Origin of the sequence: Paenibacillus ginsengarvi, from assembly GCF_003626695.1 — a bacterium.
GTDB classification, from domain to species: domain Bacteria; phylum Bacillota; class Bacilli; order Paenibacillales; family NBRC-103111; genus Paenibacillus_AB; species Paenibacillus_AB ginsengarvi.
In genome coordinates this window covers 178,984-235,173 of record NZ_RBAH01000003.1, presented here as the reverse complement: position 1 = coordinate 235,173, position 56,190 = coordinate 178,984, and the positions used below count along the sequence as shown (strand labels likewise).

The 56,190-nt window shown below is 54.6% G+C and carries 63 protein-coding genes (2 of these 63 cut by a window edge); 53 read left to right on the top strand and 10 right to left on the bottom strand.

The features are described from left to right. Positions 1-959, bottom strand: partial view of an ABC transporter ATP-binding protein gene (locus D7M11_RS06045; protein WP_120746261.1) — the 5' portion only. 793 nt of this gene lie to the left of the window's left edge; 959 of the gene's 1,752 nt are visible here — the first part of the coding sequence; its start codon is at positions 957-959; its stop codon lies off the left edge, out of view. Continuing rightward, positions 937-1,401 carry a MarR family winged helix-turn-helix transcriptional regulator gene (locus D7M11_RS06040; protein WP_120746260.1) on the bottom strand — a complete coding sequence of 155 codons (465 nt, stop codon included), beginning with the start codon at positions 1,399-1,401 and terminating at the stop codon, positions 937-939. Before D7M11_RS06040 ends, D7M11_RS06045 begins: the two co-directional genes overlap by 23 nt. A gap of 323 nt (positions 1,402-1,724) precedes the next feature. Here D7M11_RS06040 and D7M11_RS06035 point away from each other — a divergent pair, with 323 nt between their 5' ends. Continuing rightward, complete coding sequence (locus tag D7M11_RS06035; protein WP_120746259.1) at positions 1,725-2,231, top strand: CcdC family protein; 507 nt, start codon at positions 1,725-1,727, stop codon at positions 2,229-2,231. A gap of 102 nt (positions 2,232-2,333) precedes the next feature. On the opposite strand, the gene D7M11_RS06030 is transcribed toward D7M11_RS06035, so the two are convergent. From D7M11_RS06030 to D7M11_RS06020, 3 genes are all read right to left on the bottom strand, one after another. Beyond that, complete coding sequence (locus D7M11_RS06030; RefSeq protein ID WP_120746258.1) at positions 2,334-2,756, bottom strand: transcriptional repressor LexA; 423 nt, start codon at positions 2,754-2,756, stop codon at positions 2,334-2,336. Beyond that, positions 2,743-3,375 carry an ImmA/IrrE family metallo-endopeptidase gene (locus D7M11_RS06025; RefSeq protein WP_120746257.1) on the bottom strand — a complete coding sequence of 211 codons (633 nt, stop codon included), beginning with the start codon at positions 3,373-3,375 and terminating at the stop codon, positions 2,743-2,745. The genes D7M11_RS06030 and D7M11_RS06025 overlap by 14 nt, the downstream gene beginning before the upstream one ends. Positions 3,376-3,518: 143 nt before the next feature. Continuing rightward, on the bottom strand, positions 3,519-3,902 hold the full coding sequence (locus D7M11_RS06020; protein ID WP_120746256.1) for a helix-turn-helix domain-containing protein: 384 nt from the start codon (positions 3,900-3,902) through the stop codon (positions 3,519-3,521). A 381-nt stretch (positions 3,903-4,283) separates the two neighbouring features. Here D7M11_RS06020 and D7M11_RS06015 point away from each other — a divergent pair, with 381 nt between their 5' ends. From D7M11_RS06015 to D7M11_RS05820, 43 genes are all read left to right on the top strand, one after another. Then, entirely contained in the window at positions 4,284-4,919 is a 636-nt protein-coding gene (locus D7M11_RS06015; RefSeq protein WP_120746255.1) for a hypothetical protein, read from the top strand. A gap of 254 nt (positions 4,920-5,173) precedes the next feature. Further along, positions 5,174-5,350, top strand: coding sequence for a hypothetical protein (locus tag D7M11_RS36320; protein ID WP_158606478.1), 177 nt, complete (start codon positions 5,174-5,176; stop codon positions 5,348-5,350). A 164-nt stretch (positions 5,351-5,514) separates the two neighbouring features. Next, complete coding sequence (locus D7M11_RS06010; protein ID WP_120746254.1) at positions 5,515-6,348, top strand: hypothetical protein; 834 nt, start codon at positions 5,515-5,517, stop codon at positions 6,346-6,348. A 42-nt stretch (positions 6,349-6,390) separates the two neighbouring features. Then, positions 6,391-6,618, top strand: coding sequence for a YqzN/YkzM domain-containing protein (locus D7M11_RS06005; protein WP_240040973.1), 228 nt, complete (start codon positions 6,391-6,393; stop codon positions 6,616-6,618). After that, complete coding sequence (locus tag D7M11_RS06000; RefSeq protein ID WP_120746253.1) at positions 6,618-8,087, top strand: phage tail sheath subtilisin-like domain-containing protein; 1,470 nt, start codon at positions 6,618-6,620, stop codon at positions 8,085-8,087. Before D7M11_RS06005 ends, D7M11_RS06000 begins: the two co-directional genes overlap by 1 nt. Positions 8,088-8,101: 14 nt before the next feature. Continuing rightward, positions 8,102-8,506 (top strand): phage tail tube protein, encoded by a 405-nt coding sequence (locus D7M11_RS05995; protein ID WP_120746252.1) that lies wholly within the window; start codon positions 8,102-8,104, stop codon positions 8,504-8,506. Between the two features lie 33 nt (positions 8,507-8,539). Further along, a complete protein-coding gene (locus tag D7M11_RS05990; protein ID WP_120746251.1) occupies positions 8,540-8,929 on the top strand; it encodes a phage tail assembly chaperone in 390 nt (129 codons plus the stop codon). Between the two features lie 23 nt (positions 8,930-8,952). Then, positions 8,953-9,111, top strand: a complete 159-nt coding sequence (locus D7M11_RS36695; RefSeq protein WP_168928295.1) for a hypothetical protein — start codon at positions 8,953-8,955, stop codon at positions 9,109-9,111. A 33-nt stretch (positions 9,112-9,144) separates the two neighbouring features. Continuing rightward, entirely contained in the window at positions 9,145-11,580 is a 2,436-nt protein-coding gene (locus D7M11_RS05985) for a ribosomal eL19 family protein (RefSeq protein ID WP_205127033.1), read from the top strand. Between the two features lie 29 nt (positions 11,581-11,609). Next, complete coding sequence (locus tag D7M11_RS05980) at positions 11,610-12,248, top strand: LysM peptidoglycan-binding domain-containing protein (protein WP_120746400.1); 639 nt, start codon at positions 11,610-11,612, stop codon at positions 12,246-12,248. Then, complete coding sequence (locus tag D7M11_RS05975; RefSeq protein ID WP_120746249.1) at positions 12,245-13,255, top strand: XkdQ/YqbQ family protein; 1,011 nt, start codon at positions 12,245-12,247, stop codon at positions 13,253-13,255. The genes D7M11_RS05980 and D7M11_RS05975 overlap by 4 nt, the downstream gene beginning before the upstream one ends. Next, entirely contained in the window at positions 13,242-13,634 is a 393-nt protein-coding gene (locus tag D7M11_RS05970; protein ID WP_120746248.1) for a hypothetical protein, read from the top strand. The genes D7M11_RS05975 and D7M11_RS05970 overlap by 14 nt, the downstream gene beginning before the upstream one ends. A 1-nt stretch (position 13,635) precedes the next feature. Continuing rightward, positions 13,636-14,103 (top strand): DUF2634 domain-containing protein, encoded by a 468-nt coding sequence (locus D7M11_RS05965; protein WP_120746247.1) that lies wholly within the window; start codon positions 13,636-13,638, stop codon positions 14,101-14,103. Beyond that, the gene (locus tag D7M11_RS05960; RefSeq protein WP_120746246.1) at positions 14,103-15,674 is read left to right on the top strand and encodes a baseplate J/gp47 family protein; all 1,572 of its coding nucleotides are present in this window, start codon (positions 14,103-14,105) and stop codon (positions 15,672-15,674) included. Before D7M11_RS05965 ends, D7M11_RS05960 begins: the two co-directional genes overlap by 1 nt. Further along, entirely contained in the window at positions 15,671-16,243 is a 573-nt protein-coding gene (locus D7M11_RS05955) for a putative phage tail protein (protein ID WP_240040972.1), read from the top strand. The genes D7M11_RS05960 and D7M11_RS05955 overlap by 4 nt, the downstream gene beginning before the upstream one ends. A gap of 13 nt (positions 16,244-16,256) precedes the next feature. Beyond that, complete coding sequence (locus D7M11_RS05950; protein ID WP_120746245.1) at positions 16,257-18,791, top strand: hypothetical protein; 2,535 nt, start codon at positions 16,257-16,259, stop codon at positions 18,789-18,791. A 17-nt stretch (positions 18,792-18,808) separates the two neighbouring features. Beyond that, a complete protein-coding gene (locus tag D7M11_RS05945; protein ID WP_120746244.1) occupies positions 18,809-19,288 on the top strand; it encodes a hypothetical protein in 480 nt (159 codons plus the stop codon). A gap of 13 nt (positions 19,289-19,301) precedes the next feature. Next, positions 19,302-19,433 (top strand): hypothetical protein, encoded by a 132-nt coding sequence (locus D7M11_RS37725; protein WP_275671661.1) that lies wholly within the window; start codon positions 19,302-19,304, stop codon positions 19,431-19,433. A gap of 75 nt (positions 19,434-19,508) precedes the next feature. Next, positions 19,509-19,844, top strand: coding sequence for a hypothetical protein (locus D7M11_RS05940; protein WP_120746243.1), 336 nt, complete (start codon positions 19,509-19,511; stop codon positions 19,842-19,844). 11 nt (positions 19,845-19,855) lie between these two features. After that, the gene (locus D7M11_RS05935) at positions 19,856-20,167 is read left to right on the top strand and encodes a hypothetical protein (protein WP_240040971.1); all 312 of its coding nucleotides are present in this window, start codon (positions 19,856-19,858) and stop codon (positions 20,165-20,167) included. Next, positions 20,164-20,922 carry a DUF1906 domain-containing protein gene (locus D7M11_RS05930; RefSeq protein ID WP_120746241.1) on the top strand — a complete coding sequence of 253 codons (759 nt, stop codon included), beginning with the start codon at positions 20,164-20,166 and terminating at the stop codon, positions 20,920-20,922. Before D7M11_RS05935 ends, D7M11_RS05930 begins: the two co-directional genes overlap by 4 nt. Before the next feature lie 459 nt (positions 20,923-21,381). After that, positions 21,382-21,813, top strand: coding sequence for a phage tail terminator family protein (locus tag D7M11_RS05925; protein WP_120746240.1), 432 nt, complete (start codon positions 21,382-21,384; stop codon positions 21,811-21,813). Then, a complete protein-coding gene (locus D7M11_RS05920) occupies positions 21,803-22,012 on the top strand; it encodes a hypothetical protein (RefSeq protein ID WP_120746239.1) in 210 nt (69 codons plus the stop codon). Before D7M11_RS05925 ends, D7M11_RS05920 begins: the two co-directional genes overlap by 11 nt. Positions 22,013-22,031: 19 nt before the next feature. Further along, complete coding sequence (locus D7M11_RS05915) at positions 22,032-23,330, top strand: phage tail sheath family protein (protein WP_338042476.1); 1,299 nt, start codon at positions 22,032-22,034, stop codon at positions 23,328-23,330. Position 23,331: 1 nt separating this feature from the next. After that, the gene (locus D7M11_RS05910) at positions 23,332-23,790 is read left to right on the top strand and encodes a phage tail tube protein (protein ID WP_120746237.1); all 459 of its coding nucleotides are present in this window, start codon (positions 23,332-23,334) and stop codon (positions 23,788-23,790) included. A gap of 14 nt (positions 23,791-23,804) precedes the next feature. Next, positions 23,805-24,227, top strand: a complete 423-nt coding sequence (locus tag D7M11_RS05905) for a phage tail assembly chaperone (protein ID WP_120746236.1) — start codon at positions 23,805-23,807, stop codon at positions 24,225-24,227. A gap of 303 nt (positions 24,228-24,530) precedes the next feature. Further along, positions 24,531-26,861 (top strand): hypothetical protein, encoded by a 2,331-nt coding sequence (locus tag D7M11_RS05900; RefSeq protein WP_120746235.1) that lies wholly within the window; start codon positions 24,531-24,533, stop codon positions 26,859-26,861. 53 nt (positions 26,862-26,914) lie between these two features. Next, a complete protein-coding gene (locus tag D7M11_RS05895) occupies positions 26,915-27,625 on the top strand; it encodes a peptidoglycan-binding protein LysM (RefSeq protein ID WP_120746234.1) in 711 nt (236 codons plus the stop codon). 1 nt (position 27,626) lies between these two features. Beyond that, the gene (locus D7M11_RS05890) at positions 27,627-28,640 is read left to right on the top strand and encodes an XkdQ/YqbQ family protein (RefSeq protein ID WP_120746233.1); all 1,014 of its coding nucleotides are present in this window, start codon (positions 27,627-27,629) and stop codon (positions 28,638-28,640) included. Beyond that, entirely contained in the window at positions 28,618-28,959 is a 342-nt protein-coding gene (locus tag D7M11_RS05885) for a DUF2577 domain-containing protein (RefSeq protein WP_120746232.1), read from the top strand. Before D7M11_RS05890 ends, D7M11_RS05885 begins: the two co-directional genes overlap by 23 nt. Then, a complete protein-coding gene (locus D7M11_RS05880; RefSeq protein WP_120746231.1) occupies positions 28,956-29,351 on the top strand; it encodes a DUF2634 domain-containing protein in 396 nt (131 codons plus the stop codon). Before D7M11_RS05885 ends, D7M11_RS05880 begins: the two co-directional genes overlap by 4 nt. Positions 29,352-29,353: 2 nt before the next feature. Beyond that, positions 29,354-30,433 (top strand): baseplate J/gp47 family protein, encoded by a 1,080-nt coding sequence (locus D7M11_RS05875; RefSeq protein WP_120746230.1) that lies wholly within the window; start codon positions 29,354-29,356, stop codon positions 30,431-30,433. Next, positions 30,426-31,013, top strand: a complete 588-nt coding sequence (locus D7M11_RS05870) for a putative phage tail protein (protein ID WP_120746229.1) — start codon at positions 30,426-30,428, stop codon at positions 31,011-31,013. The genes D7M11_RS05875 and D7M11_RS05870 overlap by 8 nt, the downstream gene beginning before the upstream one ends. Next, positions 31,010-31,294: a ketopantoate hydroxymethyltransferase gene (locus D7M11_RS05865; protein WP_120746228.1), complete on the top strand. Its 285-nt coding sequence runs from the start codon at positions 31,010-31,012 to the stop codon at positions 31,292-31,294. Before D7M11_RS05870 ends, D7M11_RS05865 begins: the two co-directional genes overlap by 4 nt. Positions 31,295-31,297: 3 nt before the next feature. Continuing rightward, on the top strand, positions 31,298-33,814 hold the full coding sequence (locus D7M11_RS05860) for a hypothetical protein (RefSeq protein WP_120746227.1): 2,517 nt from the start codon (positions 31,298-31,300) through the stop codon (positions 33,812-33,814). A gap of 17 nt (positions 33,815-33,831) precedes the next feature. Beyond that, on the top strand, positions 33,832-34,347 hold the full coding sequence (locus tag D7M11_RS05855; protein WP_120746226.1) for a hypothetical protein: 516 nt from the start codon (positions 33,832-33,834) through the stop codon (positions 34,345-34,347). An 11-nt stretch (positions 34,348-34,358) separates the two neighbouring features. Next, a complete protein-coding gene (locus D7M11_RS05850) occupies positions 34,359-34,490 on the top strand; it encodes a CD1375 family protein (protein WP_120746225.1) in 132 nt (43 codons plus the stop codon). A gap of 222 nt (positions 34,491-34,712) precedes the next feature. Then, positions 34,713-35,123, top strand: coding sequence for an OB-fold nucleic acid binding domain-containing protein (locus tag D7M11_RS05845; RefSeq protein WP_120746224.1), 411 nt, complete (start codon positions 34,713-34,715; stop codon positions 35,121-35,123). A 180-nt stretch (positions 35,124-35,303) separates the two neighbouring features. Further along, positions 35,304-36,494 (top strand): ornithine--oxo-acid transaminase, encoded by a 1,191-nt coding sequence (locus tag D7M11_RS05840; RefSeq protein WP_120746223.1) that lies wholly within the window; start codon positions 35,304-35,306, stop codon positions 36,492-36,494. A 42-nt stretch (positions 36,495-36,536) separates the two neighbouring features. Further along, complete coding sequence (gene rocF, locus D7M11_RS05835) at positions 36,537-37,451, top strand: arginase (protein ID WP_120746222.1); 915 nt, start codon at positions 36,537-36,539, stop codon at positions 37,449-37,451. Positions 37,452-37,669: 218 nt separating this feature from the next. Further along, positions 37,670-39,328, top strand: a complete 1,659-nt coding sequence (locus D7M11_RS05830) for a glutamine--tRNA ligase/YqeY domain fusion protein (RefSeq protein ID WP_120746221.1) — start codon at positions 37,670-37,672, stop codon at positions 39,326-39,328. 196 nt (positions 39,329-39,524) lie between these two features. Then, the gene (locus D7M11_RS05825; protein ID WP_193556123.1) at positions 39,525-40,958 is read left to right on the top strand and encodes a sensor histidine kinase; all 1,434 of its coding nucleotides are present in this window, start codon (positions 39,525-39,527) and stop codon (positions 40,956-40,958) included. Next, the gene (locus D7M11_RS05820; protein ID WP_120746219.1) at positions 40,955-41,629 is read left to right on the top strand and encodes a response regulator transcription factor; all 675 of its coding nucleotides are present in this window, start codon (positions 40,955-40,957) and stop codon (positions 41,627-41,629) included. Before D7M11_RS05825 ends, D7M11_RS05820 begins: the two co-directional genes overlap by 4 nt. A gap of 12 nt (positions 41,630-41,641) precedes the next feature. Here the strand turns inward: D7M11_RS05820 and D7M11_RS05815 are convergent, their stop codons facing one another. Further along, entirely contained in the window at positions 41,642-42,364 is a 723-nt protein-coding gene (locus D7M11_RS05815) for a DUF6483 family protein (protein ID WP_120746218.1), read from the bottom strand. Positions 42,365-42,500: 136 nt separating this feature from the next. On the opposite strand from D7M11_RS05815, the gene D7M11_RS05810 reads away from it, so the two are divergent. Continuing rightward, positions 42,501-43,127, top strand: a complete 627-nt coding sequence (locus D7M11_RS05810) for a DsbA family oxidoreductase (RefSeq protein WP_120746217.1) — start codon at positions 42,501-42,503, stop codon at positions 43,125-43,127. 93 nt (positions 43,128-43,220) lie between these two features. On the opposite strand, the gene D7M11_RS05805 is transcribed toward D7M11_RS05810, so the two are convergent. After that, complete coding sequence (locus D7M11_RS05805; protein ID WP_120746216.1) at positions 43,221-43,523, bottom strand: hypothetical protein; 303 nt, start codon at positions 43,521-43,523, stop codon at positions 43,221-43,223. A 253-nt stretch (positions 43,524-43,776) separates the two neighbouring features. Here D7M11_RS05805 and D7M11_RS05800 point away from each other — a divergent pair, with 253 nt between their 5' ends. Beyond that, a complete protein-coding gene (locus D7M11_RS05800; protein ID WP_120746398.1) occupies positions 43,777-44,637 on the top strand; it encodes a DUF72 domain-containing protein in 861 nt (286 codons plus the stop codon). A gap of 101 nt (positions 44,638-44,738) precedes the next feature. Here D7M11_RS05800 and D7M11_RS05795 read toward each other — a convergent pair whose 3' ends face one another. Beyond that, complete coding sequence (locus D7M11_RS05795; protein WP_120746215.1) at positions 44,739-44,924, bottom strand: hypothetical protein; 186 nt, start codon at positions 44,922-44,924, stop codon at positions 44,739-44,741. Between the two features lie 5 nt (positions 44,925-44,929). Then, positions 44,930-45,955 (bottom strand): DUF4062 domain-containing protein, encoded by a 1,026-nt coding sequence (locus D7M11_RS05790; protein WP_158606476.1) that lies wholly within the window; start codon positions 45,953-45,955, stop codon positions 44,930-44,932. 177 nt (positions 45,956-46,132) lie between these two features. On the opposite strand from D7M11_RS05790, the gene D7M11_RS05785 reads away from it, so the two are divergent. The 5 genes from D7M11_RS05785 (at position 46,133) to D7M11_RS05765 (ending at position 52,076) form a co-directional block, all read left to right on the top strand. Further along, on the top strand, positions 46,133-46,420 hold the full coding sequence (locus D7M11_RS05785) for a hypothetical protein (RefSeq protein ID WP_120746213.1): 288 nt from the start codon (positions 46,133-46,135) through the stop codon (positions 46,418-46,420). A gap of 239 nt (positions 46,421-46,659) precedes the next feature. After that, positions 46,660-49,134, top strand: coding sequence for a S1C family serine protease (locus tag D7M11_RS05780; protein WP_240040970.1), 2,475 nt, complete (start codon positions 46,660-46,662; stop codon positions 49,132-49,134). 102 nt (positions 49,135-49,236) lie between these two features. Then, on the top strand, positions 49,237-49,506 hold the full coding sequence (locus D7M11_RS05775) for a hypothetical protein (protein ID WP_120746211.1): 270 nt from the start codon (positions 49,237-49,239) through the stop codon (positions 49,504-49,506). Between the two features lie 17 nt (positions 49,507-49,523). Continuing rightward, positions 49,524-50,516, top strand: coding sequence for an acrylyl-CoA reductase family protein (locus D7M11_RS05770; protein ID WP_120746210.1), 993 nt, complete (start codon positions 49,524-49,526; stop codon positions 50,514-50,516). Positions 50,517-50,615: 99 nt separating this feature from the next. After that, positions 50,616-52,076: an HD-GYP domain-containing protein gene (locus tag D7M11_RS05765; protein ID WP_120746209.1), complete on the top strand. Its 1,461-nt coding sequence runs from the start codon at positions 50,616-50,618 to the stop codon at positions 52,074-52,076. Between the two features lie 30 nt (positions 52,077-52,106). Here the strand turns inward: D7M11_RS05765 and D7M11_RS05760 are convergent, their stop codons facing one another. After that, on the bottom strand, positions 52,107-53,258 hold the full coding sequence (locus tag D7M11_RS05760; RefSeq protein WP_120746208.1) for an AI-2E family transporter: 1,152 nt from the start codon (positions 53,256-53,258) through the stop codon (positions 52,107-52,109). A 429-nt stretch (positions 53,259-53,687) separates the two neighbouring features. On the opposite strand from D7M11_RS05760, the gene D7M11_RS05755 reads away from it, so the two are divergent. After that, on the top strand, positions 53,688-54,995 hold the full coding sequence (locus D7M11_RS05755; RefSeq protein WP_240040969.1) for a hemolysin family protein: 1,308 nt from the start codon (positions 53,688-53,690) through the stop codon (positions 54,993-54,995). A 191-nt stretch (positions 54,996-55,186) separates the two neighbouring features. Beyond that, a protein-coding gene (locus D7M11_RS05750; RefSeq protein WP_120746207.1) for a multicopper oxidase family protein crosses the window boundary here: on the top strand, positions 55,187-56,190 show its start. The gene runs 1,114 nt beyond the window's last position; 1,004 of the gene's 2,118 nt are visible here — the first part of the coding sequence; the start codon lies at positions 55,187-55,189; its stop codon lies off the right edge, out of view.

Here is a 56,190-nt window from a genome sequence, read left to right as displayed (position 1 = left end):
TCGCGGATTTCCGGCTCGGTTTCGAGCACTTCGCGAATGCGGTCGCCCGACGCTTTGGCCCGCGAGATGGACACCATCATCATGCCGACCATCAGCAGCGAGGATAACAGCTGTGTGACATAGTTGATGAAGGCGATCAGATCGCCGAGCTCGAGGGAGCCGCTCCAGTTCAGATCCGCTCCGAACCATAGGACGGCGACGATGCTTGCGTTCATGATGAACATCATGATCGGCATGTTGACGGCAACGATGCGAGCCGCTTTGACGGCGATGTCGGTAAACTCGCCGTTCGCTTTGCCGAACCGGCTGTTCTCGTAGGCCGAGCGCACGAACGCCTTAACGACGCGGATGCCGGACAAATTTTCCTGGAGCACGGTGTTGACGCCGTCGAGCTTGTTCTGCACTTTCGAGAACAGAGGGAATGAGGCGCGGATCAGGTAATACTGGCTAATAAAAAGCACTGGCACGGCTACGACGAGAATGATCGCCAGCTTCGGGCTTAACATGAATGCCATGATGCAGCTGCCAATGGCAAGAAACGGCGAGCGCACCAATATGCGCAGCGTCATCTGCACGAGGTTCTGCATTTGCACGATGTCGTTGGTCAGCCGGGTGACGAGCGAGCCCGCTTTGAACTTGTCGAGATTGCGGAACGAGAACGTTTGAACCTTGGCGAATACGTCCTTGCGCAAATCCGCGCCGAAATGCTGGGAGGCGATCGTCGAATAGATGGAGCAGCCGATGCCGCCGATCAGCCCGATAATAGCTACGCCCAGCATGAGCAGTCCGGTCGTGCGAATATAGGCAAGGTCTCCGGCCATGACGCCGTTGTTGACGATGTTCGCCATCAGCTTCGGCTGAAGCAGGTCCATGAAAACTTCTACCAGCATCAGCAGCGGAGCGAGCAGCACCGGCAGCCAGTACGGTTTTAAATAGTTAGTCCATTTCACTCTCGGCATCGGTGCGCCCCTCCTTTGTTTGCCGGCTAATCATCTGCTCGTACTGTTTCACGTTATCGAACATGTGCAGCAGCAGTCGACGCAGCAGCATTCTCTCTTCCGGCGTGACTCCTTTCAGGGCGTATGCCTCGCTGGCGTGCAGCGCCTCGCGCACTTCATGGACGGCGGCACGGCCTTTATCCGTCAAGTAAACACGCTGTATGCGCTGGTCGTTCGGATCGGGCCGGCGTTCGACGTGGCCGTTCTTCACCATCCGGTTCAGCATGACGGTTACGGTGGCGGCCTTGACGCGCATTTTGGCGGCGAGCTCGCGCTGGCTGAGCCCGTCGTGGCGAGACAACTCGAACAAAACCGGCGGCTGGCCGGGATGAACGTCCTGGTCTTTGAGCGACAGATGGGAGTTGTAATGATGCTGCCGCATGAGGCGGGCCATCAAGGGCATCAAGTGGTGCTCGTGCGGGTGCGGTTCGATGATCGGATGCCTCCTTTACGGGGGGATGTATAGGTTAGGTCGGGTGGTCTGGGATTGGGAGTATGTGAGCGTTGCTTTCGTTTAGCCGACTAACTATATGGTAGGAGGAACGACGGCGGCTGTCAATATAAGAGGCAACAATTCAGGAAACTTTAAGCTAGGGAATAATGGCTCAGCTATGCCGTGTTTCCTGCCGAATGAAAATTGTATGGGCAAAATTGATGTTCACCCTGTCCCGGGAGTACAATAAGGAGACAGTTCATTCCAGATAGAAACAACCGGAGGTGGGCAGCATGGGCGCGTCGTATTTGCCCCAATTGGCTTCGGTGCTGGTGGCCCTGATCGCCGGCTCAGCGGTGATCGCAGTGCGTCTGAAGGCGTCTACGAAGCCGACTACGATGAGAAAAATATTAATTCCTCCGCTCGGCATGTCGACCGGATTTGCGATGTTTTTGTATCCGCCAACGCATGTGCCGTGGCTGTGGGCGCTGGCTGCTTTTGTGGCCGGAGCGCTGTTTTTTGCCTACCCGCTCATCTGGACATCCAAGTTTGAGGTACGGGACGGACACATCTATTTGGTGCGCTCCAAAGCGTTTATCTTCATTATCGTGGCGCTGCTGGCGATCCGGCTGCTGCTGCACGATGTGGTCGAGCATGTCGTCAGCATTCCGCAGACGGGGGCGCTCTTTTTCCTGCTGGCGTTCGGGATGATCCTGCCCTGGCGGCTGGTGATGGCACGCCGGTATAAGGCGACGGAAGCCGGTATGGAGCGGGGGCAAGGCGGAGCGGGAAGCGTTTAGGTTTCGCGGACGCCAAAAGGAAGGGGATTGTCAAAGAGACGGTGAACGGCAGATTGGTGCTGCCGGACGCCGTCTTTTTGCTATGGGCGTTGCTGGGCGGGCCTAACCGAAATAAACGACCGGAGCCAGCTCGTCTCCTTTCACGACACTGTCGAGTACGGCCGTGATCCGGATGTTTTCGGTCGGAAGCCGAAGCGGGGGAAAGGTGTCGCCGGGTACGCGCAGCAGCGTCGTATCGCCGTCCCAATACGTTTCGCGGATGATGTATTCATCCTCCTGCCGAATAAGCGAGATCTGGCCTGCCGACCGGAGCGGAGCCGATGTGCTGAACAGTAAGTAGTCGCCTCGCGTTACGCCCAGCGAGACGAAGCCGCTATCGCCGAGCGACAGCGCGAACAGCGCCTGCGAGTACCCGCTTAGCCGCAGATGGGGATAACTGGCCAGATCCGTCGATTCCAGATCAAGCGTAAACCATTTGCGTGTGAACCCTGTAGTCGCCACCGGAATGACTTTATTCGGAATCATCGCGGTCTCCCATATAGCCGAGTACGCCGCGCTCCCGGCAAAATAGCATTTTGGAGCGTCTCGTCTGGATGATATAGTCGATGCCCTCCTTGCGCTTCACGAGCTGCTCGGCGTGAAAATAGGCGGTCAACTGCTCTGCTATCCGGTTGGACGTCACTTGCCGGTGATGGCGCCTCAGCCGCTCTTTGGCAAACTCGGGCGTTACGCCGAACAGCGACGAGATGGCGGCGATCGCTTCAGATTCCAGTCTCGGCAGCTCGGCAGCGAGCAGCATGAAGGTAGGGATGCAAAATAAATAGGCAAAGTTGCCCGCCTTCGTCTCCTGGAACCGGATAAACGATTCGCCCATTGTAAGCTGGTTGCCCGCATGATGCAGCAAATGGCACAACTCGTGGCCGAAATCCTGCCACTGCTCCTGCCGGGACAGCCGGTTGTCGAGCACGATCGACTGCAAGCCGGCGCGATCGATGGCCCGGCTCGTGTACGGGGCGTAATGAAGCCAGATGCCGAGCCCTTCGGCGATCGCTTCGGCATCGAGCTGATGCGGCTCGCGGACACTCAAGGCGCGATACAACTGCTCGATCGATTGCTCCAGCGGCGTGCTCTGGTAAGCGTACATAAACAAATTCCCCTTTCAGAATGAGAATATATGTTCGATTTAAAGTGGAAAAGAAACGCCCGCTTTGGGGCGCGTCTGAACGAAACTATCATAGTGGCGGCAATAGGTCTGGCTTGCCAAGGGAATGAAAGAATCGGCGAAATCTACGATTCGCCCTGCTTATCGCCCGGTTTCCGCCCGGACTCCCTCGTTTTAATAATCTCCCAAATTTTACGCAGCTCATCCCTTCGTTCCTCGGGAGCTTCGAGCAGCTCCTTGAACCAGATTCCAAGCTCCGGGTCGTCCGGCTCGGAAGTAGGGGCGGAAGCATTCGGCGTTTGTCGCGGCGCGGGCATATCCTGCCCGAGCAACCGATCCACGCTGACCCCGAACAGGTCGGCAAGCTGCCGCAGCGTATCCACGGAAGGCTCGCGGTATCCGGATTCATAGCCGGCATAGGTGCTCTTGGCGATGCCGAGCCGGAGGGCTACAGCTTGCTGAGACAAGCGCATCTGTTTACGCAGCTGCATAATCGTTTCGCCTATCATCCTGCCATCCTCCGTTTCGTCCACCCCGCTCCCGCGGTTCTTCTGAAGTGTATTCCTTGGTTGAGCTCCGCTGCAACATCTCTTCATGAGTATAATCGCATATCGCGAACCTTTTTTCAAGATATTAGAAAAAAATGATTGAAAAGTACGCGAAACGCGTACATAATAGAAACAGGAACATACGTTCCTGTTCAAATCACTCGTATACCGGACGCGATAAGCGTATTTTCCAATCGGCAAAAAAGGTTGAGTTCGGTAAAGGTTAAGGCGAAACGAAACGAGACTTTCTAAACCTAAGAACAACCCGCCGATACAACACGGCAGCGTTTCATCGGAAGACTTCGATCAGAAACTTTTCCAAATAAAGAAGGGAGATGGAGAATGATGAAAACTTGGACGATCGAGCAAATCGACTATTACCGGGAGGAAGTGTGCGGACGCTGCCCGGGGAGCTTGTGGGGGGCGAAAAGCATTTGCCGGGTTCATCAGTGCTCCATCGGCCAAATCGAGCAATGTCCGCAGTGGGAAGTCGCAAATACGCGCGCGTCTCATTATAACCGTGATCCGGACAAGTCCGGGGCCAAAACGGAGCAGATGGAGCAGGTGGAGGAGGAGTTGAAGGACTACCCATGGATGGTACGGGAAATCGACCGTCTTCGCGAAACGCTGCAGCAGATCGGCACCGGACTCACCGGCGTATACGGACTCGACGGAACCATGCCGAAAGCGAAAGGCCGGCATGCCGATTCGGTGAATCGCGAAGCGCAGAGACGCGAAAAGTATTGGAGCCGTCTCGAACAGCTTGAGGCGAAAGTCCAGCGGCTCGACGCGGCCGCCGAACGTATAGGCGACAATCGCAAGCGGACCGTGCTAACCTGTCTGATGGAGGGCCAGCGGATGAACCATATCGCTCGGCACATTGGCGTATCGCGGCAGCGACTGCATGAGCTGAAGCTGGAGCTGGTCCGGTTTCTCGCCAAAGAAATGTACGGGGACGATCGAAAGGACATTTCTTAACGATAGCGATGCAGTCGGGGAAAAGCGGTTTACAAATCCGACAAAAAGGACAAGCGTGACAAAATTTGTACGAACATATGTTCCTGTTTTATAATCAAGACAGGAACACGGAGCGAACGAAAGGCAGCAGATGAACGCGGCTCCGGACAGGGACAACTGAATTGATAGGAAACGAAAGGCCGCCGCCAAGGCGGTCTTTTTGCTGCTGCTGCCGCTACAGGCAACACATCACCGGACGGGGAGGAGGAACGAGCATGAACGGAACCGGAACGAAGCTCGAGAAGGAAGAGGACGCTTGTCCTTATAAGCAGCCGGACAAATGCGTCGCCTGCATTTGGGGACGCTGGGAGGCGAGCAGGCAATTTTGCATGAGACCGGTTTGCGTGCGGGAAGAGGCCGTCGTGGATGCTAACGGTCTTGAGAGGGGGTGAGGCGTGAACAGCGAAGCAGATCGAATGGGGTTTCATTTCACGGTGGACGAGTGGCCGTGCGAATCGCCGTAACGGCAAGGGAACATGACCGTTTTGAGCCTGGATAAGGCATTGCGGTCTTATTGTCGTCCGGGCACGAACAAAGAAGAACATCGAGGTGAACCATGCGCGAAGTCATCAAAAACAAGCTCGTAAGCGAGCTGCCCGACTTGTCGGGACGCTGTTATGACATCGGGGAGCCAGCAGCTGCGACTACGAAGCCTTATGCGACCGTAAGGCTTGCCAAGCAGTCGAGCGAATCCGCGTGGACCGGCCAAAAGAACCGCTATGAAGTGGCGCTTTACGGCGAACCCGATGCGGCCGCCGACCTGGATCTCTGGGCCGATCAAGCGGTTCAAGCGCTGCACGGCGTAAGGCTGGCGAGCGGTGGAACTCAGCCGGACTTTACATGCCGGTACGAGGGAACAGAGGCTCCCGAACAGATGGACGCTGCGCTCCAGGCGCTCGTTCGTATTTTGACCTTTTCCGTGATGGCTGTTGGCGCCGAGGAGGTTCCGTCTTCCGGCAGTCCGCTGGACCCGGTATGCAGCTGGACGGCTGGCAAAACTGGCCCCGAGTGGCACGTATATCGGCAAAGCTGGCCGCAGCATTATGCGGTTCCCGCCGTCCTGTGGCGATTCGAGCAGATGGAAGCGGCGAATGTTAATGCGGCAACGGCAGATCTGCACCATAAAGCCGTGGGTCACGTCATCGGCCGAACCTTGCAAGAACAAGAAGCCATGGTCCGCACGTTGTCCGCCGATCTCGCCGGAACAACCAAGCTGCAACTGGACACGGTCGCGCGAACATACATCGCCTCTGGCGAAGTAACGGCCGACTTCACGGCAGACGCTCTGACGAAAGGTCAGCTATCCGTCACATTCCGCCAAAAGTTAGCCAAATCGGCAGACGAAGCGCCGCTGATCGGACAAGTGCATGCAGATGGCGGTTTCGGCTAGTCCGAGCCGCCGTTTCCCTATACAAAGGAGGTAGATCACACGATGGCAAGCAAAAAAGAAGTGCCCCAGCAGCCGGCCGGAAGCCCGGACCCCGTTGTCCGCGCCGCATCCTACACGCGGGATGAGCTGCTCCTGAACGCCGAAGCGTTATTCGAGGTCAAACCGGAGGTTGTGACGGGCGCGCTGTTCGGCAGCGTCCAGGAAACGTACACGATCCAAGAAACAGAGCGGTTGATCCGCCAATTCCAAACAAGGAAGGTGCTGTCGTAATGGCTGGAGGAACTTGGAGTAAAACGGAAATGCCCGTACTGCCGGGTATGTATATGAATTTTCAGGCGGCGGCGCTTGCAGCCGTTCAGCCCGGGGCAAGAGGCGTCGTGGCGCTGCCGGTAAAAGCCCATTGGGGACCGGTAGGCCAATTTGTAGAAATTACGAGCTTGTCGGCTGCTGACGCGGCCTATACAAGCGACGAGACGGCTGGCGCGACGGCGTATTCTTCGCTGAAGCTCGCCCTGCTGGGCGGAGCCAAGACGGTGCTGGCTTACCGCTTGGCGGACGCCGATGCGGCCAAAGCGACCTGCACCTTGCAGGATACGACAGCAACGCCGGTTTCCGTTATGAAGCTGGAAGCGAAATACCCGGGAGCCCGCGGCAACAAGTTCAAAGTTACGGTTCAGCCGAACCCGGTTGATGCGGCCAAGAAGGACATCCGTCTGCTCGAAGGCACGACGCTGCTGAAAACTTTTACGTTTGACGGGGGCTCGATCCAGGCGGCGGTTGATGCGATCAATGCGGATTCGGCCAACAAATGGGTAGCGGCGACCAAACTTGCCGAGGGCAGCGGTGCGCTCAAAGACGGTAGCGGCTATCCTCTCGCCGGAGGCAATTCCGGTATCGACGGCATTGTGGCCGCAGATTACACGAATGCGCTGTCGGCATGCGAAACGCAGCAATTCAACCTGTTCGCGCTTGACGGTCTGTCCGATGCAGCCATCCAAACGAGCGTGGTCTCCTGGGTCAGCCGGGTACGCTCGGAGGGCAAAACAATCATCGCCGTGCTTGGCGGCTCTTCTGCCGACGATACGTCGGCATCCGCCGTCAGCGCCGCGACTGCTCGCAGCGCTGCGTACAATCACGAGGGTGTTGTCAATGTCGGCACGGGCGCAGTACTGAACGGCGTCGCCTACAGCTCGGCTCAGATGTCCGCGTTCGTTGCCGGTTTGATCGCCGGACAAAAGCTGAGCGAGTCGACGACCTATGCGCCTACCCCGTTCGAAGACGTTACCCGCCGCTGGACCCGTGGCGAGCAAGAGCAGGCGGCAGCAGGAGGCGTATTCCTTCTCGTGCACGACGGTAAAAGGGTCAAGGCGCTTCGGGGCGTCAATTCGCTAACGAGCTTGCATCAGGGGCAAAACAACGCTTGGAAAAAAATCCGCACGATCCGCGTCATGGACGCCATCCAGGCGGACCTGATCGCATCCGCCGAGAACGGCTATATCGGCAAAGTGAACAATACCGCCGAAGGACGCCTCTCCTTGATCGGAGCGGCCAAGCAGTACATGCAGTCGCTTGCGCAGTCCGGCGTTATTGAGACCGAAGGCTGGGATGTGTACCTCGATCCGCAATATTACGGTCCGTCCGCCGTCTACACGCCGGAGCCGGATCAAGTGTATCTGAACTGGGAAGCGCGTCTGACGGACGCGATGGAACAAATTTTCGGCACGTTTATCGTGCTCTAGGGGGAACTTGAGCGATGGATGCAAACCGCGTATTTATGGGCACTTATGGAAAGATCTTTATTGACGGCAACTGGCAGAGCAACTTCAATCATCTGGAAGCGAATGTGGAAATCCAGAAGAAAGAGCTCAACCTCGCCGGCGACCCGTGGGTCCGCCACAAAAAAGGCCCGATGAAAGGAACCGGCACGATCAGCGGCTTCAAAGTAACGAGCGATATGATCGCCCGCGGCTTTGACAAATTCGAGCTGATCAGCAAGCTGGAGGACCCCGAGGCGTTTGGCTTCGAGACGATTACGCTCAAAAACGTCATGCTGGACAAGCTGCAACTGGCCAACTGGACGGCCGGCGAAGAAGTGAAGGAAGAAGTATCCTTCACGTTCGAGGAATACACGCTTAACGACCGCGTAGCGGCGATTTAACCATATCTTACGATTTACGGGAGGAATACGACGATGATGGACGACCAAATTTTGCAAAAACTGCTCGAAGCCGACCGGCTTCCGGAAAAAACCGTCACCCTGGCGCGCCTCGGCATCCCGGTCAAGCTTCGCGGCCTGACCGGCAAGCAGGTGTACACGCTGCGCGAAAGATGCACCGAACGTTCCGATCGCCGCGGGCAAAAGTCCGAGCGTCTGGACGAAGAGCAGTTTAACGTCGCCCTCATCGCCGCAGCCACCGTCTCCCCGAACTGGGGGGACTCCCGGCTGCTGGCGAAATACGAGGCGAGCGGCGGCGAGGAAGTGATCAAGCGGATCCTGCTCGCAGGCGAGCTGTCCGCTCTCGGCGACGAAGTGCTTGACCTGAGCGGCTTCAACACGACGCTCGACGAAGTAAAAAACTAATCGACTCCGGGGGGCTGGCGGGTATGCTGCACATCCTATGGGTGCGGCACCACTTGCGCCCCGGAGCGTTCTGGCAACTGCCGCGCGGCGAGCAGCTGTTTTTGCTGGCGAGTATGGAGCTTGAGCTGGAGGCGGAGGATCGCATGCTGCAACAGCAAATGCCAAAGGCGGGAAGGCGGTGAGGGCGGATGGCCGAACTGGCAGCTCTGGATAGTATGGACCGCTTGAAGCGATCGCATGATCGCTTAAGAGAGTCGGTTGATCGCACGATCGTAGCGTTTTATCGAATCGAGCAGTATGCTCAGCGGGTAGCCAGTGCGTTTGAACGAATGGCAAATATGAAGCCGGCTTCACAGCCAAGAACGAGCGGCGGCTCGATCAGCAAATCGGTCGTAGCTGTAGCCGTATCTGTGAACAATGTCGCCGTAACGGTCCAGGAAGCGCCGCAGAAAAAAGGCATACTGGACCATTTGAAGACATTTGCCGAAATCGTGAAAACGTTGGCGGAAGGCTTCAATCAATTTACGGAAGGCGTTAAAAACATAGTTGAAACAGTTTTGAAATTGATTGAGATTCCGAAAAACTTTACTAAAGCTATTGATGAATTGAAAGAATCATTAATGAAGCTAGCGGAAGTACCAGCGAAGTTTGCGGAGTCGATAGGCAAGTTTGCCGAGATCCCGGCGAAGTTTGCTGAGTCACTAGGGAAGCTGGCGGAGGTGCCAGCGAAGTTTGCGGAGTCGATAGGCAAGTTTGCCGAGATCCCGGCGAAGTTTGCAGAGTCACTAGGGAAGCTGGCGGAGGTGCCAGCGAAGTTCGCGGAGTCGATAGGCAAGTTTGCCGAGATCCCGGCGAAGTTTGCAGAGTCGCTAGGGAAGCTGGCGGAGGTGCCGGCGAAGTTCGCGGAATCGATAGGCAAGTTTGCCGAGATCCCGGCGAAGTTTGCAGAGTCACTAGGGAAGCTGGCGGAGGTGCCGGCAAAGTTCGCGGAGTCGATAGGCAAGTTTGCTGAGATCCCAGCGAAGTTTGCAGAGTCGCTAGGGAAGCTGGCGGAGGTGCCAGCAAAGTTCGCGGAGTCGATAGGCAAGTTTGCCGAGATCCCAGCGAAGTTTGCAGAGTCGCTAGGGAAGCTGGCGGAGGTGCCAGCGAAGTTCGCGGAGTCGATAGGCAAGTTTGCTGAGATCCCAGCGAAGTTTGCAGACTCGCTAGGGAAGCTGGCGGAGGTGCCAGCAAAGTTCGCGGAGTCGATAGGCAAGTTTGCCGAGATCCCGGCGAAGTTTGCAGAGTCGCTAGGGAAGCTGGCGGAGGTGCCAGCGAAGTTCGCGGAGTCGCTAGGGAAGCTGGCGGAGATCCCAGCGAAGTTTGCGGAGTCACTAGGGAAGCTAGCGGAGGTACCAGCAAAGTTCGCGGAGTCGATAGGCAAATTTGCCGAGCTGCCTGCCAAATTTGCAGAGTCTCTAGGTCAACTTGCCGATATTCCAGCGAAGTTTGCCGGATCGTTAGGCCAACTGGCGGAAGTGCCCGCGAAGTTTTCCGCATCGATCGGCACCTTTGCCGAGCTCCCAAGCAAATTCTCGAAATCGTTGAAGGAACTGGCCGACGTTCCAGCGGCATTTGCCAAGTCGATCGGGTCTTTTGCGGAACTGCCCGAGAAATTTGCCAAGTCGCTAGGTTCTTTTGCCGATATACCAGAACGGTTTGCCAAGTCGATCGGCTCATTTGCTGAAATTCCGGAGAAGTTTGGGAAGTCGATTGACTCGTTCTCCAAATCAATCGATACACTAGCTGCCGCGCTAAAAAACATACTTGGCTTATTTGGTCGTGGTGGGGGCGGCGCAGCAAATGGATCTGGTCCTGGACAAATTGCGGTGTCGGAAGACTACAATGCCGATCGGGATGGTAAGAAGAGTTCTCGTAAAGGGAGTAAGGGGAGAGTTAAGGTTGGCAGAACACCTAGAGTGACAAGCGGCATCACGCAAGGTATTCCCGCAAATCTTGGAAATTTTGGGGACGACTTTGTCAAGGAGGCAAAGCCCGCGAGCAAATTCTCCTTGAAAAACGCGGCAAAGGGTGCAGGTAAACTCTTGAAAGCGGGTGCCAAAATGGCGGCGCCTCTAAGACTTGCATCGGGCGCGCTGGAAATCGCCACTGCGGACAATAAAGCGCAGGCGGCAACCGCAGTTGCGTTCGGGGCGGGTGGCGCGGCAATCGGAGCGGCTCTTGGCAGCGCGATCTTGCCTGGAATCGGTACGGCTGCCGGCGGAGTGATCGGCGGTATGCTCGGCGATAAGCTTGGCAATTGGCTGGGCGGTAAGTTGTTCGGTTCCAAAACCGAAGCAGTAGGAACAAAAGCGGAAATCCCTATGCAGGCGATGCCTTCAACAATCGAACCGGCTGCCAAAGATGATCCACATTCGTCAGGAAAAGGAAAGAAACGAAAAACAAATGCGAGAGGCGGCGCTCCTGCGCAGGCGGCGTATGGTTATAATGCTGCTGTTCCAAGCGAACCAATCTACAACATTAATATAGAGGGCGTCCAGGTCGTGATGCCTAAGGAAGAGATTGACGAAGAAGGCTTGGCCAGACGTATTGGCTGGGAAATCGTCAGTAAAATCAAAGCATCTATGGACAATCAGGTGGTGGCGAAATGAGCACGGTTTTTACCGATCTGATGAAGCCAATCGATATCACACTCGAGGACGCGGCAGGTCAGAAGCTATGGTTCCCTGTTAATCCGTCCGAGATCAACATCCGCCGGGATCGCAGCCTCGAGACGTTTCAAATTATTAACCTGGGCGAAGTCGATTTTCCGTACGGGGAGAAAATAAAAGAAATTTCGTTCTCCTCCTTTTTTCCCGCTGAATCGGACCCCAGCTACTGCCGCTACGAGACGATTCCCGATCCGCAGCAGACGATGAACCTGATCAACACATGGATGTCCGACCGACAGCCGCTTCGTCTTATGATAACGCCTACGGAAGTGAATGTGCTTGTAATCATTTCCTCCCATAATAGTTCGTTTAGAGCAAATGAACCTGGAGATGTGTATTTCGATCTGACGTTTCGCACGTGGAGAGAGTACCGGATACGTACAATTGAAGAATTGTCGGGAGGCGGAACCGCAACTGAGGCGCGGCCCGACTTGAAGCCCGTCCCCAAAACCTATACGGTGCAATCCGGTGACTCACTGTGGGCTATCGCCAAATTGAATTTAGGCTCCGGCAGCCGCTGGAGGGATATTTATGAGATGAACACATCTGTCATCGGGCCGAATCCGGACCGGATCTTGTCGGGACAGGAGCTGGTGATGCCATCATGAGCAGCGAAGCGTATCGTTCTTACGAAGTGGTGCTGGATCGGCGCTATTTGCTCGGGGATCTTGTTGAGGGCATCTCGCTTGAGGAGTCGCTTGACGAAATCGCGTATCGAGCAACCGTCAACCTGCTCGTCTCGGACGACTTTCCCGGAATGGGTCCTGGACAAGAGATACGTGTGTCCGGTATTCCGTATGGGGGCACGGATATGGTGTACCTGCTTCATCCCGGCGTCGTTTGGGAGTGCGAGAATAGCTATCATGGGACCGACCGGCTTACAGTTACGATCTACGACCGGACTATTTACTTGTCGAAGTCGGAAGACGAATATTTATTTCCAGCCGGTCAGACTGCTTCGCAGCGGCTGCAGAAATATGCTGCCGATTGGGGAATAGAGCTGTATCAAATTCCAGATACGGTTCAAACGCTTAGCAAAAAAGTATACCGGACGCAATCGATCTATGCGATGCTTTCGTCCGATCTGAAGGAGACGGCTCGTAAGGGAGGCTCTTTGTATCGGCCGCGCATGACGCCGAACGGACTGGAGCTGTTTCGCATCGGCAGCAACGAAACCGTGTGGGTGCTCGACCCAAGCGGCAATATCGATTCGATTACGCAGCGCCGAACGCTGGAAGGAACTATTACGAGAGTCAAAGTGCTCGGCAAGGAAGACAACCCCGAAGCAGCGACGGATGTACTGGCCGTAGAATCCAAAGATACCGAGCTTTACGGCACTTTGCAGAAAGTGGTCATGGACAGCGATATTATGACCGTAAGCGAAGCAGTGACTGCGGCTAAAGGCTATTTGGCAGGCATACAGGAAACGTTCAGCGTATCGGCGATCGACGTGAATACGATTCGCGCCGGAGATCGCGTCCATTTGGCGAGAAGCGGGATGGATTTGATCGTTACGTCCGTCCGTCACGAGCTCGGACGTCTAGGGAAGATGACACTGGAGCTGGCTTCGTTCGATTATGTCAAAAGGAGGTATTTCATGGATGGACCCGTATAAAAAGCTGGCAGCCGTACTGGAAAACCGGATGGCCGGCCATGCGTCGACCGCCCTATCGGGCGTTCCCTCCGAATTGGGCACGATGACGGGAAGCGGGCTCAAGCTCGATTCGTTCAAACATGAGATTCAGGACTTCTGGGTCGCCGATTGGAGCATCAAGCTGAAGCTTCCCGCATTTTCTCTATCCGGCCGGGTAAATGGGCTGCGGGACGGTGACGGCGAAGAGGTATCGGGTACAGGCGCTTTTCAGTTCGACGAGGCGGACATCGAAGAGGTGCAACTGATGCTCAAGGACAGCCTGAAGCCCGGCGATAGAGTGCTCGCGGTTCCAGTGTCAGGAGGCTCCGAAGCGGTCGTCCTTTGTAAGGTGGTGCGCTAATATGCCAAATCTGTTTCCAACAAGCGGCGGAGAGTCTTCTTCGGTGCCTGGCATTCATACGGATGGAACGGCAAGGAGCGGTGTGAAGTTCGGCCGCAGTTGGCGCTTCGATTATGCTAAAGGTGATTTCGTCACGACCCCAACCGGGAAAATAGCGGACTGCATCGATGCGGAAGCATGGCTGGAGTGGTGCAAAAAAACAATTCGTACCGAGCGATATACTTACCTCGCGTACTCCAGGAGCTACGGGCAAGAATACGATGAGCTCATTCCACGCGGCTTGTCCCGCCGGGCGATCGAGTCGGAGATTGTACGGATGACGACGGAGGCATTAAAGACCGACCCGCGTACGGACAGCGTAGGCCCGTTCTCGTTCGAATGGGATGGCGAGCGCTGCCTGTTCCAATGCGAGCTAACGAACGTGCGCCAGCAAAAATCCAGGATTGACGGAAGTGTGGTGACAAGCTGATGGCGGCTTTGCCGAATTATTTGCAGGACCAAACGGAAGAAACGATACGCCAGCGCATGCTGGACAGCTTGCCCTCCGATCTGGATAAATCGGAGGGTTCTTTTATATGGGACGCGGTAGCCCCGACCGCTATCGAGCTTGCCCAAGCAGCGATTTGGGCGCAGGAAGTGCTGCGCAGAGGGTTTGCCGGAACTGCGTTCGGGCCGTATTTGGATATGCGCTGCGAGGAGCATGGGCTTACCCGGCGGGTGGCGGTGAAGGCCGAAGGGCAGGTGCATTTTACGGGTCAAGCAGGTACGGTGATTCCTGCGGGGACACGAGTAGCCACGCCGGCTGATCGGGTGACAGGCACCTCATCTGTAGAATTTGTAACGAAGCAGGAGGTTACGCTGGGCGAAACGGGTACAACTGCGGTTCGCGCTTTAGCGGTTGTCGCTGGCATATCCGGCAATGTAACGGCGGGTGCAGTTAGCATTATGGTTTCACCAATTCCGGGAGTAACGAGTGTCAGCAATATAACGGCGATGGAAGGCGGTATCGATACGGAGAATGACCCCTCCCTTTTAGCCAGATACCTTCAAAAAGTACGGAGCCCTTCAGCCGGAGGCAATAAAGCCGATTACGTAAATTGGGCGCTGGAAGTGCCCGGAGTCGGAGGCGTGTCCGTCGTTCCGGTTCGGGACGGCCCAGGAACGGTAAGCGTGGCTATTATCGGTAGCAACAATGAACCGGCCGACAAGTCTTTGGTAGAGGAAGTTCAGGAGTATATAGCACCGCCCTGGAAGATTAGGATCGAAGCCGAAGCGATGACTCTAAGCGGTCATGGGGTAACGATCGATCACGGAGAAGGGGACGACTCCGGCAGCAGTGTGAAAATGGACTATAGCTTGTCGGGAGCAGGTGAAGTGAGACAGGCACTGCATACGCTTTTGCCGCAGCCGGGAATATGGCAAGCCACCTCTTCGATCAAATTAAGCGATTCGTCTGGAACCAGTAACCTGCTTCAATTCGGAGTTTGGAACGTGAATATGAACGAATGGGTGAAAACAACGCCGAGCGGTGGCACAAATGCGCTCCGGACGCTCCAAGCGGACGATTTTTCCGTACTGTTTACCGGAGTAACCCAGAACTTTTATTGGAATGGTCAAGATCAGTTGGAGCTTCGCCTAACTCGCTTGCAGTCGGATACCTCGACTACGGTGTGGATTGATTTTTGCGATATCGTATCAACGTTCTCCACCAATTCCGGCGAAGGCAAAGCCCCGGTCGGAGCCCGGGTCACCATAGAGTCGGCAACTGCCGTGCTTGTAAACATATCTGCGGCGTTATCCATCGCAACCGGATATAACACTGACAGTGTCAAGGCCGCCGTCGTACAAAATATAGCTGAATACATCCGCTCGCTCGCGTTCTCTGACGACAACGACGTACGCAGCGTGCGAGTCGGTCAAGCCATTCTGGATACAACCGGCGTGCTCGACTACTCGAACTTGCTCGTGAATGGCGGGCCCGGCAATATAACGGTTGGAACGCAGGAAGTCGCTGTGCTTGGGACGGTGTCGTTCACATGAGCTCTTCCCCGATTACGAGCATACGCGGTCAACGAATGGCCGCTTATTTACCAGGCTACTATGAGACGTCCAGGGTCATTAGATCCCTTATGCAAGTGGAAGGGACCGAGGTTGACAAGCTTCGTGAGACGCTCAGCGGAGCGCTGGATCAATTTTTCGCTCGGTCGGCTACTTGGAGTTTGGATGCTTGGGAAAGCGAGCTCGGATTACCGCCCGCTCCCGAACAACCGGTTTCCGAGCGGCAGGACCGGATCGTATCCCGGATACGCGGAGTCGGAACGGCTACGATCCGGGTGGTGAAAGAAGTAGCGGAAAGCTACGAGCTGGGCGCGGTCGACATTATGGAGGATACGGCGGCTTATACGATCTGGGTTCGATTCGTCGATACGATCGGAGCCCCGCCGAATTTGGAAGATCTGAAGGATGCCGTCCGGGCTGTTCTCCCGGCTCATTTGCAAGTGGAGTATGCATTCAAGTATTTACTGGTCGGACAGCTTCATCAAACGATGACAATCGCAGAGATGCAAACCCGCCGAATGACGGATTTTGCTCCTTTTATTCCGAACTAGGAGGCTGATTTTCTTGTCGAGCACGACACCTAATCTCGGCTTGCATAAATACAATCCCGCTACTGACGGGAATTTGACCTTCAATATCGATACAGCACTCAATACCCCTTTCGACATCATTGATGAGAAGATCGGCAGTGAAATTGTAGCTGCTGCAGCAAAACCTATCACCATCCCGCAAGGTGTCAGCATCGTTCACTCAGATCGCAAATCTCGGTTCAAGGATATGAAGATTACCGGGCGGACGCTGGTTAATTTGCTCGGGCGGGATGGGAATTTTGAGAACGGAATGAACTGGAGTAAGTGGAAGGTAGATGCTGTAACCAGCGCCATAAACCCTGTAACCGGGATAAATCGTTGCAATGTCACCTTGCTGGATACGGCAGGGAATATAAATAAATATGGCCTAACTTTTTCAGCAGGAAAATACTATATCGCGCTTGCCGCCATGAAGAATTATACAACGGCAACAGGCCCGCGGATTGCTCTCGCCTATGTAAATGGCACAGTTGTAAACTCTCCCCATGTAACTGAAACTCAATATTTCCAGACGGTTTACGCTAAGGCTGCTATTACCGAGACAAGCACCAATGTTGGTATAGAGCTGCAGATGGGAGGGGCGTCGGGACAATCAGCCTTCGTTGACTCGGTTAGAATATACGAAATCACCCAAGCCGAGTACAACGCGCTGAACACCATGACTGCCGAACAAGTAGCTGCCAAGTATCCATATATCGATGACATGAAACATGTCAATGCAGTTTATGTTCAGAATCCGGGGAGGAATTTGGTGCCGCCTTTTTCGGAGTGGACCTCGGTGCACTCAAATGCGAACATAACTGATCCTTACAAACTAGTAATAACTTCACCTGATGTTGTATGGCATACGTCGTTTGTGCAAATACAGGTTGTCCCGAACACGACATATACGCTAAGTATAAGCGGGAACGCAGTCTATGCTGTCGGTGATGAAGTTAGCAACATCACTTATAAAAACTTTGATGCCAGTCCTACGCCGTTCTCATTCGTCACAAAAGGGACGTCTAAAATAGTCCAGATCTCGGTATCGAATGGGGCGGTAGTCGGTACGTTTACAGCGTCTAATCCATTGCTGAACGTCGGCCCCACATCTCTACCGTTTGAACCACAGCAGCCTTCTTATATGTATTTGCCTGATAGTAATTTGCGTTCGAATGTGGACGGTAGCGTAACGGATAAGATTTATATGGATGGCTATGGCAAACCGAGAGCAATTAGAAGGTTTCGCGAAATGGTATTGGATGGGTCATTATCGTGGGTTTTTGATGTTGATTTCACCGGGTACAAGACAGTAAAAGCAAATATCCAACTCGACCACTCGCCTTTACATCGAGTTGCGATTAAGTACGATGGCAAAGTACTGAAGAACTCGTCAGCAGGGGATGCTGCTGATTGTATCGATACGACCACTACAAATGGTAATATTTATATCTCCATCGCCGACGCTGATTCAGGTTGGGGACAAGATTACTCACCGACATCAGACGAGATTAAGGCGTATTTCAACGGCTGGAGAATTTCCTCAAATAACACTGCTTCACCAGCGCCGTATACCGGAGCAGGAAACAAGTTTTGGTATGGATTAGGAGCAATACCAGAAGGCCCGACATGGTATACATCTTCCAATGATATTAATGGGGTTGTAAACAATCAGGCTAACGGCCCGAGCCGATATAAACTCATGTATCAACTCCTACAAAGCGTTGACGAACCTATTAGCTACGAAGGTGAATTGATGCTGCATAATGGTGTTAACCAGATTGAGATGGGGACGGGAGTTGTTGTGCGGGAAAAGGCGAACGTTTATTACAACGGCATACAAAAAGCGTACTATATCAATAACAAGGATATGGGCGCATCTGCGTTGAGGAATAGAACAGACCATGTTCTCACAATTTTCAAAGACACCTTAGTAGATACCGCATCTTGGGAGTTAAACAGGAACTTAGGAGCCAATACCCTTCAAGCCTATATGCCACGTGTTGAAAAGTTCAGTTCTTCGTCTGCATACAGCGTCACTTATATTGCTCTCGATACGTACAAGTTCGGCATTGCTCCACTGACGATAACCGGAGTTGTGACACCGAACATGAAAGAAGCGGTGGATGATGCTGTTCATGTGATTAGCGAGCTTCGCCGGGATGTTTCCGTATTACAGACGATAAATACCCAGAAACAGCAGCCGCAACAGATTGCGCCGGCCCTTTTGAATGAGTGGACAAATAAGGGTAATGATTACCCGCCGATTGGCTACGCAAAAAATGACAACGACGAAACCGAAATTTTTGGAGACATTGCAGGGGGAGCTACAGCACAAGGAACAACTATAATGTATTTGCCTAGTAAGTATCGGCCTAAAAGGACGTTACTTTTTGACGTTAGCTCGTACAACGGTACGACTTGGACTACTGGCACCCTAATTATTGGTACAGATGGTCGAGTTTTTGTTGACCGAGGAATAAACTCAGAACACTTATTATTTAGAAATATTAAATTTAGAGCTGAATAGTAATCAGGAGGGTCTGCATGAAAGAAGCAATCAAGGTCGACTTAAATGGCTACTATATCGAACCGGAACTGGTCCCGTTGAGCGAATATGACGTAACACCAATTTTCAAGCAACCTGCATTGGAAGAAGAGCGCTTAGTAAAACTCGACCTAGTTCCAATAGGCTACCGTGTAGCCATTCCAGTCCCTCCAGGTCTGTTCAAGCCACGCTTCGATCTGGAGACGTGGGCATCGTACAGCGCATCAAAAGAGTATCAGCGAGATGAGTATGGCCAACTAATGCTGGACGGTAATGACCAGCCGATTCCTTTACCACACCCGGATGTGCAGTTCTGGACAGAAGGACTGACGCAGGAGGAGATTGAAGCGCTCCGGAATATCCCACAACCGGAAACGGATGCACAAAAAATTGCACGGCTGGAGCAGGATAAAGCTGCACTCGAACAGCGCCTTCAAGCAGCCGAAGGCGCTATTTTATTTCTGCTGGACAAAGATTGAAGGAGTGATACACATGTACAACTTCCTGCTTGGTATGTGGAAGCTAAAAAGAATCGACGAAGAGAAACTTCTCGGCTATGCTGCGAAATCGATTATTTCTGCGTCTGAGGCGGCAGCCATTCTCGCTCAACCCCAACATTCGTAAGTCCCGGGCCTTCGGGGTTTTCTTCAATAAAACGAAAGTTTTTCTTACTATGCCTAAGCTAAAGGAGAGCTTCTTATGGGTGATCAAGGAATGAACATGCTTTCCGATATCGCAGTCAAGGTCGGGAAGCTGGAGGCGTTGCAGGAGACGAATGCCCGGGCCATTCACGACATGGCTACCGGACTGAATCGTCTCATAAATAAGCTTGATCAGTCGGACGACATTGCGCGGGAAGCCGATCTTCGTGCGAAAACGGCGCACCAGCGCATTGACGAAGTGAAGATGGACTCCGATAAAAAGTGGTCCGGGGTTCAGGGAGATATCGAGTGGCTTTGGCGTACTGTTCTTGCAGCGGTCATTACCGGAGCTGTCAGCGGAGCAGCCGCCTTTGTTTGGAGCCAATTCAAATAAAGAAGGCGAGGATGCGTATGCAATCGCAGCTGTTCACCTGGCAGGCGCTGCTCAGCATCGGCGGCGCCTCGTTGCTTACCTTCTACATCGTGCAGTATACGAAGGCTCTGCTTGACAAGTTGCTGCCCAGAAGGCGTATACCGACCGATCTGTACGCAGTTGCTGTGGCGTGGTGCATACTGCTCGCGGCTCAATTGGCAACGGGTACGAGTGTCGATTGGCGCACTTGCTTTCTCGCGTTTGCCAATGCTTTTCTTGTCGCCGCTGCGGCAGGACAGATTCAAGCGAAATCGCTGCATCCGCCAGGAGGGAAGGACACATGACCAGCGTAACCAAAGGCTTTGACTGCGCAACACCGTTAAACGCATCACTCGCAGCCGCCTTCAAGGAGCAGGGCTTCGACTTTGTATGCCGTTATCTTGTGCCGCAGGGCTGGAAGCGGCTGACTCGGGAAGAGGCGGAGGCTATCAGCGAGGCTGGCTTGAGTCTCGTTTCCGTATACGAAACGACGGCCGACCGGGCGCTTGGGGGGCGGGAAGCGGGGCTTCGCGACGGAGTAATTGCGGCGCGAACGGCGCAAGCGATCGGCCAACCGGAAGGTAGCGCAATTTATTTCGCTGTCGATTTTGATGCGACGGCGGCGCAAATGCCCACGATCATCGAATATATCCGTGCTGCCGGGGAGGCATCGCCCGCTTATGTGACAGGCGTATATGGCTCCAGCGCGGTCATTGAAGCGGTGCGTGCCGCCGGGGCCTGCTCGCGCTTCTGGCAAACGTACGCCTGGAGCCGGGGACACAAAGCGGACGGAATCCATCTATACCAGCACCGAAACGATATTCAAGTTAACGGCATCGGTATCGATCTGGACGAATCTTATGGAGACGAAGGATGGTGGAGCACTTTGAATTACAGGCTCAAGGCGGAGGATGTGAATGAGATTATCGAGCGTTTTTTGGCGCACGAGTTCGGTAAAGCCTCCGGGGCGGATAAATTGCGGCGCAACGAGCTGGCAAACGAGCTGCGAAGAGCGTCCGGCCAGCCATTGCACATGTATGTTCCGGAGCACACGGAATAGCATATGGGCTAGACAGTTTACAGATTGGACAAAAAGGACAATCATGATGAAATTACAAGAACGTGCGTTCTTGTTTTATAATCAGGACAGGAATAACTTCATTAAGAGCAAAACAGACGGCCGCTCGCCAAGGGCGGTCTTTTTGTCGCTCCTGTCATCTCATGCAGTACATCACGGACAGGAGGAAAAGTAGAGCATGGGTGTGACTGGAGTGAGATCGAGAAGGAAACGGAAGCCAGGCTGCAAGCAGCCGGATAGATGCGTCTCCTGTATTTGGGGACGATGGGAGGCGAACAGGCAATTTTGCATGAGGCCGGTTTGCGTTCGGGAAGAGGCCGCTAGGATGGTAACGGCTTTGAAAGGAGGTGGTGGCTGAACGCGAGGTAGTGAACACGGTGATCGAAGTGTTTACCTCGATGCGCAGCATGCAAGTGTTTACATCGTTTAGGTGGTGATAAGGTGCAAGTCACATTTAACGACGTGCGAAACGGCGTTGTTCGTGCGCTGGAAGAGGAGTTCCCCAACATCGCAGTTTCCAGCGAGGAGATCAATCCATTGCCCGATCCGCCTCGTTTTTTTGTACGGCTGCTGGAGCCGACGCACACGAAGGAGCTTGGTCAGCGCTACCGGCGCGAGCATCCAATCGTTGTCCAGTATTTTGCAGTTGGCGGGGACAATGCCGACATGTACGACATGGCCGAGCAGCTTACTGGCGTGCTCAAGCAAATCACGCTAGGCGACTATAAGAAAACAGGCAGAGCTATGCGTGTTCAAATTATTGACGATGTCCTGCATTTTTACGTAACCTACAGCTTTATCGTGTGGGAGCCATCACCGGATGTGCCGACCATGCAGACGCTCAATCAGGAGGGAAATGTGATTGAAACGTAAAGGCGAACAAGAATCCGTCCAACCGGATGTACCCCAGACTCCGAGCGCCCGCTATACCAAAGAGCAATTTCTGAAATCCCGACATCGATCGGGCAGGGAGAAGGATATTCTGTCCGCTGTGCTTGACGATGGAACGACCTGCACGATAGCTGAGACTGAAGCGGCTATGCAGGCATTTTTAAATAAGGAGGCTGAATGATTTGGCAGGTGGAACTTTTTTGACTCAAAACAAAGTACTTCCCGGTGTATATATCAATTTTACAGGCAAGAGGCAAGCCGTGGGTGCGGTAGGCGAGCGCGGAACAATGACAATGGGGTTGTCCATGTCATGGGGTACGCCGAAGACGGTTATCGAAATACATCCAGGCGATGACCTGAGCGTTACGCTTGGCTACGACATTACAGCTTCGCAACTGCTGCTAGTCCGTGAGGCGCTCAAACGAGCACAGACAGTGTTATTGTACCGTTTGAATTCGGGAACAAAGGCGACTGTTACGACGGGCAATTTGACGGCTACGGCGAAATGGGGCGGCATACGAGGTAACGATTTATCCGTCGTCATCCAAACCAATCTGGATGATGAGGATTTATTTGACGTCCATACCTTGTTGAGCGGTGAGGTTGTGGACACGCAAACCGTCGCTGCAATCCCCGGACTTGTCGCCAACGATTGGGTAGTATGGAGCGGCACCGGAAACCTTGCGACGACAGCCGGAGCCCCCCTCGTCTCAGGCGCCGATGGTTCGGTGACAAATAGCGACTATTCGGACTATTTGTCCGCGATCGAATTATACGATTTCAATACGATCGCCTATCCGGGGACAGCCAACGATCTGAAAGCCCTGTATGTGGCCTTTGCCAAACGGCTGCGCGACGATGAGGGGAAAAAGATTCACGTAGTGTTGGAAAACTATACAACTGCCGATTTCGAAGGCGTGATTAGTGTCAAGAATGGCGTGAGGCTGTCGGATGGGACGATCCTGACGGCAGCTCAAGCCACAGCATGGGTAGCTGCTGCGACGGCCGGGGCAGCCATGAACGAATCCTTGACTTACGAGGCCTACGATGACGCTGTTGATGTCGGGACGCGCTACACCAACTCCCAACTGGAGGCAGCGGTATCGGCTGGGGAATTCGTGTTCGTGCCGGCCCAGGAAAAGGCAAAGGTTCTGGTCGACATTAACAGCTTCACTAGCTTTGAGCCGACCAAAGGAAAGATGTTCAGCAAAAACCGCGTCATTCGCGTGCTGGACGGCATCGGTAACGATTTTAAACGAATCTTTGAGTCGGCCTATCTCGGTAAAGTCGGCAATAGCGCTGACGGCCGTGAATTGCTCTGGGGCGAATGCGCGGCGTATTTGCGAAATCTCCAAAACATCGGCGCGCTGCAAAACGTCGATCCCCAAACGGACTTGTCGGTGCAGCAGGGCACTGATTCGGATAGCGTGTACATCGAAGTGAATGTGCAGCCGATCGACTCGGTCGAGAAAATCTACATGAAAGTGACGGTGGGCTAAGATGGCGATTTTGAACGCGCGCGATACTATTTCCGGGCAGGACGGCACAGCGTTTGCTACGATCAACGGCGAAAACATCGAAATGTTTTACGTCAAAAAGCTGGAAGCCAAAATCGAAAAGGACAAAACGGAAATCAAGACACTGGGCCGCCGGGGCACGCAGCATAAGACGACTGGATGGAAAGGCACCGGTACGATGACCATCTTCTACGTGACATCGCGGTTCCGTAAGATGATGATCGATTACGTGGACAAAGGCGAAGATACGTATTTCAGCATCAAAGTGACGAACGATGATTCGGCATCCGGGGCCGGCCGACAGGTGGTCATCTTGAAGGACGTCAACCTGGACAGCGTCATTATGGCGGCGCTGGACACCGACTCGACGGCGTTGGAGGAAGAGGTCGCATTTACGTTTGACGGTATCGAATTGAACACCATTTTTACGGAATTATCCTGAGGAGGACATGAATCATGAGTGATTTGAGCGTATTTTTTGCCCCGAATGCTGGCGTGGCAGAGATGGTGGAGTTTGCTGTATCGAGCCGCTTCAAGGACGCCGCAGGTCAGCCGGTTTCGTGGCAACTGCGCAGTATGACCGAAGCGGAGAACGAGGACATCCGTCAAGCGGCGACCAAACGAGTGCAAGTCAAAAAAGGAGTCACCATACCAGAGACAAACCCGACGGAGTACGTTGCTAAGCTTATTGTGGCAAGCGTTATTTTCCCCAATCTGAAAGACAGCAAGCTGCAAGAATCGTACGGCGTGATGGGAGCGGAAAGTCTGCTTCGGAAAATGCTGCTGCCGGGCGAATATGCGGCTCTGGCCGAAAAGGTACAGGAGCTGAACGGCTTCGACAAAAGCGTGCCCGATATGGTTGATGAAGTAAAAAACTGATCAAGGAGGGCAACGGTGAGGCCAACTACGCCTACTATGCCCTCCACGAGCTCCATATTTTACCGCAAGATTTAATACGGATGTCCCGGCGCGAGAAGGCCGCGATTTATGCCATGATCGATATACGGATTGAAACGGAAAAAAGCCGAATGAATAAAAAGTGAAAGGCGGCCTTCCCTCTCCCAGTGACATTGGGAAGAAAATGCGGGGGGAAGGCTGCTGGTACAAAAAACGACTCTGTGAGCTTCACAACGAAACGCCCATTCCGGGCGTTTTTACTTTGCCCGGGAAGGAGGGCGCTAAATGCCGACGATCAATACCAGCTTACAGCTGTTTAATAATGTTTATGCTGCATTGGTTAAGGTGAACCAGACAATAAATATAACCTTGAACCGCACCGAACGTCTTCGAGGCAAGCTTCAGCGTAGTGTGACTTTGATTATTGATATAACCGAGGCAATGGATCGCATCGAGCGGGTGAGAAGACGTATCCGCACTATTGACGGGTCAATAACTTTGCGGGCGGTACTCGACACTAACAACATTTTGCGAAGTATCAAACAAGTTCGGCAGCGAATCGGCAATATGAGAATACGTGTGCTGTTGGATGCGGCCAATGTGTTGGCGCAGGCAGTCTCTATTCGTAAGGACTTAGAGGCACGTTTAAAAATTGAACTGCCTTCATCGCTGAAAACGATGCTTCAGAGTTTGCGCAGTCTTGTTCAAAACCTGGTTCGCGCCGTCGGTCAATTGCGTTCGGCCAGCAAAGGTCTGACTCAGCAGCAATCCGGGGCAGCTCCGGCCATGCAGAAAGTGGTGGCGTTGCTGCATCAAATGATTGCGCTTCAGCAGCAGTTGGGCCAGTTGCAGAACCAACCGGCAGACGCGGCCAAAAAGTCGGAAAACGCGCTAGGCGGATGGCTCGGGAAGCTCAAGGGTATCGTCGGGCAGTATTTGTCCATACAATCGTTATCTGAAGCCGCAAAAAAAATCGGTGAGGTCGGCAGCGCCATGCAGACACAAGAAAATCAGTTTGGAACCCGGCTTGGCGACTTGAAACTAGGAAAGCGTATGATGGCAACGTTGGTCCATCAGGCGAATGAACTGAATGTTTCGGCTACCGAGCTAGGGCAGACCTGGAACGGATTTTTGCCGCTCGCGCAGAATGTGGGCCAGCTCAAGCAAATGGCGGAATGGACCAACCGGCTTGCCAGGCTTGATCCGGCGCAAGGTCTCGAGGGAGCGTCAGCTGCAATGAAAGAAGTCATGTCCGGGGATGCACAATCGCTTGTAGACAGCTATAACATTCCGCAAACTCTCGCCGATCAACTGACGGGTGCGGCCAAAACCGGGAACTTCGATCAACTGGGTGCGGCGATCGAACAAGTTTTCGGCAAACTCAACCTGACCCGCGGGCAAATGGACGCGCTCAATGCGCAACCATTTAATCAATTGAAGGGCGATATCGAGGTTCTTGGCAATCTTTTCTCGGTCTTCTCACTGAACGCAGTAACAAAAGTGGCTGAACTTTATGTGTGGTTCAAAGAGCATATCCCGGCGGCCATCCAAAAGACGATTGCGTTCTTCTCGGGTCTGTGGGCTGCCGTATCTCCGGTGCTGTCCGTGGTAGTACAGGGCATAATGATCGCAGGTGCCCTATATCTGGGGTACTTGTTGATTCTAGCGGCTGCTGCGGTCGTGTCGGCGGCGATAGCCGCCGCAGCATGGATCGCCGCAAACTGGCCTTTGTTGCTTATTATCGCGATTGTCATCGCGGTTATCGCCATATTTATGTATTTTGGCGGAACCGTATCCGATGTTGTCGGAGGGATGGTTGGCATACTCTTCTTTCTTGGAGCGGTCATTTGGGACGCGATTGCCGTGATTATTAAACTCGTGATTGACCTAGTGTTATCACTAGGCGAGAGTTTCTTGAATATGGCGGCAGGGGCCGTAAAAGCAATCGAATTGGTTGGCAATGCTATCTTGAGCGGGCTGGTGAACACAATCGATTTTGCCATCCGTGGTATAAATCAACTACTTAATCTGTTGAACCATATTCCCGGCGTCAAGATCCCGAATATCCCGAGTGCAAGTCAATTAGGGATACCTACATCCGTTAATTTGGGCAGCAACCAATTGGCGAATATGGCGCAGCAACTGGGTCAATTCCGCCAAAAAGCTATATCGTCCGTTCCCATGTTAAATCCGATAGATTCCTACAATGCTGGATTCGGTTATGGCAAGGGAATGACAGACAGTGCGATCGAAGGAGCGGGCAACCTGGGAGGCAAGCTTAAAGGAATGATCGGCGGTTTGACGGGTATGTTTAAGGTTGACTCGGATGGTTTGCTGCCAGACGACACGTTACTGGGAGGCGGTCTCAACATTAACAATGTCAATAACGTCGATCACATCAAGGATACGGTGGATGTTAGCAGTGAGGATTTGAAGGTGATGCGCGATATTGCCGAGATGAAGAACATTCAGAACTTCGTCTCGCTGACACCGTCGGTTACGATCGGAGAAGTGCATCAGTATACACCGACCGATGTCGATGTGATGATGGAAAATATTAAACGCGTTATGGAGAAAGAGGTTGCTAACACCGCGAAAGGGGTGTATGAGCTATAAATTACGAAATTTATCTTGGTTTCAACAATCAGGCCGAAGGGTTCACGATCCCGGTGCTGCCTCCCTCCATCGAAATAACCGAAGGCGGACAAGGGAAGACCTATGACATCGTAGGTCCGGGCGGTAATACGGAGGAGACGCGGGCGGGCGAGGTTAACGTAATCAAAAACCCGAAGCTGCGTGAGGTCAGTTTCAGCAGCGTGTTTCCCGCTCAATATTATCCGTTTGTATCTCAGGATTTCCCGGTGTTTGTGCCCATGTACTACATTGAACATATCCAGCGTTGGAAGGATGCCAAGTATCCGATTCGATTTATTTTTGCCGGGAATTACAACTCCTTCACGAAGTCGCAAGATATTAAGAATAGAGTGGATATCAACATACCGGCCTCGATTGAATCGTTTACCTGGTCGGAGCAGGCCGGCAGCCCGGGTGACATCGAATACAAGCTGAATTTGAAGGAATACGTGTTTTATTCGCCGCGCAAGGTGGTTTCGTATATCAATACCGACGGTGAGACCGAGCAGAAGCTTGAGCCGCCGAAACGCCCGGATGAACGACTTCGTCCGGACACTTATGCGCTAAAGCCCGGTTACAGAACCTATGAGGCACTCATGGAAGCGGGAAAACGCTGGTATGGCACAGACGCCGTATGGCGTGAGCTGGCGGCGGCTAACGGTATACCGGAACATGAACTTTTGGAACCCTCGGATAATCGGGTTATTAAACTGCCGAAGACATTTTCGAAATTGAAGGTGAACTGATATGCTCCTTCGCATCGGAATCGATAACAAAAACGGCAATGTGTGGGACATATCCGGCATCGTGACCGAGCTCAGTTATCAAACATCACGATGGGGCAAAGCGTCGGTGCTGGAATTTACCATCCTTAGCGGCGGACCGGGAATATGGAACGAAAACGTAGGCTTTACGTTTCAGATGGGCGACATTGTCAGCGTTCGAACGGATGCAGGGGAGGCGGTGTTTTATGGTTTCATTTTTACGATTGAGTCCGGAAGCGGAGAAGAAACCAAGTTTACCGCGTACGATCAGCTCCGTTACCTGATGAATAACTACGGATATGTGCTTGCCGATGTGACAGCGACACAGGTCGTTCAGCAGATCGCAGCGGACTTCCAACTCTCCATCGGCAACCTGGCGGACACGAAATATGTCATCCCAACTTTAGTGGAAGACAACCAAAAGCTGATGGATATCATATGCAAAGCGCTGACTCTCACCGTGCATTCAACGGGGGAGCTTTATGTGTTATACGACGATTTCGGCTCGCTGACGTTGCAAGACACCAGAGACCGAGCGCTGGACATCGTACTAGGCGATACCTCGCTGCTCTATGACTTCACGATCAAACGATCGATCGACGATTCGGCAAACTCCATTATCTTGTACCGGCAAAACAAGGAGACCGGCAAGCGTGAAGCCTATCCGCGAACAGACGACGATCGCATACGCTCATGGGGGTTATTGCAACTGTATGAAGAGCTGAATGACGAGAAAATGAATAAGGCGCAGATTGAGGAGCGGCTCACGACTATGTTAGCGCTAAAAAGTCGGGCTATGTCCACCTTTCAGATCAATGCTATTGGGGACATCCGGGTGCGGGCTGGCGTTTATATCTGGATCAATATTGCCGAGATCGGAGTAAATTTGCGCCCATTTCTCGTCAACGAGTGCAAACATAGTTTTTCAGGCAACGAACATACGATGCGGCTCGAACTGGAAGGAGTGCTGAACGATGAGTTTGTTGGAGGCAGTTAAGAAGGCAGCCGTCGGGGCAGTCGATGCCAGTCAACCTGTTGCTGTCATGACGGGTACGGTGACGGCGGTCGATCCGCTTGAAGTGGATGTCGATCAGCGGCTTAAGCTTCCGGCAGCTTTTCTGCTTGTACCGGAATCTCTGATCGGGTATGAGGTCGATCTGAACCATACGCACAGTTACAGCGAAGGAACAACAGGTGAAGCGCTGACAGAGCCGGTTGTCATCCGGCGAGGGCTGGAGGTCGGCGATGCGGTTTTGCTGCTGCGCGTACAGGGCGGGCAGCGGTTTGTCGTCCTGGACAGGATGGTGCAGCCATGATTCCACAAGGATCTGTATCCGGAAATATTCGTCAAGCCGACGGGCCACTTCCAGGAAAAACCTATAAGCTTGACTATGTCACTGGCAGGGTTATTGGCTTTGTGGACGGTATTGATGCGGTACGGCAGTCTGTGTTCCACATCCTGCAAACCGAGCGCTTCGAATACACCATATACAGCAATAATTACGGCATCGAACTGGCAGGTCTGCTTGGCAAAGGGCCGGCAACCGTACAATCGGATTTGAGGCGGCGTATCCGCAAAGCCTTGCTACAGGATGACCGGATTACCGACGTAACGGACTTTGTAGTGACTGTGACAGGTGACGAAAGCGTGGCTACGTTTACGGTTATTACGCAGTATGGAAATTTCACAGCGACGCAGGGGGGATGAGCTTGTACGAGACACAAACCTTTGAAGCCATACTGGCACGTATGCTTGCCCGCGTGCCAAGCGATATCGACAAGCGAGAAGGCGGGGTCATCTATAATGCACTGGCTCCTGCGGCTGCGGAATTGGCGAAGTTGTACGTAGAATTGGATGTAAACTACAATTTGACCTTCGCGGACACAGCGTCAGGCGAGTATCTGACAAGGCGAACAGCCGAGTTCGGCGTGAATCGGCGGATAGCGACAAAGGCGCAGCGCAAGGGGGTGTTTTTAGATAAAGCGAACCTCCTCTTCGATGTGCCGATCGGAGGGCGTTACGGCCATAATGGTGTCAACTATGTCGTAGTCAGCCGGATCAGCGAAGGAACGTTTAGGCTGGAATGCGAAACGGCCGGCATTGTCGGGAATCAGTCTTTCGGCGCATTGCTGCCGGTCAGCTACGTGTCCGGACTCGCCCGAGCCGAACTATCCGATATCCTAGTGCCGGGAGAAGATACAGAGGCAGACGATGCGCTGCGGGCGCGGTATTACGCCATCGTGAACGAGCCGGCATACGGCGGGAACGTTGCGGATTACCGGCGGAAGATTGGGGCCATACAAGGGGTCGGAGCAGTCAAAATCTTCCCGTCGTGGGCCGGCGGGGGCACAGTCAAGGCAACGATCATTGCAAGCGACTGGAGTGAGCCTACGCCTATGCTGATCAATGAGGTACAGACGAATGTCGATCCGATCGCAAGTAGCGGACACGGCTACGGCACGGCGCCGATCGGTCATGAGGTAACCATCGTCGGCGTTTCGGACATGACGATCGATGTGAGGGCGACCGTTATCCTTGCGCCCGGTACCACGGTCGGGCAGGTGCAAGGCGATATCGAAGCGGCGATCGATATGTATCTGTTGGAGCTTCGGAGGGATTGGGCGAATCAGTCGCAACTAACTGTGCGAGTGGCTCAGATCGACGCGCGTATCCTGACGGTACCCGGCGTGGAAGACGTGGCCGACACGGAATTGAACGGTTCGGCGACTAACGTGACAATGGCTGCAGATGAGATTCCAGTTTCAGGGGGCGTGACGATCGATGAATAAGCCTGTTGCGCCCTATTGGCCGGACTATTACCAGGGCATTCGGGATTTTATCGAGCTCGCTGCGACGGAGGACGCCGAGCTGCAACTTGTGGTTGATGCGATCACACAGTTACTCAACGATCAATTCGTGCTGACATCCGGCCTGGCTGCCATCAAGCGGCGTGAGAAGATGCTGAGCATTCGGGCCGATTCGAATGTCGAGTCGCTGGACTTTCGACGGAAGCGAATCGTTAATCGCTACTCAACCAAGCCGCCATTTACAACTCGGTATCTTCAGGAGCGGCTCGACTTTCTCGTCGGAGCTGGTCGGGCCGCTGTAAGCATCGACGTGCAAAACTTCATATTAACCGTTGCCGCTGCAATCGACGATGCGGCTATTTTTCGCGAGGTCGAATGGACGGTCCGAACGACCATACCGGCGAACCTGGTATACAGACAGCAAACAGCGGTCGGAGACATCCTTGCATTCGAGGAGCATATCGTGAAGCGGACCATGGACCGGGAAACACGGCTCGGTAGCAATTGGCGCCTTGGTGTTATGCCTTTCGCATCCCTGGAGCCGGAGGTGATCATTAAGTGATACAGTCTTCCTATTTAGTTGAGATTGCGGAATACACCGAAGCTCGCATTGCCAAAGTTGTACTGAATGGTGGCGTTGTAGTTATTACGGATTTCCTGCTAAAAGCTGTGACGGCTAGTCAATTGACACTGCAATACATGGTGCTGGCAGGCAGCGTGACCGACATTACGCTCATCGAGCTGCAGGACGCTTCCGGCAATGTGATCAGCGCCAACGCAGTCGATATCCCGATTACAGCGGATACGATTATGGTCCAAACCATTTTGATCAAGGAGGGATAGAGATTGGCACGTACGAACTGGCAATATGATGAGGTCGTAACGGAGACCGATTTCAATGGAATCGGACAGGAGATTAACGACAACGCTGCGGATATCGCGGAGCTGCAGGAGGACCTTTCCCCTGCCGATCCCATCCCCGTCACCATCCCGCAGGGCGTCAGCATTGTCCACGCGGGCCGCAAATCGCGGTTCAAGGATATGAAGATTACCGGGCGGACGCTGGTTAACTTGTTGGGCCGGGATGGGAACTGCGAAGATGTGAATAGATGGGTTTCCTATGGCAACGTTTCAATTGCTACAGATTCCGCAAATAAAGTCTACGGAAACAGCAGCATGAAAATAACAATTAACACTGGACAGACAGGAGGTTGGATGCAACATACTGTTACGTGGCAAGCGAATAAATACTATATAGCATTAGCCGAACTTAAGCCTGTGACAGCTGCATTAATGCGATTAACAGTACGTGGAGGTTCTCCTACCTCTACCGATATAACAGACACATCTAAATTTTCGCTTGCATGGCTTAAATACTCCGTTGGGCCATCAGCAGTTGCAAGCTATATTGACGTAATTGTTGATAATGTCACCGGAACGACTGGCAGTCAATACGGTTTCGCAGACGGCGTACGCATCTACGAAATCTCTTTAACCGAATATAACGCGCTGGACACCATGACCGCCGAGCAGATCGCAGCAATGTATCCGTATGTCGACGATATGAAGCATGTCAACGCGGTGTATGTCGAGAATAAAGGTAAGAATCTGCTGCCACCGTTTTCGGAGTGGACATCTTTGCAAACAACAGCGGTTATCACTTCACCGTACAAACTAACATTAAATAAAACTGCGGACTGGCAAAATAGTCTTACAAAAGTACCAGTTGTTCCAGGGCGGACTTACATGTATTCAGCAAGTCATAACGCCTTAATCGCGGTTAATATATTTGATTCTAGTGGAACAATGATTGCTAACGCAGTTGGAGATAGCGGTTCCTATACGATTACAGCTCCAATTAATGCATCACACGCTGAAGTTTTTTGCAGCGTTGATGCACTTCCAAATGGGTCATATAGTTGGGACATGCCGATGTTCTGCGTAAGTACTACAGCTCTTCCATTCGAGCCGCAGCAGCCGTCTTATATGTATCTGCCAGATTGCCAGTTGCGTTCGAACGAGGATGGCAGCGTAGCGGATCAACTCTACATGAATGGCTATAGCAAGCCGAGGGTGGTTAGACGATTTCGTGAAATGGTGCTGGATGGTTCACTTGCGTGGACATATGGGGGAGCGGATACACCGGATGTAAAAAATGTCTACACACCACTTGCAAATCCGATTGCAAATACAGGTGTAGCTATCAAATATGACGACAGACCATTAACACGAGTAACATACGGCGTAACTGGTACAGCAGCCGATCAATTTGCAAATAATGATAGCACCGTCGTGATACTGATAAGCAACGCCGATTCAGGTTGGGGCCAAGATTACACGCCGACACAGGAAGAGATTAAGGCGTATTTCAATGGCTGGAAAATCTCGTCCGGTGGCTGGAACTTATATAATGACCCATCAAATACCGAACAAAAGTTTTGGACTCGAAGAGACAAGGTTGGGCAAGATTGCAATCCGCCTGCGACCGTTACAACAGTTCCTTCAAGTTCATCATACGCGTATCCGGACTGGACTCCTTATCGTCTCATATACCAACTCGCGCAATCCGTCGACGAGCCTGTCAACTACGAAGGCGAGCTAATGCTGTTCGACGGCCCAAGTCAAGTCGAAATGGGAACGGGCGTCGTGGTACGTGAAGCAGCAAATCCATACTTGTCAGAGAGGGTTTACCACATCGCTGATAAGAGATACGCAACCTCAATAACAAAAAATCGTGTCAACCGTTTCCTAGATAACTATAAAGGTAGTATTTCGGACAAAAGGAGATGGAAGCGAGACAACGTTGATACTTTTACTTTTGGAAATGAAAGAACCTATACTCCCGAAGCGAACTATGACAATACTGCCGCCTACAGCGTCACCTATTTGGTGCTGGACACATACCAGCTTGGCATTGCTCCGACGTCCATAACTGGGGCCGTAACACCGAACATCAAGGAAACGGTAGACGATACAGTTCAGGCGATTACCGAGCTTCGCCGGGATGTGTCCGTGTCACAGAACGTCAAGAGCGATAGGCAGCAGCCGCAATGGATAACTGCGACATTGCTGAATGGTTGGGTAACAGAGCATTCGACACTCATCCCACGATATAGGGTAACCACAGCAGGCAAGCTTGAGTTTGAAGGGTCGATGAAAAGCGGGATTTACTCATATGGGACATTGATATTAAAGACACCCTTTAAACCCAAAAGGAATTCGCGAATTAGCGTTGTTTGTTCAGTGCCTAGTGCCGTAGACATCGGAGCATTTGTATATGACATAGACGGCAACCTGGTGGTCGAGTATTTACCGTCTGATGGATGGGTTAATTTGAGCGGAATTACTATCAATTTAGATTAGGAGGGAGGGTTTAACTCGTGAAAGAAGCAATCATGATTGACCTTGACGGATTTTACTTGGAGCCGGTGCTAGTATCCATCGGAGCGTATGGCATTACGCCGATCTACGAGAAACCTGAGCCTCCAGAATCAGAGGAAGCCGATGAAGCCCCCGAGCTTCCCGAACCGATCCTTATCGGCTACCGTGTGGCCGTCCCGGTTCCTTCCGGCCTGTTTAAGCCGCGCTACGACTTGACCACATGGAAAGCTGCATTATCGGCTTACGACGACGCTATGGACGCCTATTGTGCAGCGCTGGCCGCTTACGATCCAGATTCAGAGGACGAGCCGTCACAGCCGCCGCTGCAGGTCGACCTCCGAGCATTTTGGATCGAGGGGCTGACACGGCAGGAGATTGACAATATTCGAAATGCGCCGAGCCCGAAGACGGACCAGCAAGAAATAGCGAGACTTGAGCAGCAAAGCACTATTAGTATGTTGGCCATAACAGAATTATTCGAAATGATGCTGCCTATTATTATGCCAGAAGAGTAGGGGGAATGAGGATGAACCTGGACCTGGACCGAATAAAAGAAACTTACGCCGAGCTCATACGGCGAGGCGAAAAGACAATCGAGCAGGTGCCCACAAAGATTCGCGAAGATGTGCAGGAGCTACTCGAAAATAACAATGCGTAGTAAGGCTGGCAAACGAGCTGCGCAAAGCATCCGGCCAGCCTTTGCACGTATTTGTTCCAGAGCGAGCGGAGTAGCCCTGCCTTCCATTTCCCCTTCCCTCTCATCCTCCCTCCCAAACCCGCCGCCTTCATAATCTTTTTACATAAGGCGCGATTCGCGTTAACACTTGATGGTTAAGCTAGAAGTAACTTATCAAGTGAACGAGACAGGGAGGCTGTCGCCATGTGGATGGGGAAGATTCGTGTCGGACTCGCTTTGCTGCTGATCGTTATGCTGATGATGATGCACGATGCCGTTTACCGGCATATCGATTACGCAGCTGCGGCCGAAGTGCCTACAGGGGAACCGCAAGCAAGCGGGGGCGTTGCCCCGGCGCTATCGATTCTGGAAGCGTATGATTTGCCTGGAAGCCGGGTCACTGTCATCGGAAAAGCAATCGCCGAACCAGCCCGCAAATCCGATGGAAGCCTGACGGTTCGCATCGAGGATCAAACCGGCTCGATTCTGCTTTGCGTAGACGGAGACGCGGTGATCCGGCAAGGAGACTATGTGCAGGCAACCGGCAAAATCCAAAGCTCGATCGGGACGGCCATCATGAAAGTTACTTCTTCCGATATCGCCATTGTGCGGTAACGGCTTTTGAATAATCCCCCTTACTTCTGCCGGGCCTTGGGTCCGGCGATTTTTTTGTGTCCGCATAGCCGCATTAGAACTACCTGCTGCCCCCGTTGCTTCTGTCGTGTGCCCGCTTGCCCGCTCCGAGCATATGCTGAAGTAGTTACACCGCATAGCGATAGGCGGGGAGGCGACAGGATGGATAACCGGAATACGGCTCTAGACAGTATCGCCCGGTACGGCGCGAACAATTACAACCCGCTGCCGGTAATGCTCGTGCGCGGCGAAGGCGTGTGGGTCGAGGACGCGGAAGGGAACCGGTATTTGGATATGCTGAGCAGCTACTCGGCGCTCAATCACGGTCACCGTCATCCGAAAATCGTGGCGGCGCTGAAGGAGCAAGCGGATCGCATAACGCTCACCTCCAGAGCGTTCCATAACGAGCAACTGGGCAGCTTCTACGAAAAGCTTGCAGGTCTCACCGGCAAAACGATGGTTCTGCCGATGAACTCGGGAGCGGAGGCGGTGGAGACGGCGATCAAGGCGGCGCGCCGCTGGGCGTACGATAGGAAAGGCGTTCCCGAGGGCAGTGCGGAAATCGTCGTATGCGAGGGTAATTTTCATGGACGCACGGTAACGATCACCTCCTTTTCCTCTGCTCCCGAGTACAAAAGAGGGTTTGGGCCGTTTACCCCCGGCTTTCGAACGATCCCCTATGGAGACATTCGAGCGCTGGAGCAAGCGCTTACTCCTAATACGGCCGCTTTTCTGGTCGAACCGATTCAAGGTGAGGCGGGGATCCTCATACCGCCGGACCGATTTTTGCGGGAGGCGGCGGAGCTGTGCAAGCGGAGCCATGTCCTGCTGCTGGCGGACGAGATCCAGACCGGCTTCGGTCGGACGGGAAAGCCTTTTGCCTGCGATTGGGAGCAGGTGGAGCCGGACGTTTATATACTTGGCAAAGCGCTAGGTGGAGGCGTGTACCCGGTATCCGCCGTGGCGGCGAATCGCGATGTGCTGGACGTCTTCGATCCCGGCTCGCATGGCTCGACGTTCGGCGGCAATCCGCTCGCCTGCGCCTGCGCCATTGCGGCGATGGACGTATTCGCGGAGGAGCGGCTGGCTGATCGGTCGCGAGAGCTGGGCGAATATGCTATTGGCCGGCTGCGGTCGGTGGTTAGCCCGGTCGTGAAGGATATTCGCGGCAGAGGGCTTTTCATCGGCATAGAGCTGGACCGACCGGCCAGACCGTACTGCGAGCGGCTGATGGAGCTTGGCGTGTTGTGTAAGGAGACACACAAGTCGACGATCCGGCTGGCTCCTCCGCTCGTTATTAGCCGGGATGAACTGAACTTCGCTTTGGAGCGGGTCGAGCAGGTGTTATCCTAGCCTGACTGCAAGCCGCTACAACCCCCGAAAGGAGCGAGCGTTATGCAACTTCGAAAAAACCGGGGTATCTCGATCCTCGGCGTGCCGATGGATCTAGGGGCTGACCGCCGCGGCGTTGATATGGGTCCGAGCGCTATTCGCTGCGCCGGGCTTCAGCAGCGTTTGGAGGAGCTTGGTTATGCGGTCCGCGACGACGGAGATTTGATCGTCCGCCGGGCAAAAGGATACGATTCGGTGCCGGAGTCGAATCTGAAATATTTGTACGAGATAACCCGGGTGACGGGGGAACTGGCCGAAGCGGTTGCGGAGATGGATGTCCGCGAAAATTCTCCGCTCGTGCTCGGGGGTGACCACAGCATCGCTATCGGCACGGTGTCGGGCGTGATACGCCGCCGTAGTAGCCTCGGCGTCATCTGGTATGACGCCCACGGGGACGTCAATACGGCGGAGACGTCGCCTTCGGGCAATATTCACGGCATGGCGTTGGCTGCTATTTTGGGGTACGGGCATCCGCATTTGACGAACATCGGGGGAAGCGGGCCAAGAGTGCGTCCGGAGCATACGGTGATTGTAGGGGCGCGTTCGCTCGATCCGGGAGAGAAGCGGTTCCTGAAGGAGAAGGGCATCGCCGTCTATACGATGCATGAGATCGACCGGCTCGGCATCTCCCGCGTTATGGAGCAGGCGATCGAGAGAGCTTCCAAGGGCACGGACGGGGTGCATCTCAGCTTCGACCTCGACGGCGTCGATCCGGACGACGCTCCTGGCGTCGGAACGCCCATACCTGCGGGGATTAGTCTGCGCGAAAGCTTGCTCGTGGCGGAGCTGCTGGCCGAATCCGGCGTCGTGACGAGCGCGGAGTTCGTCGAGGTGAACCCGGCGCTCGACGAGCGGAACAAGACGGCGCGGGCGGCCGTCGAGCTGATCGCTGCGTTGATGGGGGAAACGATTTTGTAGCGGACATCGCCGCCGAGTTCGGCCTGGAGTCGCTTGCCGATTACTTAGCCCGATCACTAGCTCACCGGCAGGCGCATACGAGTCCGTCTCTTAAGTCCCCCGGCGCCCCCCTTTCGCCTCCGTACAAGTACCTTATATTTTCGCCAAATATTGTGTATGATAGAGAGATATAGTGCGAGCCGCATACATCGGCGAAAGGGGAGGCCACCGGGAAAGAGATGGAGACGAAATCGGCATCATCCAACTTTATTAAAACCATCATGGCGGAAGATCTGAAAGAGGGTCGCGTCGGTCAGATCGTGACACGGTTTCCGCCGGAGCCGAACGGCTATTTGCATATCGGCCATGCCAAAGCGATCTGCCTCAACTTCGAGCTGGCTGACGAGTTCGGCGGCCGGACGAACTTGCGGTTTGACGATACGAATCCGGTCAAGGAAGATACGGAGTATGTCGAAGGCATTCTAAACGATATTCGCTGGCTCGGATTCGAATGGGACGAGCTGCATTTTGCGTCCGACTACTTCGAGGACAATTACCGGCTTGCCGTAGCTTTGATCCGCAAAGGACTCGCCTACGTCGATGACCAGTCGCCGGAGGACATGCGGATTGCGCGGGGAACGCTGACCGAACCGGGTCAGAACAGCCCATACCGCGATCGCAGCATAGAGGAAAACTTGGACTTGTTCGAGCGCATGCGTGCAGGAGAGTTCCCGGAAGGAAGCCGGGTGCTCCGCGCCAAGATCGACATGGCGTCGCCGAACATCAACATGCGCGATCCGGTGCTGTACCGCATTTTGCATGCGCTTCATCACAAAACGGGCGATGCCTGGTGCATTTACCCGATGTACGATTTCTCGCATCCGATCGGCGATTCGCTCGAAGGCGTGACGCATTCGCTCTGCTCGCTCGAGTATGAGGACCATCGTCCGCTGTACGATTGGGTGATCCGGGAATGCGGGCTGGAGCACGTTTCCCGCCAATACGAATTCGCCCGCTACAACATGACGAATACGATCATGAGCAAGCGTTATTTGAAGCAGCTCGTCGATTCGAAAGCCGTGGACGGCTGGGACGATCCGCGGATGCCGACGATTACCGGGATGCGCCGCAAAGGCTACACGCCGGAAGCGATCCGCAATTTCCTGCGTGAGGTAGGCGTCTCTAAGGCGATCTCAACCGTCGACTCGCAGTTTCTCGACCACTTCGTGCGTGAGGATCTGAAGCTGACGGCGCCGAGAACGATGGCTGTGCTGCAGCCGCTCAAGGTCGTCATTACGAACTACCCGGAAGGGCAGACGGAAATGCTCGAGGCCGAGAACAATTCGGAAAATCCGGAGATGGGCAACCGGCAAATTCCGTTCTCCCGGGAACTCTGGATCGAGCGGGACGATTTCGCGGAAAATCCGCCGCCGAAATACCATCGCCTGTATCCGGGCAATGAAGTGCGCCTGAAGAGCGCGTACTTCATCAAATGCGAGGAAGTGGTCAAGGACGAGGACGGCAATGTCGTCGAGATCCGCTGCACGTACGACCCGGAGACGAAAAGCGGCAGCGGCTTTACCGGCCGCAAGGTGAAGGGGACGATTCACTGGGTGGATGCGACTGCGGGCATCCCGGCTGAATTTCGCCTGTACGAGCCGCTCGTACTGGATGAGAAGGTCGATTCGGACACGTTCCTGGAGCGGCTTAACCCGAATTCGCTGGAAGTGGTGAGCGGGTTCGTGGAGCCGGACATGGCGAACGTTCAGCCGCAGCAAAAGTTCCAGCTTTTCCGCCACGGCTACTTCAATGTCGATTCGAAGTATTCCGCCCCGGGCAAGCCGGTGTTCAACCGCATCGTATCGCTGAAAAGCTCGTACGATCCGGGAGCCAAGTAAAAAACGCAGCAATGAAATCCGGTCGCTCTCCAGCGGCCGGTTTTTTTGTATGCTAAAGTTATACCATGGTTGTGGATAAGTTGTGTATATATTGGGGATAAGGGGGCCGTCATCCACAAGCTATACTTTTCTGATGTCCGCTCGGCTATGCCAGCACGTCTACATCCGCAGAAATAAACGCAATTCCTTACGTTTCTTGCAAGATGAGGAAGAGCTTCCGTGGTATAATACTGTCGTTATCGAGGTTATGGCGGGGGAGGAACGGGGAACGATGCTGTTTGTGCTTTTAGCGCTGTGGGGTATCGGGACTGTGCTGCTGCTAACGGACCGGCGCAAAAGCTCGATTCGCTGGCTGAGCGGGGTTGCCTTCTGCGGCGGGTCGGGAGCGCTTTCCGCTGTCATCGGCGACAGCCTGCTGCCTTATGCGACCGAACGCAATGCTGCCGAAGGGCTGCTGACGCTAATGGAGGGAGTTCGGAAACTGTCCTCGCTGACGCAATATTACGGATTGCCTTACACATTCGCCATGTTCGCCTTGAGCTACAATCCGGTGCATATAACCCCACGGCTGCGAAAAGGGATGGCGCTGGTGCTTCTGCTGCCGATCGCGGCCACGCTTGTTGCGGTGCAGCCGATCCATCCAATCCCGTACCGGCTTACGGCGTTGTGGGCGATCCCTTACGTCGTGCTGGCCTCGATCTGGATTATCGGCAAGCGCGAAAGCCACTCGTCGCTGCGGCTGAGCGACCGGCTGACCAGCCTCGCCATCGTGCCTGCGGTGCTGCTGTGCTCGGTGATGAACTATGTGCTGCCGAGTCTTGGGTTTATCGAAATGTGGCGATACAACATATGGATTATCGCGTTTGCGGTACTTATGTTTGTCGTGGCTATATTTGGCTATGGCTTCCTCGGCATCCGCTTCCTGATTCAAACCCGGAGGATGGACGTTTCGATCCGGGCCGTCACATCCGGAACGGCGGTGCTGAACCATGCGATTAAAAACGACGTCGGCAAAACGAAGCTGTTCGGCGAAAAAATACGTGCCTACGCGGAACGGACAAACCAGCCGGAGCTGGCCGCGGATATCGCCGTGGTGCTGGCGGCGACGAGGCACATTCAGGACATGATCGCCCGCGTGCAGGATCAGACGCAGGAGCTGGCGCTGCGGCCGGAATGGAACGATCCCAAGTCGATGCTGGAGTCGCTGTGCGAGCAGCTCGCCGCCGATTCGGAGCTTGTGCGCATACAGTTGGATGTGCCGGATGGGACGAAGCTGTATTGCGACCGGGCGCAGACGACGGAGATGTGGAACAACGTGCTGTCGAACGCGATCGAAGCGATGCCAGGCGGCGGGGACATTACCGTGAAGCTGTACGAGACGAAGTCAAGCACGATCGTGGAGATCAGGGATTCGGGGCCGGGTATGGACAGAAGGCTGCTCAAGCAGGTCATGGAACCGTTTTTTACGACCAAAGGGGATCGCCGGATGAACTTCGGACTCGGACTGTCTTATTGCTATCAGGTGATGCGCAAGCATGGCGGCGGGTTCGACCTGTACAGCCAGCCGGGTCGGGGAACGACGGCGGTAATGCGGTTTCCGCACAAAAGGAGAGGGGGTAAGGGCGTATGAACGAAATCCGCGTCCTGATCGTGGAGGACGATGCGGACTGGCTGAGAGGACTGAGCGCTTATTTGGGCGCTGAACCCGATATATCGGTCATCGCCTGCGCTTCGACGAGCGAAGAGGCGGAGCGGGCGATCCGCGAGCTGGAATATGACGTCGTGCTGATGGATATTATGCTGGCGGACGAGGTGGCCGGCATCGGGCTGGCCCGGCAAGTGCTGCTGAGCGGCTCGGCCAAAGTGCTGATGCTGACGTCGATGGAGCTGAAGGAGCTGATGCTCGATTCGTTCCGGGCCGGCGCGATCGATTATTTGATCAAATCCGACTTCGAAAAAATTCCCGCCGCGATACGCAGCGCCCACGCGGATTTGTCGCCGATCAGCGCAGCCGCCGCGGCGCAGATGCGGGAGGAGTTCAAGCGGCTCGCCCAGCTCGAGCAGCGGTACAAGAAGAAGGAGCTTCAGGAAAAAATAACGCCGTCCGAGCTGCAGGTGCTCGAGATGATCGACAGGGGGCTGTCGCAATCGGCGATAGCCGACAAGCTGGTCGTCTCGCTTCGGACAATCAAGGTGCATGTCGGCCATATTCTCAAAAAGCTGGGCGGAGGCAGCAGCAAGGATGCGGCCCGCAAAGCCCGTGAGATGGGGCTGTTCGACGAAGAAAAAGAGAACAGCTGACGCGCGAGAAACTTAAGACGGAGGTTGGGCCTCCGCGCCGCGATCGGCGGCCATTTTGCGGACCTCGGCCAGTCCGTCCCGCACTTCGCCGAGCGGCAAGTTCCCCGCTTCCAGCACATCCTCGGGGAGCTCAAGCAACCGCTCGTAAAACTGCAAAGCCTGCTCCACCCATTCTCCGCAAGCTTTCGCATCGTTTCCGTCCGCTGCCTCTCCGTCCGCGCATTCGTCCAGCAGCTCGAACAGCACATCCTCGGCGTCTGCGAGCCGGCCCTCCGACTCGAAATAGGGCCAGAGCAGCTGTTTCGACGAAGGGGGCAGCTCGTAGCCGGCCAGCAGGTCCAACAGCTCGCCGATTTGGCCGGATACGTCCATCCATGGGATAGCCGACTGTTCGCGGGCGGCCATCAAGGTCAGATTGAGCGCCTTGACGTTCAGCCGGTAGCTGTCGCCCGTCCTGTCCAGGATGAGGCTCAGCTCCGCCTCTTCCTTCATCAGTCCGGCGATAACGAGCAGCTTCTCGTCCGTCGCCTCCCCGCTACGGCTTAGCAGATCGGCCAGATCGCGCTCGGACAGCGCCCGGATCAAGCCCGGATTGAGGCCGAACAGCCGCTTGTACGTCTCCCCGATCAGCTCCAGCGCTTCCTGCGGCTTCAGCTCGCGCTTCAAGCCGAGCAGCGTGCCGAGCGTAATGGAAAATTGCTCGATCATTCGCACTATATAATCGTTTCGGAACATGGACTTCCTCCTTATAGGTGCTTTATATCCTATTACGTTTAACTATACCATACGTTTCCCCAAGGTCCGATTTCGGGTAAACTGATAGCAAGAGCCCGGCCATAAACGGGCTGAACGACAGGAGGCGAAGGCCAAGGTGATCATCGATATATTCCAGGACAACGTATGCCCGTGGTGCCGGATCGGCAAGGCGAATTTGTTCCGGGCGCTTGCGGAGCGCGGAGGAGAGACGCCGCAGATCCGCTGGCGGGCCTATATGCTCGACCCGACCGTACCGAAGGAAGGGCTGCCCTTCATGAGCACGATGCGGCAAAAGTACGGACCGCAGTTTTCCAAGGAAGGCATGCTCGGCCGCGTAGTCGAGGCGGGCGCGGCAGTCGGTTTGGGGTTTGATTTCGACAAGGTCGAATATATGCCGAACACCCGGCTCAGCCACGAGCTGATCGCGCTCGTCCCGGACGAGTCCAAGGCGGGACTGGTCGAGGCGTTTCACCGCGCCTATTTTGAGCAGGGCCGCAATATTGGAGACCGGGCGGTGCTGCTGGAGATCGCGGCCGAAGCCGGACTTCCGTCCGCAGAGCTAGGCTCCCGACTGGACCTGGGCGAGGGAAGCGCACAGGTGGAGGAAGACCTCTCGATGGCGAGGCGCATCGGTATTACCGGCGTGCCGTTTTTCATAATCGGCAACAAGTACGCGCTGTCCGGGGCGCAGCCGCCGGAGGCGTTTCTGAAAGTGTTCCGTCGTCTGGAGGAAGAGGCGTAAGCGCTGGTTGGGCACTCTCGGGCACAAAGAAGAGCCATGCGCGAGCAAGTCGGCATGGCTTTTCTTCGTCGGTATTCGATCAATCGGTTCAGGCTATAGGGAAAGCGGAACTTTGCCGTATTCGTCCAGAAGCCGGCCGGCACGCTCCAGATCGTTCTTATGCACATTCAGTTTAACGGTAGAACGGCTTCTAACGGACGGGTCGGCGATTCCCATTCCTGCCGCGGCTTCCGATCGGAGCTGGCATCTGATGTCATTCGACTTCAAGTAAGCATACTTCGCCTCGATGTCTTCCGCGTTATCCCCGCTTCCGACAAGCAGCGTCTTCCACATTTGGCCTCTCATTACGAACCATGCAATGAGCAGCACGGCCAACAGCATAATCATCCATCCCACGATCCAACACCACCTTCAATAGAATTGTCGGTACTGAGGTCTTTGGCTAACGATTACGGGTTGTAGGTATAGGATTCGAAGGACGATTTCTTTTTAAGAGGGTATTTTAATATTTTTTTAGAAAATTTAGATAATTCGAACGACGACGTCTTGTGAAGCATTGGTATCGATCGAGGAAAGCAGGCCTATTGCGAACCGAACGGCGTGCTGTGATACAATGGGTGGGAACACTATGTATTTCGGAGGAAAGGCTATGATCAGGATCGGACTTGCAGGCTGGGGCGACCATGAGGCGTTGTATCCGCCGGGGACCGGGGCGTCCGATAAGCTGCGGGTGTACGGCAAAACGTTTCCGGTGGTGGAAGTGGACAGCTCGTTTTATGCCATCCAGCCGCAGCGCAATTTTGTAAAATGGGCGCAGGAGACGCCGGAAACGTTCGGTTTCGTGGTTAAGGCGTACCAGGGGATGACCGGCCATCAGCGGGGAAAACCGGCGTCCGAATCGCCGGAAGCCACGTTTGCGGCCTTTAGCGAATCGATTCGGCCGCTTACCCATGCGGGCAAGCTGAAGGCGGTGCTGTTTCAATATCCGCCTTGGTTCGACTGCTCGCGGAAGCATGTGGACGAGCTGCGGCAGGCGAAGGAATGGATGGGCGACGTGCCGCTCGCGCTGGAATTCCGGCACCAGAGCTGGTTTGAGCCGGAGATGCGCGAGAAGACGCTTGCCTTTATGCGCCGCGAAGGATGGGCGCATAGCGTCTGCGACGAACCTCAAGCGGGGGCGGGCTCGGTTCCGACAGTAGCCGTCGCCACGCATCCGGAGCTGACGATTGTCCGGTTTCACGGCCGCAACGCGGAAGGCTGGAACAGCGGCGGGCAGCCGAACTGGCGGGATGTGCGCTATTTGTACCGGTACAGCCGCGACGAGCTGGCGGAATGGCTCGGCCGACTCGCACAACTGAGCGAGCAGTCGAAGGAGGTATGCGTCATTTTCAACAACAACTCCGGCGGGGATGCGGCTGAGAACGCGCTCGATCTGGCCGGGATGCTCGGTCTCGGCTACCCGAGACTGCCGGAGCCTCCAGTGCAGCTCGATTTGTTCGGCGGGATGTAGATTTGGTACCCCGACACGGCTGGCGTATGCGAAAACAAACAGCCTCTCCGGCGGGAGAGGCTTTGTTCATGCGTTGCCGTCGCCTCGCGGGAGGCGGGCGGTCATGCTTTTAATTTGGCGAAAGCGTCCCGCGGATGGAGGAAGATGGTCGGGATCGAAGCTACTTTGCGAAACACGACGTCGCCCTTGAGCACCGACGGGCCGTTCGTATACAGCGTATCGGACTCCTTTTCGGTTTTACGCGGGACTATCGCTTCGTTTGCCTTGCCGCTGCTGCGTTTGGCCATCGTCCTCACACCCTTTCCAGAAATAAGGCCAAGATGCCGAACAGCACCTGGTTATTGTTTGTAATCTCGTCGAGCACGATCCGGGAATGAAACTTGCCCCGGCTTTGCTTCTCCAGGAAGCAGTGCAGCGTGACGATGAACTGCTTCGAAATCGGAACACAACTAATATATTCACGGAACCCGAGTTTCTCTACTTCAAATAATTCCGTTTTTCCGCTTAAATACGTTTGCGATACGTAGCTGGTCGCGTCGGTTACCTGAAACGACTCGCGTCCGCCCACATTGCCTGCGCTGCCGAGCTTGACGAGACGCTGCCCGTCGGCCGACAGTCGGTACAGCGTAGCTCCGGTCACTTGACTGAGCTGAATCTGCACCAGATGATTGCGGATTTCCCCGGTTTGCAGCTCCTGAATGAACACCGCCAAAATGCGGGCATAGTCGGGAGACGCGTGCGTGCTGTTCTCGAGCAGTGAGACGAACAACCGGTTCGCGCTCTCATGCACCCTGCTTGTCCTTATTATATCATGAACTTCCAGCGGATTCAGTCCGGTACGCACATAATTTTTGAGTAAAACCGACAATTGCGCCCGGATGTAGGCGAAAGCGTCTTCCGAATGATCGAACGGCTTAACGTTGCGGGCGAAATTGCTCGCAACCTCCTCGATGAACTGTTTCAAAGGAGACTCCAGCGAAGCCGAGTTGTCTTGGTACAAAATCCAGATCCGGTTCAGCACCATGACGAGTACCGGCTTGCCTGTCGCGAGCGCGTGCCGGTATTCCGCATGCGTAATGCTGATGCCCCATTCCGGCACGATGCTGCCGTATCGTTCCCCGATGACGAGCAAATACACGTCCGACTTCTCGATTTCCTCCATGCAGCTGTCGACGATGTTGCCGGTTCCGGTAAAGTTGAATTCGATCGATTCGGAGACGACCGCGTGATGACCAAGCTGCGATTCGATTTGTCCGGCCAGACTCGAACGGACAAACGCGAGATCGCGGATGGTCGAACTTATAAAGACGCGCAGCACAGGCAATCCCTCCCAGATAAATTGGTATTTGACGAACAGGTGGAATTTTCCTGCACGTTAGCCGCCCGCGCATAAAAATGAGTCCTTATTCTCATAGTAAAACGTGAACCGCGATGCCGCAGGCGGCTGCAGGTCACGCGGCAAAGGCTTACCCACTCAAGAAGGAGGGCGCGCACAATGAAGTACGATTCCAGTTTGCAATCGCAAAACCCGATCTCTCAGGCTCAAAATTCGGTGGAGCACGCGCACGAAGCCGTTACCCAGGCGCAGTCTCATCCGTCGGAGCAAACGATCTCGCAAGCGGAGCAGTCGGTCGCCAAAGCGGAGCGGGCTGTCGACCAAGCCGGCCTAAGCCACAACGAAACGGCCGTGGAGCTGGCCGAAGAGATGCTGGCGGAGGAGAAGCAGGAGCTGGCGGAGCTGAAGCAAAGCGGCCAGGCCTACCACCAGCCGAACAATACGTGATGAACGATTGCGGCTGAAGCGCTTGGGCACGCCGCGCAGAGCAGGGATAGGTCTGGAAGTCCGGAACGAATCTGTTCCCGGGCTTTTTGCTTTGCCGTTTTCATCCATTCCATAACTCCTTCGAGAGAGGCCGATTGGTATTGCTTCCTCTCATTCCCATATGATAGATTCAAGAAGAATGACAGAATCCGAGGACCGGGCAGCTGGTTCCATCGTATATGGGGAGAGGGAGCAGATTCATGAAAAGGGGAACGATACCGGGCAAGATGCTCGCGCTGCTGCTTGCGGCAGCCCTGATCGGGGCGTTCGGCTGGGCGGCTCCGGCACGGGCGGCCGCTGCTGGCTCAGGGGAAATTTCCGACGTCGTCAAGCAGGTTACGGCATCGGTCGTCGCGATCATCGGGAAGCCTGCGGAGGACGCAGGCAAGCCATCGAACCGGTTTGATTTGGCGCACGGCACCGGGGTTGTCGTCCGAGCGGACGGCTACATCATTACGAATGCTCATGTCGTCAAAAATATGAGCAATATTGTAGTCGTCACATCGGACGGGACCTCTTACCCGGGGAAGACAACGCATTATGACGAGGAAAGCGATCTGGCGCTCGTCAAAATCGAGGCTGCCGGCCTGAAGGCGGCCGAGTTCGCCAAGCCGAGCGATGTGCTGGTCGGCGAAACGGTGATGGCGATCGGTACGCCGATTTCGTTCGCGCTGCGCAATTCGGTCACGGTGGGCATCATAAGCGGTCTGGAGCGGGCGGTGCAATCGAAGTACCAGCTGCTGCAAACGGACGCGGCAATCAATCCGGGCAACAGCGGCGGAGCGCTCGTCAACCGGAAGGGGCAAGTCGTCGGCATCAATACGATGAAGTTTGTCGACAGCTCGATCGACAGTCTGGGGTTTGCGATCCCGGTCGATACGGTGCAGTACGTGCTCCATCATTTTTTTACATACGGCAAAGTGATGCGCCCTTACCTCGGCGTGGAGCTTGAAGAGAGCTGGGAAGCAGTAGTCGGGCTGCCCACAGAGGAAGAGCTGCGGGTAGCCTACGTCGATCCCGATTCGCCGGCGGCGGTTGCCGGCATCAAGCAGGGGGATACGCTGCTGAAGTTCGATCAGGCCAGCGTAAAGACGACGATCCAGTTCAATGAGCTGATGAAAAACTATTTGCCCAAGCAGTCGGTCCAAATTACGCTGAAATCCGGCGGCCAGACCGTTACGCGCAAGGTCGTGCTCGGTGAGGAGGAAGGCTCAGGCGAAGGCTGGGTGAAAACATCGGACGGCTCCTATATCGACTCCGACCGGGGCAAGACGCGGATCGGTGACAGCCATTTCGGCTGGTCGCTCAAATACCCGGCCGGGCTCATCAAGGCGCGGCAGTCGGACGAGGGCAATACGGTTCTGTTTGCCGATTCCAAGAGCGAGTTCGCTCTGAGCGTGTCTGTGGAGGAGCGGATGAGCGAGGATTTGTCTCCGGTCGGCTTGATCCGCAAGGCGGTGGAGCGGTCCGGCGACATTTTGCTGGAAAAGCGTTATGTCGAGCAGGGGGATTCTTCTTACGCCAAAGTCGTCGGCAAGACGACAGAAGGCTCGTACTACCAGACCCGCGCTTTCCTGAAGGGCGATAAAGTGTATTATTTACTGCTGTACGTGCAAAATGAAGAGAACTACAAAAACAGCTTCAAGCATAATATGTATGCTGATCTGCTGGACAGCTTCCGGCTGACGTTCGATACGAAGGACGAGGCGCTGAAGGACATCTCCATCTATAAAGAAGGAGACGTGCCTTATACGAACGAATACGGCTTGACGCTTGAGCTTCCAGCTGATTGGACCGAATCCGAATATGCCGATCTGCCGACCTACTTAAATAAGGACGAGACGGTGCAGGTAACCGTAAAGGTTACGTCCGCTTCTTCGGGCGATACGCTGGATGCTTGGACCGAGCGGGAACAAAAGCAGTTCGAGGACCAATATGTGGAGAGCAGCCGCGAGGCAGGCTCGTGGCACGAGCTGGAGCTGGCAGGGGGCATTCCGGCGAAGCAGGCCAGGTTCGGCGCGTACCAGGGCGAGGCGTGGGAATACCTTCACTCGATCTATTTCATCAAGGATAAGTATAAGTACGAGATTGCCGTCTCGTACGACGAGAAAAACGAGGGAGACGAGATGCAGAGCTTCCTGCGTAAGCTCGTCAAGTCGCTGTCGCTATCCAAAGAGGCGATGAACTCGAGCCTGGGCGTCATTCAGGACGAAAGCGAGCTGCTCGATCCGAACCGGAAGTTAACCGTGCGCAATGCCAAATACAAATACTCGGTGCAAGTACCGGAGACGTGGGAGTATTTGTCCGGCTACTTCGCCAAGGAGGATCGCCCCGAGGCCACCTTCCTGTTTACCGGGGGCAAATTCCAGATCAGCGCCGACGATCGCGGCCGCTTTGACGACGTGGTCAAAAATCTCGAACAATCGTACAAAAAAAGCTCGGAAAACGATCCGTTGTTCCTCTACGAGTCGATGGACGAAACGATATTCGATATGCCGGGCAAAGCGTTCCAAGTGACGTACAAGAAGAAAAAGGACCCGTACGAAGAGAGGGTTTATGTGTTTGCCAAAGGCAATATCGTTTACACAGTTACGATGCGGCTCGAGGATGCCTCCCATACGGAGAGCAACGCAAGCAGGCTGGAGCAGGCGTTCCGTTCGATTACGTTCGACTGAACTCTGCTTGTATAAGGAGGGGAACCGGAGCGGCGGCTTCGGGACCCCTGTTTTTGTTCACATTGCAGCATACTTTATTCCTAACATGGAGGAGAACAAACGATGGATTGGACGATTATGAGCGCCGCAATGACCCACAGCAAGGAAGCAGGTTATTCGGGACAGGTTGGATTTACGCTGGAGGGGCATCAGTCGGCCTATGAGGTCACGCTGCACAGCAAGAATGGCAGAGATTGGGATTACAGTCTAAGCTTCACCAAGGAATCGGGCCGCGAAGCGGACATTGAGAAAGCGGAGCTGCGGCTGGAGCAGGACGACGACTTCTTCGACGCGCTGATCGATGCGGCGACCGCTTCCCTGGAAACCAAATAACGGGAGGAGTACAGAGGATGAAATCGTTTCGCGCGTTGTTCGTGGACAAGGAGGGGGATCGCTGCTTCACGCAGGTCCGGACCATTACGGAAAAAATGCTGCCGCAGGACGAAGTGACAATCCGAGTAGCGTATTCCGGCGTTAACTATAAGGACGGGCTGGCCGTCAGGCCGGATGGAAAAATCGTCTCCCGTTACCCGTTCATCCCCGGCATCGATCTGTCCGGCACTGTCGTACGCTCCCGAGATGAACGATTCCGCGAAGGCGACCGAGTGCTTGTGACGGGCTACGGCCTCGGCGTTTCGCACGAAGGCGGCTACAGCGAGCTGGCGTGTGTGCCCGGGGATTGGGTCGTGCCGCTGCCGGAAGGGCTTAGCCTGCGGGAGGCGATGATTGTTGGGACGGCCGGCTTTACGGCGGCGCTTTCGATCGAGCGGCTGCAGGCTCACGGCGTGCTGCCGGGAAGTGGGCCCGTAGCGGTAGCCGGGGCGACAGGCGGCGTTGGCAGCATGGCGGTGGCGCTGCTGGCTTCGCTCGGCTACGAAGTTGCCGCTGGGAGCGGCAAGCCTGCCGCTGCCGCCTATTTGCGCGAGCTGGGCGCTGCCAGCGTGCTGAGCCGGGAGGAGCTCGCCGGCGACGCGCAGAGGCCCCTGCAAAAGGAGCGCTGGGCGGGCGCCGTCGACCCGGTAGGCGGTGCGGGGCTCGCCGGCATGCTGGGCGCTGTGCGCTACGGCGGCGCGGTTGCGGTCAGCGGCATGGCCGGCGGCGCGAGCTTTGCGGCATCCGTATTCCCGTTTATTTTGCGAGGCGTTAGCTTGATCGGCATCGATTCGGTGCAGTGCCCGCACGACATGCGAGTTCGCATCTGGGAGCGGCTATCACGCGAGTGGAGGCCTGCCGGCGGGTACGAGAAGCTGGTCGCTGCCGAAGTAGGCCTGGATAGGGTGGAGGAGCCGCTTGCGGCTATTTTGCGAGGCGAACTCCAGGGGCGCGTGCTGGTGAAAATGTAACAACTTTCATGGGTTTGAGGCGCTGCGCCACTAGCCATATTGCCCGAAGGGTGTGTTAAAATAGGTATATGTATCCAGAACGGATAAGGGGATAGACCTATGAAATTCCATGCTTTCGCCGGACCCTTGCTTGCCGCAGCCATTCCGCTGCTGCTCTTCGAGCTTATGACCTCATGGTCGTCGATGGACACGATGCTCCGCCATCCGAGCGGTCATTTCTACATCGTCAGCTCGGTTGCTGCGCTCTCTACGGTGATTGCAATCCTGGCAGGCGTAGCCGGGAGCCGGCTGCGCAATATCGAGGTCAGCTGTTTGTCGCTGGCCTTCATATCGCTGGCCGAAATGTTTGCCGTGCACGGCTTCTCCACGCCGGGCTTCGTGATGGGGCCCTCTTCTTTAACGGGCATAGCCGCGCAGCTAAGCGTATTTCTCGCCGCTGTCTGGCTGGCGCTGTCATCGCTGTCATCCGACCATCCGCTCGTGCTGAGCCTATCTCGCTGGAAAAACTCGCTTGTGCCGATCTGGACGGTCTCGCTCGGTTTGTTCGCTCTCGTCGGCATCGTATTTCCGAGCATAGTCGACATTGTGCCGTGGAATCGCAATCCGATCAAGTCGGTTGTGGTTGTCATTACGATGGGGCTTCATTTTTTTACGATGTACCGTTACTACCAGTCGTACCGGTATTCCCGTTTCCCGCTTCAACTGTCGATCGTGTACAGCTGCGCTTTGCAAATAGCGGCCCAAGTCATCATGGTGTCCGGCAAAACGTGGATGCTTAGCTGGTGGATCTACCACTACCTGCTGCTCATATCGATGCTTGTCATGCTGATCGGCCTTATTATGCAGTACGCCTCCAATAAATCGATCGTCGGAGCGCTTAAGGCGCTGTTTACGCGGGACCCGATCGAACGGATTACGAATAGCATTTCGCCCAGCGTGAAAGCGCTCATACTCGCTACGGAGACGAAGGATCCTTATACGGCCGGGCACAATTTCCGCGTTACGATGTATGCGCTCCGTCTGGCAGAGGAGCTGCAAGCGACTCCCGAGCAGCTGCGCGCTCTGGCGCAAGGGGCAATCGTTCACGATGTCGGCAAAATCAACGTGCCGGACTCGATCTTAAACAAGCCGGGCAAACTGACCGACGAAGAACGCCTCGTTATCGAGCAGCATCCGGTCAAAGGCTACGAATTGTGCCGGAGTCTCGGCTTTATGAAGGAGGAGCTGGACATTATCCGTTCCCACCATGAGCGTTGGGACGGTAGCGGTTATCCCGACCGGCTGCAAGGGGAACGGATTCCGCGGCTTGCCCGCATCGTCGCGGTAGCGGATGTGTATGACGCGCTTACGTCGAACCGTTCGTACCGGCAGGCGCGCTCGCATAGCGAAGCGCTGGCTTTTTTACAGGAACAGAAAGGGAAACACTTCGATCCGGTCTGCGTAGACGCCTGGGTTCGTTTGTGCGAAAGAGATCCGCAGGCGTATCAGTATCCGGCCGCTATGATTCGCGAGGGCGGGATGCCGGCGGCTGCGGCCGCGACCGGCGGTGCGGCGGTATAAGCGGCCTGGGTCTGCGCAGGGGGACTTAATTTACTCCTTGGGGGACACTGGCGTCTCGTATAGACGGGATCGCTTCCGCAGCCACTCGAACAGATGGACCACGATTACCTTGAGAACGGCGTAGCCGGGGATGGCCAGAATGATGCCGACGATGCCGAACAGCTTCCCTGCCGTCAAGATAACGAACAGGATCGTGATCGGGTGAATATGCAAATTTTTGCCCATGATTTGCGGCGAGATGAACTTCCCCTCAACCAACTGCACGATCGTCCAGACGATGACCATCTTCAGCAGCATGATCGGCGAAGTGACGATGGCGATTATAAGCGCCGGCGTAATCGCGATGACCGGGCCGAGGTACGGTACAACGCTTGTGCATGCCGCGAATATGGCGAGCACAAGGGAATAATCGAGTCCGATGACGAGGTAGCCGATGTAGAGCAGCATGCCGATGCAGAAGCTGACGATAATTTGACCGCGTATGTAGGAGCTGATCTGGCGGTTCATTTCCGACATGACTTCAAGCGACTGTTCGCGGAGGCGGGTAGGGATGAATTTGGCGATATAGTGGGGCAGCCGCCGTCCGTCTCGCAGCAAATAAAACAAAATAAGCGGCACTATAACGACCGATAAAACGATTTCCGTAACGGCTCCGACGAACGCTCCTATGCTGGTCCAGGCGTTGCTGAGCCAATTGGATAGCTGGCCGAACAGCTTTTGCACATAATCGGCAGGCTCGAAGCTGAACGTTTGCTGCAGCCTTTCGAACAAGCCGCTGCCGACGATTTCCGCTAACTGCTGCTCTACCTGCTTGCTGTATCTCGGGAAATTTTCGAGCAGGCTTTCGATTTGGGCTCGTATAAACGGTACAACGATTGTGATGAGCAGAGCGATCAAGCCCGCGATCAGCATATACAGCAAGGCGATGGAAGCGGAACGGCGCATCCCCTTTCGTTCCAGCCAATCGACGATCGGATTGAGCAAATAATAAACGACGCCGGTTAGCAGAACGGGCAGGAAGACGGTCTTGACCAGTGCGATAACCGGCAGAAATATATAGGATACCGTAGAAAAGACGCGAATGTTGAGACCGATCAGCAGCAAAACGAGCAAACTTAACACGAATCGGTTGTTGAGCACATATTGCTTGAATCGCTCCGTCCATATGGCTGGCTGGTTCATGTCGTTAGTGGCCTCCATCCTGCTCTGACTATTGTTGGACCTGCTTGTGGCTGGTTCTATAAGCTTTTCTGATTTACGGCCCGCAGCTTTGACGTAGAAATAGCTACAGCTTGGAAACGGCGACCGAGCACTCATTGCCGCCGCTCTGGCTCAGCGGCAGGCCCGCGTTATAACAAAGCAAGCTTGAGGAATATAAGCAAAAACGAATAAAGGTTAAATAATAAACTGTTTTCGGCGAATTATCTGAATTTTTGTTCGGATATGACTTAATAAGACCCCGTGCGGACTTTGATCTTTACTGATGTTTCTATATAATGAATAGTATAATGGTTCTACTTAACCTATTGGGAGGTGAACCTGTCCGTCTTAAGAAGGCGGGTAGGAGCTTATTTGGAAGGTGACCCTGGTCCGATAATCCTTAATTTGTCCTTGGCGTTAGTTTTGGTGCTTCTGAACGGTTTTTTTGTGGCTGTAGAATTTGCCATGGTGAAAGCGAGAAGCAGCCGTATCGATGCTTTGGCCCTGGAAGGGAATATTAGGGCGAAATTCGCAAGCCGGATTCTTGGCAATATGAACGCTTATTTATCCGCTTGCCAGTTAGGAATTACGCTGACGTCACTAGTGCTCGGATGGCTCGGGGAACCCACGATCGCCAGAATTATCGAGCCGCTGTTAACGAAGGTCGGCATGCCGCAAAGTTTCATTCATATTATTGCCTTTATTATCGGTTTTACTATCGTTACCGCCTTTCACATTACGATCGGCGAACAAGTGCCGAAAACGTACGCCATTCGGAAATCCGAAGCGGTGACGTTATGGTCGGCCATTCCGATGATGGTTTTTTTCAAAATCATGTACCCGTTCATCTGGGTACTGAACGGCGCGTCCAACTGGATGCTCCGCAAATCCGGCGTGGAGCCGGAGGCCGAGCATGACGCCGTGCATACGGAGGAAGAAATCCGTCTGCTTGTAAAAGAAAGCCACAAAAGCGGCTTGATCGACAACACGGAGCTGACGCTTGTCGATAACGTCTTCGAATTTACCGAAACCGTGGCGCGCGAAATCATGATTCCCCGCACGGAGCTGGCATGTTTGTATGCCGATCGTACGTTCGAAGAAAACATGGAAATCGCGACAACGGAGATGCGTACGCGTTATCCGGTATGCGACCCGGACAAAGACAACATTATCGGCTTCATTCACATTAAGGACTTGTTCAAATCGCGGGAAGGCATCGACAACATCCGTTCGATCATTCGCCCGATTATGAGCATCCCGGAATCGATGCCGATTAGTGCGCTGCTGAAGATGATGCAGAAGAAACGTACCGAGGTGGCTCTGCTCATCGACGAATACGGCGGCACGTCGGGACTTGTGACGATGGAAGACATTCTGGAAGAGCTGGTCGGGGAAATTCACGACGAGTTTGACGACGAAGAGCGGTCCACCATCGAGAAAAAAGACGAATATACTCATTCCGTAGACGGTCTTCTCCATATTGAAGAGTTCAACGACTACTTCGGGCTGGATATCGAAACGGATGATTACGATACGATTGGCGGCTGGGTGTACTCGCAAGTGGAAATCCCGCCGAAGAAAAACCAGAAAGTATACTTTAAGGAATACGAGCTGACCGTAGACGAGGTCGACCATATGCGGGTTTCCCGTCTGGTCGTGCGCAGAATGGCCGAGAATAGCGAAGGCGAAAACAGCGCGGTTATGCCCGTAGTATCTTAATCTAAATGTTGCTGAAGAAGCGGCTCATGCCAAGGTGCATAGGGCCGCTTCTTATTTGTGTTTAGACCAGTCACAGCCGGAAAGGCATCCCCGACCGAAGACTGGCGGCCATCCATCCTTGCGACCGTGTCGGCGGCCTTCTGCACGGGTGTACAATGTAGACGCCAAGTAAGGTTCGAGGAGGATCTAGCATGTATAGTATTGTCGTTATAACGGAGTATGCAGCGGTGTTTGTGCTGCTGCTTGTCTCTTGGCTGGCGGGAGCCAAGGCATCCAAACTACTATTCAGCAAATCCGTCAAGCAGATGCGCCGGGGAGCCCGCGGTCTGCTGATCTGGTTGGGAGCCGTAATGCTGAGCGCCGGAGCGGTCATTGGCCTGAGCGCGTATATGGCGGTTACGTATGACCCGCTATTTTGGCTGGACCGGGTATTGCTGCACAGTCAGCTTACAGCCGTTCCGCTGTTATTGCTTTTTATTGTTTCTTTGCCGAAGCTGATTCGGCTCTGCATAGCCGTTAAGGGGGGCGGGGAGGAACCGGCCGGTCCCGAGCTGCTAGTGCAGGCCGCTCAGCCCGGGCTGATCGTGCCGTTTCACATGTCCGCGCTTGGGGCGCTGACCACGTTTTATTTTGCCTTAGTGCCGCCGATACCGTTCGAAATGCTGCCGATTGCGATTCCGGTCGCCATGTTCGTGCTGCTGTCGGCCTTGTTATGGTGGCTTCACGCTCGCCGCTTGCATAAGGCAGGGCGTCAGGGCGCTTCGTTCTGGACGCGTTATTGGGCGGTTCGCGTGCTCCGCAACCTGGCGGTTTTGGCCGTTTGTGCGCTCGTAGCATGGCCGCTCGGTCAAATGGCGCTCAGCAGCAGCCATCTGCCGGACGAAATGGATATGATGGCGGGCGAGCCCGACTATGGCAGAGGAGCGATTCCCTCAGGCGGAGCGCACGCCGGCCATGCCGGTCACGGCGGTGTTCAGACGGCCTTTTCGCCCAGCAGCGCCGCCATACCGGTCACCGCTCTGAGCGGCCCCCGATTCGGCGAGCCGGATCGGCGGTACACGCTGACCGCGGAAAAAAAGGAGGTGCGGCTCGCTTCCGGCAAAACGGTGCAAGCCTGGACGTATAACGGGCAAATACCGGGACCCGAGCTGCGGATGAAAGAAGGCGAGCTCGTCGAGGTTACGCTCAAAAATGA

What these genes read in the sequence shown, in the direction of transcription:
- D7M11_RS06040 (WP_120746260.1), bottom strand. Translation starts at nt 1,401, where the DNA reads ATGCCCTTGATGGCCCGCCTCATGCGGCAGCATCATTACAACTCCCAT.
- D7M11_RS06035 (WP_120746259.1), top strand. Translation starts at nt 1,725, where the DNA reads ATGGGCGCGTCGTATTTGCCCCAATTGGCTTCGGTGCTGGTGGCCCTG.
- D7M11_RS06030 (WP_120746258.1), bottom strand. Translation starts at nt 2,756, where the DNA reads ATGATTCCGAATAAAGTCATTCCGGTGGCGACTACAGGGTTCACACGC.
- D7M11_RS06025 (WP_120746257.1), bottom strand. Translation starts at nt 3,375, where the DNA reads ATGTACGCTTACCAGAGCACGCCGCTGGAGCAATCGATCGAGCAGTTG.
- D7M11_RS06020 (WP_120746256.1), bottom strand. Translation starts at nt 3,902, where the DNA reads ATGATAGGCGAAACGATTATGCAGCTGCGTAAACAGATGCGCTTGTCT.
- D7M11_RS06015 (WP_120746255.1), top strand. Translation starts at nt 4,284, where the DNA reads ATGATGAAAACTTGGACGATCGAGCAAATCGACTATTACCGGGAGGAA.
- D7M11_RS36320 (WP_158606478.1), top strand. Translation starts at nt 5,174, where the DNA reads ATGAACGGAACCGGAACGAAGCTCGAGAAGGAAGAGGACGCTTGTCCT.
- D7M11_RS06010 (WP_120746254.1), top strand. Translation starts at nt 5,515, where the DNA reads ATGCGCGAAGTCATCAAAAACAAGCTCGTAAGCGAGCTGCCCGACTTG.
- D7M11_RS06005 (WP_240040973.1), top strand. Translation starts at nt 6,391, where the DNA reads ATGGCAAGCAAAAAAGAAGTGCCCCAGCAGCCGGCCGGAAGCCCGGAC.
- D7M11_RS06000 (WP_120746253.1), top strand. Translation starts at nt 6,618, where the DNA reads ATGGCTGGAGGAACTTGGAGTAAAACGGAAATGCCCGTACTGCCGGGT.
- D7M11_RS05995 (WP_120746252.1), top strand. Translation starts at nt 8,102, where the DNA reads ATGGATGCAAACCGCGTATTTATGGGCACTTATGGAAAGATCTTTATT.
- D7M11_RS05990 (WP_120746251.1), top strand. Translation starts at nt 8,540, where the DNA reads ATGATGGACGACCAAATTTTGCAAAAACTGCTCGAAGCCGACCGGCTT.
- D7M11_RS36695 (WP_168928295.1), top strand. Translation starts at nt 8,953, where the DNA reads ATGCTGCACATCCTATGGGTGCGGCACCACTTGCGCCCCGGAGCGTTC.
- D7M11_RS05985 (WP_205127033.1), top strand. Translation starts at nt 9,145, where the DNA reads ATGGACCGCTTGAAGCGATCGCATGATCGCTTAAGAGAGTCGGTTGAT.
- D7M11_RS05975 (WP_120746249.1), top strand. Translation starts at nt 12,245, where the DNA reads ATGAGCAGCGAAGCGTATCGTTCTTACGAAGTGGTGCTGGATCGGCGC.
- D7M11_RS05970 (WP_120746248.1), top strand. Translation starts at nt 13,242, where the DNA reads ATGGACCCGTATAAAAAGCTGGCAGCCGTACTGGAAAACCGGATGGCC.
- D7M11_RS05965 (WP_120746247.1), top strand. Translation starts at nt 13,636, where the DNA reads ATGCCAAATCTGTTTCCAACAAGCGGCGGAGAGTCTTCTTCGGTGCCT.
- D7M11_RS05960 (WP_120746246.1), top strand. Translation starts at nt 14,103, where the DNA reads ATGGCGGCTTTGCCGAATTATTTGCAGGACCAAACGGAAGAAACGATA.
- D7M11_RS05955 (WP_240040972.1), top strand. Translation starts at nt 15,671, where the DNA reads ATGAGCTCTTCCCCGATTACGAGCATACGCGGTCAACGAATGGCCGCT.
- D7M11_RS05945 (WP_120746244.1), top strand. Translation starts at nt 18,809, where the DNA reads ATGAAAGAAGCAATCAAGGTCGACTTAAATGGCTACTATATCGAACCG.
- D7M11_RS37725 (WP_275671661.1), top strand. Translation starts at nt 19,302, where the DNA reads ATGTACAACTTCCTGCTTGGTATGTGGAAGCTAAAAAGAATCGACGAA.
- D7M11_RS05940 (WP_120746243.1), top strand. Translation starts at nt 19,509, where the DNA reads ATGGGTGATCAAGGAATGAACATGCTTTCCGATATCGCAGTCAAGGTC.
- D7M11_RS05935 (WP_240040971.1), top strand. Translation starts at nt 19,856, where the DNA reads ATGCGTATGCAATCGCAGCTGTTCACCTGGCAGGCGCTGCTCAGCATC.
- D7M11_RS05930 (WP_120746241.1), top strand. Translation starts at nt 20,164, where the DNA reads ATGACCAGCGTAACCAAAGGCTTTGACTGCGCAACACCGTTAAACGCA.
- D7M11_RS05910 (WP_120746237.1), top strand. Translation starts at nt 23,332, where the DNA reads ATGGCGATTTTGAACGCGCGCGATACTATTTCCGGGCAGGACGGCACA.
- D7M11_RS05905 (WP_120746236.1), top strand. Translation starts at nt 23,805, where the DNA reads ATGAGTGATTTGAGCGTATTTTTTGCCCCGAATGCTGGCGTGGCAGAG.
- D7M11_RS05900 (WP_120746235.1), top strand. Translation starts at nt 24,531, where the DNA reads ATGCCGACGATCAATACCAGCTTACAGCTGTTTAATAATGTTTATGCT.
- D7M11_RS05890 (WP_120746233.1), top strand. Translation starts at nt 27,627, where the DNA reads ATGCTCCTTCGCATCGGAATCGATAACAAAAACGGCAATGTGTGGGAC.
- D7M11_RS05885 (WP_120746232.1), top strand. Translation starts at nt 28,618, where the DNA reads ATGAGTTTGTTGGAGGCAGTTAAGAAGGCAGCCGTCGGGGCAGTCGAT.
- D7M11_RS05880 (WP_120746231.1), top strand. Translation starts at nt 28,956, where the DNA reads ATGATTCCACAAGGATCTGTATCCGGAAATATTCGTCAAGCCGACGGG.
- D7M11_RS05870 (WP_120746229.1), top strand. Translation starts at nt 30,426, where the DNA reads ATGAATAAGCCTGTTGCGCCCTATTGGCCGGACTATTACCAGGGCATT.
- D7M11_RS05850 (WP_120746225.1), top strand. Translation starts at nt 34,359, where the DNA reads ATGAACCTGGACCTGGACCGAATAAAAGAAACTTACGCCGAGCTCATA.
- D7M11_RS05845 (WP_120746224.1), top strand. Translation starts at nt 34,713, where the DNA reads ATGTGGATGGGGAAGATTCGTGTCGGACTCGCTTTGCTGCTGATCGTT.
- D7M11_RS05840 (WP_120746223.1), top strand. Translation starts at nt 35,304, where the DNA reads ATGGATAACCGGAATACGGCTCTAGACAGTATCGCCCGGTACGGCGCG.
- rocF (WP_120746222.1), top strand. Translation starts at nt 36,537, where the DNA reads ATGCAACTTCGAAAAAACCGGGGTATCTCGATCCTCGGCGTGCCGATG.
- D7M11_RS05830 (WP_120746221.1), top strand. Translation starts at nt 37,670, where the DNA reads ATGGAGACGAAATCGGCATCATCCAACTTTATTAAAACCATCATGGCG.
- D7M11_RS05820 (WP_120746219.1), top strand. Translation starts at nt 40,955, where the DNA reads ATGAACGAAATCCGCGTCCTGATCGTGGAGGACGATGCGGACTGGCTG.
- D7M11_RS05815 (WP_120746218.1), bottom strand. Translation starts at nt 42,364, where the DNA reads ATGTTCCGAAACGATTATATAGTGCGAATGATCGAGCAATTTTCCATT.
- D7M11_RS05800 (WP_120746398.1), top strand. Translation starts at nt 43,777, where the DNA reads ATGATCAGGATCGGACTTGCAGGCTGGGGCGACCATGAGGCGTTGTAT.
- D7M11_RS05795 (WP_120746215.1), bottom strand. Translation starts at nt 44,924, where the DNA reads ATGGCCAAACGCAGCAGCGGCAAGGCAAACGAAGCGATAGTCCCGCGT.
- D7M11_RS05785 (WP_120746213.1), top strand. Translation starts at nt 46,133, where the DNA reads ATGAAGTACGATTCCAGTTTGCAATCGCAAAACCCGATCTCTCAGGCT.
- D7M11_RS05780 (WP_240040970.1), top strand. Translation starts at nt 46,660, where the DNA reads ATGAAAAGGGGAACGATACCGGGCAAGATGCTCGCGCTGCTGCTTGCG.
- D7M11_RS05775 (WP_120746211.1), top strand. Translation starts at nt 49,237, where the DNA reads ATGGATTGGACGATTATGAGCGCCGCAATGACCCACAGCAAGGAAGCA.
- D7M11_RS05770 (WP_120746210.1), top strand. Translation starts at nt 49,524, where the DNA reads ATGAAATCGTTTCGCGCGTTGTTCGTGGACAAGGAGGGGGATCGCTGC.
- D7M11_RS05765 (WP_120746209.1), top strand. Translation starts at nt 50,616, where the DNA reads ATGAAATTCCATGCTTTCGCCGGACCCTTGCTTGCCGCAGCCATTCCG.
- D7M11_RS05760 (WP_120746208.1), bottom strand. Translation starts at nt 53,258, where the DNA reads ATGAACCAGCCAGCCATATGGACGGAGCGATTCAAGCAATATGTGCTC.